Genomic DNA, 55,752 nt, shown 5'->3' with positions numbered 1-55,752 from the left:
ATTCCCCGGCGCGGTTACTGAGAATTTAGTTTATGGTTCACGCTTCAACCACTTTCAACGAAGGTGAGACACCCGCCCCCAATTAACAGACTATTAACAAACATTACAAAGAGTTAGCAAAATAAAACGGGCATTATTCTTGCTTAATCTGAGGATATATCGCGTGTAATGTGATCTGCATCACAATATATCGTTATGATAAAAACAACGAATTTCATAAAAATTAAAAACAAGTTGTAACTCACGCAGCTTTACTTCAATTTATGCCTCGAATATTTTCCTGCGCTTAAATAAAAATTTTGTATGCATCGACGCAGGAAACTCTTTTAGCGCATAGAGGATTTTTTGTGGCAAGTGCAAACAAACTCACGCTCTTCATCGTGATTTTCATGCTGGCGGGTATTCTTTCAGGTGCGGCGATCCATGAGTATGCTTCGTCCGACGCGATACAGGCCTGGTCGGAGAACATTACGCTACTGACCGATATTTTCCTGCGGCTGATTAAGATGGTGATTGCCCCGCTGGTGTTCAGCACCCTGACGGTGGGCATTATGAAGCTGGGTGAAACGTCGACGATTGGGCGCGTCGGGGGTAAAGCGATGGTGTGGTTTATCAGCTCATCCGTGCTTTCCATTCTGGTGGGGCTGTTTATTGTTACCCTTGAACAACCCGGCAGCGGTCTGAACCTGAGCATACCCACAGAGACGGTTGATACCGGCCTGGCCGTTAGTGGGATGTCGCTGAAAGCCTTCCTGTCACACACCATTCCAACCAGCATTGCCGGCGCGATGGCGAACAATGAGATCCTGCAAATTGTGGTCTTCTCGATGTTCTTCGGCATTGGCGGCGCGTCACTGGGCCAAAAATTCAACGCCCCGCTGGTCGCGGCGCTGGATGTGGTCTCCCACATTATGCTGAAGGTGACGGGCTACGTGATGTACGTTGCGCCGCTGGCCATTTTTGCCGCAATTTCGTCCGTCATTGCCACCCAGGGGCTGGGCATTTTGCTGAACTATGCCTCGTTTATTGGCGGTTACTATGTGGCGATCCTTCTGACCTGTCTGGTATTGCTGGCGGTAGGTTACATGGTGCTGAAAAAAGAGATTTTTCGCCTGGTGGCGATGCTGAAAGATCCGGTGCTGGTCGCGTTTACCACCAGCAGCTCTGAAGCGGCATACCCGAAAACGCTGGAGCAGTTAGCGCGCTTCGGCTGTTCACGGAATATCGCCTCTTTCGTCCTGCCGATCGGCTACTCGTTTAACCTGGTCGGCTCCATGGTGTACTGCTCGTTCGCCTCAATGTTTATCGCCCAGGCGTACAACATTCACCTGAGTTTCACCGAGGTGACGGTGCTGATGTTAACGCTGATGCTGGCCTCGAAAGGCATTGCGGGTGTACCGCGCTCGTCGCTGGTGGTGCTGGCGGCAACCATTCCGAGCTTTAACATTCCGGTGGCCGGGATCCTGCTGCTGATGGGGATTGATCATTTCCTGGATATGGGACGGTCCGCCATTAACGTGCTGGGGAACGGGATTGCGACGGCGATGCTGTCGCAGAATGAAGGGGCGCGGGAAGCGGAGGCAGAGCTGGTGGAGCAGGAGGCGTAAGGATACAAAAGAGCCGGGTGGCGCTGACGCTTACCCGGCTTCATTTTATGCTACATGATTCGCCGCAATATCCAGCAGCGCCATCTCTTCACTGTTCAGCAGCTTCTCAATATTCACCAGAATTAGCATACGCTCGCCGAGCGCACCCAACCCCGTCAGGTATTCCGTCGACAGCGTGACCGCAAACTCCGGCGCAGGACGGATTTGATCTGCGGTCAGCGACAGTACATCAGACACGCCATCCACCACGATCCCCACCACGCGCTGCCCCAGATTCAGGACGATCACCACCGTGTTATCGTTGTACTCCACATCGCCCTGGCTGAATTTCACGCGCAGGTCCACGATAGGCACAATCACACCGCGCAGGTTGGTCACACCCTTGATAAACGCTGGCGTGTTCGCAATGCGCGTTACCTGGTCGTAACCACGAATTTCCTGCACTTTCAGGATGTCGATACCGTACTCTTCATCACCTAAAGTGAAAACCAGGAATTCCTGCCCCGATGGCTCTCCCGCCAGTTTCGTTACGTTACTCATACCGGTCATGTTATTACCTTTTACTTAATCAGGCGGCTGTGTTCGCCACACGTTGTTCACGATTTAATCCCTGAAGTGCCGATACATCGACGATCAGCGCGACGCTACCATCACCCAGGATGGTGGCAGCAGAGATCCCCGGCACTTTGCGGTAGTTGCTTTCCAGGTTCTTAACCACCACCTGATGCTGACCAATCAGCTGATCAACCAGCAGCGCGTAGCGGCGTCCGGCGCTTTGCAGGATCACAACGATACCCTGCGTGGCCTCGGTTTTTGCCCCGTCCACTTCGAACACTTTCCACAGTTCCACCAGCGGCAGATACTCGCCGCGTACTTCGAGCACGCGCTCCCCGCCCGCCAGCGGATGCAGATCTTCTTCACGCGGCTGGAGGGACTCCATCACCGCGTTCAGCGGCAGAATAAAGACTTCGTCCGCCACTTTAACGGACATGCCGTCAAGAATGGCCAGCGTCAGCGGCAGCAGGATACGAATCGTGGTGCCTGCACCCTGCTTAGACTGGATCTCAACGTGACCGCCCATCTCCTGAATGTTACGTTTCACCACGTCCATGCCCACGCCACGGCCGGAAACGTCGGTGACCTGCTCTGCGGTTGAGAAGCCCGGGGCAAAAATCAGCATGCCCACTTCTTCGTCCGTCATGTTTTCGTTGACCGCCATTCCCTGCGAGATCGCCTTCGCCAGAATGCGCTCGCGGTTCAGGCCCGCGCCGTCATCGGTCACTTCGATGCAGATGTTGCCGCCCTGATGTTCCGCTGACAGGATCAGGTTGCCCACGGGCGATTTTCCGGCTGCCACGCGATTTTCCGGCAGCTCGATGCCGTGGTCGAGGCTGTTACGCACCAGGTGCGTTAACGGGTCGATAATGCGTTCGATCAGGCTCTTGTCCAGCTCGGTGGAGCTGCCCATCAGCGTGAGTTCGATCTGTTTGTTGAGCTTGCCGGCCAGGTCGCGCACCAGGCGCGGGAAGCGGCTGAAGACATATTCCATCGGCATCATGCGGATGGACATCACCGATTCCTGCAAATCGCGGGCGTTACGTTGTAACTGGCCCATGCTGGTGATGAGATCGCCGTGAGTCACCGGGTCCAGCTCGTTGGAACGCTGGGCCAGCATCGACTGGGTGATCACCAGTTCACCCACCAGGTTGATTAGCTGATCCACTTTCTCCACCGCCACGCGAATGCTCGTGGACTCGCTGGAACGCGCCGCCGGTTTTTCACCGCGGGCCGGGGCAGCCGTCTCTTTTGGCACGGCTTTCAGTGCCGGGGCAGCGGCAACTACCGCAGGGGTATTATCTGCCGGAGCTGGCGCTTCAACGGCCGCCGCCTCGGTTTCAAACGCAATCTGATCCGCTTCAATGACGAAGCAGAGCACCGCCACGATGTCATCCTGGCCGATCCCGCCGTCGAGCGTCGCGGCCAGGCTGTCTTTGCCCTTCACCACGTTGCTGAGCGTCGCCAGGTTCCCCAGCTCCTCTTCCAGCAGGTTGACCTCGTTCTCCTTCAGACGTGACAGCACCACGCGCAGTTTTCCTGCGGGCGCGTCAGGCGCCGTAGCGGGTTCGGCCACGGCGTCAACAACGCTCAGTTTTGCCGCAGGGACAGCGGGCGCAGACGCCTCACCTTTGGCTTCCAGCGCTAACTGACGCAGCGCGTTGCAGATGTATTCAAAGCTGGCGGCATCAGGCTCTGCCGAACTTTTATAGGCGTCGAGCTGTTCCTGCATAATATCTTTCGTTTCCAAAAACAGGTTGATAATGTCGGTATTGAGCTGCATCTCACCGCGTCGTGCTTCATCCAGCAGGTTTTCCATTAAATGGGTGGTTTCCTGCAAAATGGTAAATCCAAACGTTCCGGCTCCGCCTTTAATGGAATGCGCCGCACGGAAGATGGCATTGAGCTGTTCTGAGTCCGGCGCCTCGGGCACCAGATCCAGCAAATGTTGCTCCATATCGGCCAACAATTCGTCGGCTTCATCAAAAAATGTCTGGTAAAAATCGGTAATATCCATGCTCACGCTATCACCTCGGATTGGCTGGTGGCGATGTTGGAACGGCAGCCGAAGGGACGGCCCCAGGCTGTTTTAAATCGTCCAGTGACTCATTCTGACTTTCGGCGTTTTCATGCAGGATGGCCTGCTCCGCCTGCTGGTTCAGCACTAAAAGACTGATACGACGGTTGATGGCGTCATCCGGTCCGCGGTCGGTAAGGCGCATGGTTGCAGCCATGCCGACCACGCGCAGGACCTTGCCATCATCAAGCCCACCCGCCACCAGCTCGCGACGCGAGGCGTTGGCGCGATCGGCAGAAAGCTCCCAGTTGCTGTATCCTTTCTCTCCCGTGGCGTACGGGAAATCATCCGTGTGTCCGGACAGGCTAATGCGGTTAGGAATACCGTTCAGTACCGGTGCAATCGCACGCAGAATATCGCGCATGTAGGGCTCGACTTCGGCGCTGCCGGTTTTAAACATCGGCCGGTTCTGGCTGTCGATGATCTGAATACGCAGCCCTTCCTGTACCAGGTCAATTTTCAGATGCGGACGCAGCGCGCGCAGCTTGGGGTCCGCTTCAATCAGCTGATCCAGGTCACCGCGCAGTTTTTTCAGGCGCGCCTGCTCCATCCGTTTTTTCAGCTCGTCGATGTTAGGCTGTTTTTTCACTTCGCCCTGCTGCTGGGTGTAATCATCACCGCCGCCGGGGATCGGGCTGTCGCTGTTCGAAATGCGCGGCCCGCCGGTGACCGCCGTCGCCAGCGGCGTCCTGAAATATTCCGCAATCTGGATAAGCTCTTTCGGGCTGGAGATGGAGATCAGCCACATCACCAGGAAGAACGCCATCATGGCGGTCATAAAGTCGGCGTACGCGATCTTCCAGGAGCCGTGAGAACCGTGCCCGTGCGCCTTATGCTTGCGCTTTTTTACGATGACGATCGGATGGGACTGGTTTTTCATGCGTCCTCAGTTGTCGTCTGTTGGTTGGGGTTTTTCACCGCGCGCACGTGCTCTTCCAGTTCGATAAACGACGGACGTTCGCTGGAGTAGAGCGTCTTACGACCAAATTCGACGGCGATCGGCGGGGCATAACCGTTGAGGTTTGAGAGCAGCGTAATTTTCACGCACTGCATCATTTTGGTGGTTTCGGCGCTCTTCTGGCGCAGCACGCTCGCCAGCGGGGAGATAAAGCCGTAGGCCAGTAAAATACCGAGGAACGTCCCCACCATCGCGTGGGCAATCAGCGCGCCCAGTTCAGCCGCCGGGCGATCCGCCGAGGCCAGGGCATGTACCACGCCCATTACCGCCGCCACGATGCCAAACGCCGGAAGCGAGTCGCCCACCAGCGCCAGGCTGTTGGCCGGCACTTCGGATTCGCTCTCATGGGTTTCAATCTCTTCGTCCATCAGGGCTTCAATTTCGAAGGTGTTCATGTTGCCGCTGATGATCAGGCGCAGGTAATCGACGATAAAATCGAGCATCATCGCGTCGGCCAGAATACGCGGGTAGCTGGCGAAAATTTCGCTCTCTTTCGGGTTTTCGATGTCCCGCTCCAGCGAGAACATCCCCTGCTGACGTGACTTCGCCATCAGGCGATAGAGCAGCGCCAGCAGATCCATATACATGCTTTTGGTGTATTTCGAGCGACGAAACAGCAGCGGAATCGCCTTCAGCGTGCCCTTGATCGATTTACCGTTGTTACCAACGATAAAAGCCCCTACCCCTGCACCGCCGATGATGACAAGTTCAGCCGGTTGATAGAGTGCTCCAAGGTGCCCGCCGGTCATCATGTAACCGCCGAAAACTGTACCGAGAACTACCAGGTAACCTAATAAGATAAGCACGACATCATCCTTCCGCTAGTGACTATGGCAGGACGTTCATTTCGAGCGCGAGACCTGAACGCAGGGTAAAAAAAAGCAGCGGTAATCGCTTACCGCTGCTGGAATCTTGCCCACAGGTTCGGGTTAAACAGCGTGTTCGATCTGTTCATCCAGCAGTTGTGGAATAATATCGGCAGCATCCCGGGAAAGTTTACGTCTTTTTACGGCTCGGGATGGAGGCTGGCACAAACTACAGGCGAAGCTGCCCGCAGGCTGATGCGCGTGGGTAATAAAATTGCCGTCACAGCAGTTGCAGCGCGACAATTCAAGCATGCCGCTTTCAACAAAACGCACCAGCGTCCAGGCGCGGGTCAGCGCCAGCAGAGGTCCCTCTTCCTGCTGCGGGCATTGCTCAAGGTAAAGTTTGTAGGCTTTGATCACGGCATCAACGCCGCTGCATAACCCCGTTTTAAGCAGGTACTGCCAGGCGTTACAGAACATGGAAGCATGAATGTTCTGCTCCCAGGTCATGAACCAGTCAGTGGAAAACGGCAGCATGCCTTTTGGCGGCGGGCTACCACGCAGTTCTTTGTACAGCTTGATCAGACGACCACGGCTCAACTGCGTCTCGCTTTCCAGCATTTGTAAACGCGCGCCCAGCGTGATGAGTTCCATTGCCAGCTGGATATCACGGGCTTCCTGAACAATGCTTTTTTCGCTCATTGTTAAGCCCTTTTCTTCCGGGCTACGTCATCAGGCTGGCTGATTTCGTTGAGCAGACGGGTGGAGAGAAGAATACCGGTGTGGATTTGTTGCAGATCGTCCACGCGAGATTCCTGAGTCAGACGCGTAATGGTCTGCGGGTTATCAAAACGGAACTGGCAGACAAGTTGATTGGTTTCAGCCAGCTTGACCATTTGCGGGAGGGTTAATCCACCCAGCATGGTTGCCATCTCTTCGTTAACACCCAGACGAAACATCGCTGACGGTTTGTCCTGACTAATCAAACGCTGCGCGAGCAATAAATACGACAAATTGATGTCATAAATATGTTTTAGCAACTCGGATGTATGCATTTTTCCCATCCCGAATAACCAACTATTATTTTTATGCGGAAAGACCGCACCCCGTGATGTCGCCGGGAAATCACCCGGTATAAAAAGAAAAGGCCAAATGCATAGTTGAATTTAGGTTTGTACGTCGTAAAGCGCGTGACCGGTTAACATGGCCAAAATGTCGGTTACACATTTTATATTTTCTTACAAATAACTAAGATTTTTCCTAATTCGACGCAAACTCTACTCGTCAGTTTTGACACATACAACGCAGCCCCCCCTGGAATTTAAAAAAAATGTGATCTTCGTCACATAATTTACGCGAATGTAACCCATAAATCCATCAGCGTGACTTGTAATTTGACTGTTTATTGAGCAACCGAAGCTTGGTTATATTCTTATGGAACGAATACTCATGCAGAGGGATGAGTGGATCGGGTATGAAAATTGCTATGTCGGAGAAGCGCTGCCCTTCCGCGTCTGAACGGGCGCGAACGTCAGGGAACAGCCAGATTTAATTAAGTAAAAACAGCAGGTTAAGCTTTCAATTCGAGACAGGAGCTTCCATGGGTCAGCATCACGCTTGCGTTGACGATCGGTTAACGCGATTTAACAGCACGGAAGGCTAAATGTGTGATTTACGTTAAGTTGTTAATTACTTTCATTTTGCGCTCCCATTTCGTTATTCTTCTTATAAGAATAATTAATGAATAATTATGATAAGGTTCACACTATTGTCGCATGTAGCTCTTGCAGAAGCGGCAGATTCGCGGTAAAGCTTAAGAAACGTGTCATTTTGACATAAAAGGAGTGTGTGATGAGTTACTCCCATCTTCTTGTTTCTGTTGCGGTTTCCCCAGAAAGTCATCAACTCGTCGCCCGTGCCGTTTCCATTGCCCGCCCGAACAATGCCCGCATAAGTCTGATCACCCTGGCAGCTGAACCCGAGATGTATAACCAACTGGCAGCGCCTATGCTGGAAGATATTCGTGAGGTTCTTCAGGAAGAAACGCAGCAATTTCTGCGCGAGCTGGTTGAGCGGGCAAACTATCCTGTCCATCAGACGGTGATTGCCACCGGGGAATTAAGTGAACATATTCTCGACATTTGTCGGAAACAGAATATTGACCTGGTCATTTGCGGAAATCATAACCAGAGCTTTTTTTCCCGGGCGGCATGCTCGGCAAAATCCATCGTTTCGTCAAGCCAGGTGGATGTCCTGCTGGTGCCTCTCGGGGGCAATTAATGCCCCCGAAGGAAATCAGGCGAGTTTAGGGAAGGTCGCGATCTTTTTTTGCAGATCACCTTCCTGACTTTGCGGCTGGATCGCGCGCAAATCGTCAATAAAACGCGCCTGCCAGCGGTTGATATCATTCTTGACGATGGTCTCCATCATTTCCGAATGACGTGAAATGCGTTCCGCAAGCGGCATGGTTAACGCGCGATTCAGGGCATTTGCCACGTCATCGCGATCGTAAGGGTTCACAATCAGCGCTGAGGTCAACTCGTTTGCCGCACCGGCAAATTGGGACAGCACCAGCACGCCCGGGTCAGCAGGATCTTGTGCTGCTACATACTCTTTTGCCACCAGATTCATCCCGTCGCGCAGCGGCGTGACCAACCCGACGTCCGCATAGCGGAACACTTTCATCAGGATTTTGCGCTCAAAATGCTGATTCAGATAGAAAAGTGGAGTCCAGCCGAGCTGGCCATAGCGCCCGTTGATGCGCCCTGCTTCGGTCTCAAGCTGGTGACGAATATCCTGGTAGGCCTGAACCTCACCGCGCGAGGTCGGCGCTATCTGGGTGTAGCGGATCTTGCCATGATGCTGCGGGAATTTATCCAGCAGGGTTTCATAGGCGAGGAATCGCTCCGGCAACCCTTTGGAATAATCCAGTCGTTCAACCGAAAAGATATTCTTAACGTGCTTGAGTTCGTCCTTGAGCTGGGCAAGCTTCGGCGGCAGCGGACCGGAGGCCTGCTCGGCAATTTCGTCTGGCTCAATACCGATCGGGTAGACTTCGGTATGGAAATTTCGTCCCCACGCGGTATGAGATTTACCGCCGTGAGTGACCAGCCGGGTTTTGCCCGACACGCTGTCGAGGAAGGCCAGCCTGTCATTTTCCGTCTGGAAACCGAGCAGGTCGTAATCTGACAGCGCCTCCAGGATCTCCTCGTGCTGCGGCAGCGCCGTAAAGATCTCCGGGGTCGGGAACGGAATATGCAGGAAGAAACCGATTCGGTTATTCACACCCCGTTTCCGCAACTCCCTGGCGAAAGGCAGCAGATGATAATCGTGGATCCATAAAATATCGTCTTCTTCGATCAGCGGCAGTAGTTTATCTGCCAGCAGCGCGTTGACGCGCATGTAGCCTTCATAGGATTCACGCTGGAATTTCACCAGATCCAGACGATAGTGAAACGCTGGCCACAGCACGGCGTTTGAGAACTCGGAATAATATTCATCATAGTCCTTCTCGCTAAGGGCGAAGGATGCCCACGTGATATTGCCCCGTGACACCTTTTTTAGCGGTTTCTCTTCGTTACTGATTTCCCCGCTCCAGCCAAACCAGAGACCACCCGCGGCTTTGAGGGCACCTAATACCCCGACCGCCAGGCCACCGGCACTGGCTTTTTTATCATCCGGCGGTGCGATGCGATTAGAGACGACGACTAAGCGACCCATAATGATTTCTCCCGTTGTTTTGCGCTATTTGTTGTTGTTGCTGGTTAGCGACGTCAGATATCCACTGCCAGACGCTGGCGACATTATCCAGCCGCCATCCGGCAATGGTTTCACCAGATCCAACCTTGACAGACATGCCCTGGGCCTGGTTTACCACCCTGAACCCGGCCTCGTCGGTCAGGTCATCCCCAAAAAAGACTGGCGTACGCCCTTTGAACGGCGCTTCCGCCATAAACGCTGCAATGGCAGCGCCTTTGTTAATTCCTGCCGGTTTAATCTCGACCACACATTTACCCGGCTGTAACGCCAGCTCCGGATGGGCTTCGGCCACGCTTCTTGCTATCGAAAATATCGCCGCCTCATGATGGGGCGCCTGACGGTAGTGCAGCGCAAAAGCCATGCCTTTGGCTTCCAGTTCCGTACCGGGAAGCATTTCCAGAGCCGAAGAGAGTTGCGCATGCAGCGCCTGAATCAGCGTGTCGGGGAGTGAAACTATATGCAGTTGATCATGGATATCGCGGCGCTCCGCTCCGTGCACACCGGCCAGCGGAAAGTGATAAGGACTGGCGAGCACGTCCAGCTCGGCCATTGAGCGCCCTGAAATCAATGCCAGTGCCCCCTCGTTCTGTCGGGAGAGCTGCTGCAAATTCTCTAACACCGTGTCCGGTACAACAACGTCATCCGGATGCGGTTCAATCCCGGCGAGCGTCCCGTCGAGGTCAAAAAAGAAAGCAAATTTTCCGGGCAGTACAGGCGGTGCGGTTAACAAGTCAGCCACCCTAATCCTCCTTACAGTGAACAAAACAGCCATGTAAGTATAGACAGTGTGACGGTGCTCGCCATTTAGCAACCGGCCCGTCAACAAAACTGGCGGGCCGGTCAGGGGGTCAACTATGGTTAATAGTTGAGCAGGTTAGTGGCTAAAAATAAATCAGACGGTACGCTTCGCTTTTTGCTTGTAACGGTCGAAGATCACCGCTGCCAGCAGGATCAGGCCGCGTACGACGTACTGAGAGAACGGAGAAATATTGAGCAGGTTCATGGCGTTCTCTACGGTCCCCAGAATCAGGATCCCCGCCACCACATATGAGATTTTTCCGATGCCGCCCTTGAGGGAAACGCCCCCCAAAACGCAGGCTGAGATGACGATTAGCTCATAACCAATGGAGGTCATAGGCTGGCCGCTGGTCATGCGCGACGCCAGAATAATCCCCGCCGCCGCCGATACCAGCCCGGAAAGCACGAAGATAATGATCTTGGTCCGTACGACCGGGACACCCGCCAGACGCGCCGCCTCTTCATTGCCGCCAATCGCCAGGGTATTTCGGCCAAAGGTGGTGCGGTTGAGCAGGAAACCGAACAGGATCAAACAGCCTACCGTCAGCCAGATTGGCGCAGGCAGCCCCAGCCAGTTGGCATAGCCCAGCGTGAAGAAACGCTCGTCTTCGATCCCGACCGCTTTGCCGTCGGAGATGATATAGGCCAGACCGCGCACGATTTGCATGGTCGCCAGCGTCGTAATCAGGGCGTTAATCTTCAGGCGCGCAATGACAAACCCGTTCACCAGGCCGCTCAACACGCCGAGCAGCAGCCCGGCCAGCACGCCGATCCACAGGCTTTCGGTCATGTTGATCACCACGGCAGTGGTGACGCCTGCACAGGCAATCACCGAGGCGACCGACAGGTCAAAATCACCGGAAGCCAGGCAGAACAGCATTCCGCAGGCCACCATGCCGGACATGGAGATAGCCAGCCCCAGCCCCTTCATATTGATGAACGTGGCGAAGTTCGGCACAAAAATCGCGCAGGCGACGAAGAGGGCAGCAAAGACCACCAGCATGCCGTACTGGTCCCAGATGCGGCCAAAACTGAAAGCCGACTTCGGCGCTCCGGATGTAGTAACAGAGGACATCATTGACTCCTTACTCAGGCGACAGCCTGGCTAACTTTAGGCATGGCGAGACTCAACGCCTGTTGTTCATTCGCCTGTTCATGCAGCAATTCACCGGCAATTTCGCCTTCACGCATCACTACAATGCGGTCGGCGACGCCCAGCACCTCGGGCAGATCGCTGGAGGCGAACAGGACCGCCACACCACGTTTTGCCAGTTCATAGATGACGTTATAGATTTCGTGTTTCGCCCCCACGTCAATACCGCGCGTTGGTTCATCCAGCAAAATGACCTTCATATCTTCCGATAGCCAGCGCCCCAGAATGGCTTTTTGCTGGTTACCGCCGGACAGGTTCATGATCAGCTGTTCAGCGCCGGGGGTTTTAATGTTCAGCGAACGGATATGGTGATCCGCGTTGCTCGCCTCCCAGCCGTCGTTAATCAGACATCCCGCGCGGATGAACTTGCGCCGGGCAGAGATGTTGATGTTGTCGCGCACCGAGTGCACCGGAATAATGCCCTCTGCCTTTCGATCCTCCGGGCAGAGCATAATCCCCGCGTTAATCGCCTGCGCAGGCTTCTGAATATCGACCTTTTTCCCGTCGACGAAAACCTGGCCCAGGGTTATGCGCGTCCCGCCAAACAGCCCTTTCATCAGCTCGCTGCGCCCTGCCCCCACAAGGCCAAACAGCCCGACGATTTCGCCGCTGCGCACCGAGAGTGAAATGGGCGTGCGCACGCCTGGGGCTTTGACGTTATCCAGACGCAGACGCTCCGGGCCATACTCGCGCGGTTTCCAGTGGTAAATGTCCCCCAGATCGCGTCCGACCATCGCCTGCACCAGCTGATCGTGATTAACCTGCTGCATATCGGTGAAGGTGCGCACGTAGCGTCCATCTTTAAACACGGTGATGGCATCGCTTAAGGCAAAAATCTCTTCCATACGGTGAGAAACGTACAGAATGATGCGGCCCTCTTTGCGCAGCTCGCGGATCACGCGAAAGAGATTTTCTATTTCACGCGCCGAGAGCGAGCTGGTTGGCTCATCGAAGGCGATAATTTTGGCGTTACGCGCCAGCGCTTTGGCAATTTCCACCATCTGCCACTGGCCGATGGAGAGATACTTAAGGGGCGTTTGCGGATCGACATCCAGCCCAAGGTGCTTGAGCTGCAAGCCCGCTTCATAATTGAGCAGCGAGCGGTTGACCACGCCGCTTTTATGCGGAAGCTGGCCCAGATAGATGTTCTCCGCCACGGTCATTTCAGGAATGAGATGCAGCTCCTGATAGATGATGGCGACGCCCGCATTTAATGCTGCCGTGGTGTCGGCAAAGGCCACCTCTTCGCCGCGAATAGCCAGCGTGCCGGTGGTGGGCGTGTAGTTGCCGCTGAGAATTTTTAGCAGCGTGGATTTTCCCGCGCCATTCTCCCCCATCAGGGCGTGAACCTGGCCGGCATAGCAGTCGAAGCTGATATCGGTCAGCGCGTTTACACCGGGGAACGTTTTACCGATGCCGCGGAAAGAGAGATACGGATCAGACTGTTGCATAACGACTCCGTGATTCCTGTAGTGTGTACGTCTGGCCCCTCACGGTGAGTGAGGGGCGCAATCACAGCGTATTACTTACCGCCCAGTCCTTTTTTCGCCAGCTCCTCTTTGAAGTTATCGCGGGTGATCAGCACCACATCGGTCACTTCAGTGAATTTCGGCGGTTCAACCCCTTTGGTCACCCAGTTGTAGAGCATTTCGCTGGATTTATAGCCGTGGACATCCGGGCTTGGCAGCAGTGAGCCATAGAAGCCGGTCGCCTGCGCTTTAGACAGTTCGCTCACGGCGTCAACGCCGTTAATGCCGATCCCGATCACGTCCGGTGCTTTAAAGCCCTGGCCTTCCGTTGCACGCACGCCGCCCAGTACGGTGTTGTCGTTCATCCCCACCACCAGCCAGTGCTTCACTTCCGGATGCTGGACGAGCATGGAGTTCGCCGCATCAAAGGCGCCCGGAATATCGTTGGATTTGGTCGGGACTTTGTAGATCTGTTTTTCCGGGAAGCCAGCCGCTTTCAGGGCGTCCATGGACCCGGTGGTACGACGACGGGCGGTGTCCAGCTCGTCAGCGGTAATGGCCATCACGGCAGTCTCTTTGACATCCCAGCCGCGTTTTTGCATCTCTTTATAGAGCTCCTGGCCCTGACGCTCACCGATTTTAGTGGCCGCCATCATTACCAGCGGAACGGTATCCATCGGTTTACCTTTGGCGTTCACGAACTGATCGTCCACCGCAATCACTTTCATGTCGTAACCGCGCGCTTTCGCGGCAATCGCTGACCCCAGTTTTGGATCCGGCGTACAGATAACGAAACCTTTCGCACCGCTGGCCGCCAGGCTATCAATGGCGTTCAGCGTTTTCTCACCGTCAGGTACGGCGATTTTAATTACCTCAAATCCCAAATCTTTTCCGGCTTTATCAGCAAATTTCCATTCGGTCTGGAACCACGGTTCTTCAGGCTGTTTAACCAGAAAACCGAGCTTTAAATTTTCAGCGATAGCGGATTGTGACATAACGGCAGCCAGGCCGATGGCCGCCAGCGCTTTAGTAAATTTGTGCATGGTAAACTCCAGCTTAAGCATTCTTATCTGTAGGGAATAATGGCGAACAACTTATTTAATCGGACTTAAAACAAGGCATTAGCGCTTACCTTGTTATAAGCGTTATTGCTGGAGATAGTTTTAGCGGGAAATTAATCATCCATAAGAGAGCGACATCACACCGCAGAATTACAGTAATTGCGTACATAAATTCAGCGGAAAATGACATAAAAAAGGACGTAATTGTCCTACAAATGGAAAGGAGTTAAGCAGGATTATCCATAAGGTCAGCTAAGAAATCCCTGTAACCCGGACGCCTTAGCGTCCGGCAGAAAATTTACCAGCGGTAATAGATGTGTTCAGCATGATCGCGCACGGGGGCGTCGTCACCCAACAAACGAGCAGAGAGCGTCAGCGCAAAGTCAAAAGCGTGCCCCAGCCCCTTGCCGCTGATGAGGTTATTATCCTCCACGACCGGCGCATCTACATATACTCCATCATCAACGCTCTGCCACAGATCGCCGGAACAGACGTAGCGGCGCCCCTTCAGTAGCCCGTTACCGCCCAGCACCCGCGCGGCCGCAGAGCAGATCGGGCAGATAAGTTTGCCGTGCTCGTCATGCGCGGAAACAAAGCGGATCACCTCCTGGTTAGCAGCAAGATTGACGCTCCCCTGCGGCCCACCGGGCAATACGACCGCGTCATACAGCTTATTAATGCGCTCCGTTAACGTACTGTCAGCCACCATGGGGATATTATGGTAACTCACTACCGCACGGGACTCCGCGCAGGCCAGCGTCTCCACCTCAATCTGTAAACGCCGCAGAATATCAATAGTGATAATCGCTTCTGCTTCTTCAAAACTAGGTGCCAGCAGCACCGCAACGTTAGCCATCATAAACCTCAAATAATGAAACAATGTAAAACATCGTTTCATTTTCCCGCGTTATCAGATCACAATCTTGCGCCGCGATCACAGAACCGTATATTGAGTGAAAATTGATTTAGCTCAAATTTGATACGACAGGATATATTTGCAAATATTATTTCTGATTTATCACTTTTACAGAATTTCCCGCCAAAGAACGTTTCCTGAAACGATAAAAATGAGCAAAATTGATTTTACACCCTTTTAAATCAACATGTTATATAATTACCAATCTCGTAACCTTCTTTCTATTCTGGGCTATATTTAAATTTGTAATCTATGGTAAACACAGCCCAATTAAGAGTTTTCTTAAGTCGAAGAGAAGCGTATGCTTATTTAAATCGAACACAGGAAGTGAATTTTCGAGTTTTTACCTTGCAGAAATCTATTTCCGCCATTCAATCGTGAATACCTGCCGGGTCAGGTTAAGTAGCGGACATCAAGTCCCACAGTCAATAAGGATATGAGAATGACTACCCAAACGATGATGCAAAAACTGAATGCCCAGATGAACCTGGAGTTTTATGCTTCAAATCTGCATCTGCATTTGAGCGCGTGGTGTTCCAGAAAAAGCCTCAACGGCACTGCCACCTTCTTTCGTACTCAGGCGCAAAGTAACGTCACGCACATGATGCGTGTCTTTAACTTTTTGAAAGCTGTCGGGGCAAACCCTACCGTCAAAGAGCTTGAAACGATTGAAGATAATTACACTTCTCTGGAAGAACTGTTTCAGAAAACGCTCGAAGAGTACGAGCAACGCTGTGCGAAGCTGAGCAAACTGGCTGATGAAGCCAAAGCGCAACAGGACATCATTACCCTCACGTTTTTACGCGATATGGACAGAGAGCAGCAGCAGGATGGCATGCTGCTGAAGACGCTCGCAGATGAAATCCGCAACGCGAAACGTGCGGGGATTTGTCTGGAGCAGACGGACCGCCATCTTCTCGACATAGCTACCGTGCAACACCACTAAGTCCCTTCACCCGCTCCCGTCAGGGGGTGGGTACCAACTCCCTGCTTTTGCTGACATTTAACAAATCAGATCTTGCTCCCAATGAATAACCACACATCGTGTAATGATTTGTTTAATTACATTCATTGACGAGGGAGCATCATGATCACCATTGAGTTTATTGTCATTATCCTCTGCCTGCTGATAGGCACCCGCTTCGGCGGGATGGGCCTGGGGCTGATAAGCGGTATCGGCCTGTTTATTTTAAGTTTTGTCTTTGGTCTGCAACCCGGTAAACCACCGGTTGACGTGATGCTAACAATCCTCGCCGTCATCGGCTGTGCGGCCACGCTACAGACCGCCGGTGGCCTGAATGTAATGATGCAATTCGCAGAGCGCCTGCTGCGTAAACACCCCCAGCACATCACCCTTCTCGCACCGTTTACCACCTGGATGTTGACCTTCCTCTGCGGGACCGGTCACGTCGTCTATACCATGTTTCCCATTATCGCGGATATCGCCCTGAAAAAAGGCATTCGCCCGGAACGGCCGATGGCGGTGGCCTCGGTGGCCTCTCAGATGGCGATCACCGCCTCCCCCGTTTCCGTGGCTGTCGTTTCGCTGGTCTCGATTCTGGGTGCGCAGCACGGCATCGGTCACGCGTGGGGGATCCTCGAAATCCTCGCCGTTTCCGTACCGGCCTCACTGTCTGGCGTCGCCATTGCGGCACTGTGGAGCCTGCGCCGGGGGAAAAACCTCGCAGACGATACTGAATTTCAGGAAAAGCTGAAAGATCCGAAACAGCGGGAGTTTATCTATGGAGGAACGGAGACGTTGATGGATCAGCGTTTCCCGAAACAGGCCTACTGGTCCACGTGGATCTTCTTCGCCGGAATTGCCGTAGTGGTCCTGCTGGGTGCGCTGCCCGAGCTGCGTCCGGCGTTTGAGATCAAAGGGAAAATGACAGCCCTGTCGATGAACCTTGTCATTCAAATGATGATGCTGATCGCCGGGGCCATCATGCTGATGACCTGCAAGGTGAATGCGTCGGCCATTTCAAACGGGGCGGTATTTAAGGCGGGGATGGTCGCGATTTTCTCGGTGTTTGGTGTGGCGTGGATGAGCGATACCTTTTTTCAGGCGCATCTCGACGAGCTGAAAATGGCGCTGGAGGGGGTGGTGAAGAGTCATCCCTGGACGTATGCCATCGTGCTGTTCCTGGTATCAAAACTGGTCAACAGCCAGGCTGCGGCCTTGACCGCGGTCGCCCCGATGGGGTTGATGCTGGGTATCGATCCGAAAATGCTGGTGGCCTTCTTCCCGGCATCCTACGGCTACTTTGTGCTGCCGACCTATCCGAGCGATCTGGCCTGTATCGGGTTCGATCGCTCCGGCACCACCCGCATCGGTAAATTCATCATCAACCACAGCTTTATTCTGCCGGGGCTGATTGGCGTCAGCTGTGCCTGCGTGGTGAGCTATCTGCTGGTACAGACGTTCTTCTGATCCTTCTGCGGGCGACAGGCTCTGTCGCCCTTCGACGTAAAAGCAGAAAAGGGTTTCTAATTTTAAAACATCGGTTTATTTTAGTGTGACTCACCCTGCGGTGTGAAGCGGAGTTCAATCAGCGCGATCGCTTTCTGGATCGCGCGGAGCGTAACCGGGTCCGCCGCAGCAGGATGGTTGGTGAAATCGATGTTTTTCAGTTGGGTCGACATCTTTTCGCGTACCTCAACCGGCGCGATAACGTCAATCACATCAAGGATTTGTTTGATAACCAGCTGGCAGGCGACGACGTCAGATACCAGTTCCTGATCGGCGCTCAGGTTTTGTGACATGGGGTTCTCCTTATTCAAAGGCCGCCATAGTAGCAAAACAGACGCCCTTCCATCTCCCTCTCGTCGTCCGCAGACATAAAAAAACCTGCCGAAGCAGGTTTTTTTATCAGAACATCGCACCCGGTGGGACGTCTTTAAACGTTGTGCAGTAGTTTGCCCACATGCTTTTCAGGATTTTGCGCAGTTTCATTATGTTGCTCCAGTAACGTGTTATGCAGGTGTTATTGTCAATACGCTTATAATATGACCACCATCCCAAAAATCAACCATTTTGTGACCTACATCACGGTTATTAAACCCTCAGTGCTGCTGGTTTGTTAAAAAAAGCCATGATAAATCCGCACGTTACAGGCTTATAAATTCCAGTAAATGTTTATAAAATTTTTTGAGCGGGCAGGAAGAGAATGAGTGAAAACGTATCCGGCAAAGAGAGCCGTGGATTATCGCCTGCGGCGCTGCTGGTGGCCGGTGCTTTCTTTATGGAATTTCTGGACGGGACGGTGATTGCCACCGCGCTGCCGGACATGGCAAAAAGCTTCGGTGTACAGGCCGTGGATCTGAATATCGGCATCAGCGCCTACCTGATCACCCTGGCCGTGCTGATCCCCGCCAGCGGCTGGATCGCCGACCGCTTCGGCGCGCGAAAAGTGTTTGCCCTCGCGCTGGCAATCTTCACGCTGGCCTCGGTATTTTGCGGCCTGTCCACCACGCTCGATCAGTTCGTCGCGATGCGCGTCCTTCAGGGCATGGGTGGCGCGCTGATGGTGCCCGTGGGTCGCCTGGCCGTGCTACGCACCACGCCAAAACATCAGCTCATCACGGCAATCGCCACCCTGACGTGGCCTGCGCTGGTCGCGCCGATCATCGGCCCGCCGCTGGGTGGGTTCATTACCAGCTATGCCGACTGGCGCTGGATCTTCTTTATTAACGTGCCGCTGGGGATAATCGCCATTTTGCTGGCACTGCGCATCATTCCAGACCTGCATGAAGATACGCGCCGACCGTTTGATTTACCGGGTTTTGTTGTCACCACCCTTGCCATGGTGAGCCTGGTTTATGCGATGGAGTTGATGGGCGCAGAGCCACTGCGGACAGGATTAACCGCCACGCTGTTTATCGTCGGTATCGTCGCGTTAAGTCTGGCACTGCGTCACTTTAAGCGGGCAACCTGGCCGATGATCAGACTCGATGCGATGCAGGTGCCGACGTTTCGCGTCACCCTGTACGGCGGATCGCTGTTTCGCGCCTCCATCAGCGCGGTTCCGTTCCTGTTACCGCTGATGTTCCAGGTCGGCTTTGGCATGGACGCGTTCCATTCGGGCCTGCTGGTGCTGGCGGTTTTCGTTGGCAATCTCACCATTAAACCGGCGACGACGCCGCTTATCCGCAGCCTGGGGTTTAAGCGGCTGTTGCTGATTAACGGTGCGTTGAATGTCCTGGCGTTGCTGGCCTGCGCGTTTCTGACGCCGCAGACGCCCGCGTGGCTCGTCATGCTGATCCTCTATCTGGGCGGCGTTTTCCGTTCGATTCAGTTTACAGCCATCAGTACGCTGGCTTTTGCGGATGTGCCATCGGTGCAGATGAGCTATGCCAATACTCTGTTTTCAACCGCAACGCAGCTTGCCGTGGGGCTTGGGATCACGCTCGGGGCGATTGGTATTCGTATCGGGGAAAAAGTCAGTGAGGCGATGGGGATTGCCGGCATGCCGGGAATGAGCTTCCGGCTGGCATTTGTGGCGATCGCACTAATCTGCCTGGTGGGAATGGTTGACACGCTGCGTCTGACCAAAGATGCAGGCAGCGCGGTCTCATCGAAAAAGTAACGCTATCTGCCGGGCAGGCAACGCACCGCCCGGCAAAACGGAATCAGCCAACAATACCGCGCACGAAGGCTTCGATCTCTTTGTCCTGGCAGTTCTCGAAGAAGCACTGCTGGAAGCGCTGGCCTGAGACGGCGGTTTTAACCAGCTCAGGATCGATTGCTCGCAGGGTATCCAGATAGTTTTCTTTCACCACCGCCGCTTTCACCTGGTTCAGGATCCCGGCGTTACGCACCTGCGGCTCTTTACGCTCTGGTGGATAACCTTCGCCATTGCGTCCGGTAAACGCTTTCTCAAAGATAAAGCGTACGTTCAGTTCTGCCCCCCAGCCGAAGCCCTTCGCAAAAGGCAGAGAAAGCGCGTTACCGTTGTTGATTTGCGCAAACAGGAAGGCATCCGCAGGATCGATGCAGTAACCGCAAATCACACCCGGATGGATGTTCAGGGACATCAGCGCGCCCTGCCCGGTACCGCAGCCGGTGACAACAAAATCGACAGCTTTAGCGTTAAGCAGAATGCTCGCCATGATGCCCAGGTGAATATAGGTGAGATGATGATCGTTCTCATCACTCATACCGACGTTATAGACCGGGAAACCTTTCTCATCAGCAACGGCTTTCAGCTCATTAAGGATGATGGGATTTTTAGCGGCCTGGCTGTTTTCCATCATCAGTGCAATTTTCATCTTGTCTCTCCTGAATGCATGGCGGGCGATCCCGCTGTGGATACTTTTTCCACTTAACCTTACTATCAAACAAACACACTTTCAAATTAAGTGAAAACTTGTTTTAAAAAACAAAGATGCGCTCACAATTTCGCGCGGTGGCCCGGCTCGTTGCACAGTGAGAGGGCAGATCCTCCGGCTATTCCGGCCATTGCGTCACATCGCGTTGGTTACAATGGCGTATTTCCCGTCACGCAGAGTGAACCATGAAACGTATAATCATAGCCGGAACGATCCTGTTGCTCGCTGGGTGCAGTATCAACCGTCAGGCAGAAATCAGCAGTACGGATGCCCCAAACGGAATTGTGCGCCTCGACTATGGCCAGGCCATGCTGCAAAACGCCTGGTCTGATGAGTATGTTAATAACGGTACGGCAACCAAAGCCTGTAAACATATGGGGTACGCCACTGCGTCAGCCTACGGGCAGCCAATTAAAACCTGCACCCTGATCAGCGGTTCACTCTGTCTGAACGAAAGTGTGACCATTCAGTATAAATGTCAGGGATATGCTGTTACCTCTTCCAGCCAGAATCCGTGGTATTAACCGCTACTGCCAGTCACGCTGGCAGTTTATTTAATAAGAACTAAAACAATTCTCATTAATAAATATAAATAGCGGCAATGCGTTTTATTCCCATTCGTATTTTTAATAAAGAAATATTTATTTTACTTTTTGCAAATAATTAAATAACAAATTATAGTGTCGCTCATCGTGAACCAGAATTAATAAACCGGAGCTGCACCATGTTAAAAACTGAAATGATCGACAAGCTCAATGCGCAAATGAATCTTGAGCTTTTTTCTTCCCTGCTTTATCAGCAGATGAGCGCCTGGTGCAGCTATCACAGCTTTGAAGGAGCGGCCGCCTTCCTGCGTCGTCATGCCCAGGAAGAGATGACGCACATGCAGCGTCTGTTTGATTACCTGACGGACACCGGCAGCCTGCCGCGTATTGATAACGTGGCATCCCCTTTTGCCGAATACGGCTCTCTTGATGAACTGTTCCGCGCCACCTATGAGCACGAACAGCTGATCACCCAGAAAATTAATGAACTGGCTCATGCCGCCATGACCAGCCAGGATTATCCAACCTTTAATTTCCTTCAGTGGTATGTGGCTGAACAGCACGAAGAAGAGAAGCTGTTTAAATCCGTGCTGGATAAATTATCTCTGGCAGGTAAATCCGGGGAAGGTCTGTACTTCATTGATAAAGAGCTGTCGACGCTCGACACGCAGAATTAACAGAAAAGCGGTGCTGAGTTTTCAGCACCGTTTTATTTAATGACGGCAAATTTTACTTTCGTGAGTGGAAAATCCGTCTGCTGCCGGAATGAATTTTCCGCGCGCCGCCAGAAACGCCACCAGCTCCGCGGCCGTCATCTCTGAAGCTGAACAGGTATGGAAACGCGCCGCTTCGCCAAAGCGGGCATGTATCGCCTCAACCAGACTCTCCTCAGTATACCTCTCACCTGACTCAATCATCATATTCAGCACGTCGTGTCCGTGAATTGACATGGTTACCTCTCGTAAATAAAAAGCAGACTAAACGCTCCCTCCACGGCACGCTTTGCGCTGGCTCAGGTTACCCTTTTCTTTTTGTAAATTAATTTTTACACCCTATGTAACGGTGATTTGACGAGACCGGGCTTTTCCCTTACTCTGCGCCGCAGAATGAGTCGCGGTATGGAAGCGTTGTAGAGGAAAGCGTGAAGAACAGAACTCTGGGAAGTATTTTTATCGTCGCCGGAACGACAATTGGCGCAGGAATGTTGGCCATGCCGTTGGCTGCCGCTGGCGTCGGGTTTGGGGTTACCGTAGTGCTGCTGGGCGGTCTGTGGGCCCTGATGTGTTACACCGCGCTATTATTGCTGGAGGTTTATCAGCATGTCCCTGCCGATACTGGCTTAGGCTCCCTGGCTGCACGCTATCTTGGACGCTACGGGCAGTGGATCACCGGTTTCAGCATGATGTTCCTGATGTACGCCCTGACTGCCGCTTACATCAGCGGCGCCGGAGAGTTGATTGCGTCAAGTATCAATGACGGCTTCGGTGCGTCACTTTCACCGGAAACAGGCGCCATTGTCTTTACGCTGATTGGTGGCGGCGTGGTTTGTGCGGGCACATCGCTGGTCGATCTGTTTAACCGTTTTTTGTTCAGCGCCAAAATTCTTTTCCTTGTTGTGATGCTGGTGCTGCTGGCACCGCATGTTCACAAGATTAACCTGCTCTCCCTCCCGCTGGAGAAAGGTCTGGCGCTTTCGGCCATCCCGGTTATTTTCACCTCCTTCGGTTTTCACGGCAGCGTACCGAGCATCGTGAGCTATATGAACGGTGATATTCGCAAGCTACGCCGCGTCTTTGTTATCGGCAGCGCCATTCCGTTGATTGCTTACCTGTTCTGGCAGCTGGTAACCCTGGGCAGTATTGATTCCAATACTTTTATCGGCCTGATGGCAGAGCATTCTGGTCTGAATGGATTCCTGGTTGCCCTGCGTAACGTGGTGGCCTCTTCACACGTGGAGCTGGCGGTACATCTGTTTGCTGACCTGGCCCTGGCAACTTCCTTCCTCGGCGTGGCGCTTGGTCTGTTTGACTATATGGCGGATCTGTTCCAGCGGCGCAATACCGTTGCGGGACGCTTACAGACGGGGGCGATGACCTTCCTGCCGCCGCTGGCCTTCGCGCTCTTTTACCCGCGCGGGTTTGTGATGGCGCTGGGGTATGCTGGCGTGGCGTTATCGGTACTGGCCCTGCTGCTGCCTTCCCTGCTGGCGTGGAAGAGCCGCCAGCAACATCCGCAGCAGGGGTATCGCGTGGCGGGTGGTACGCCAATGCTGTGCGTGGTGTTTGGGTGCGGCGTGGCGATTATTCTGGTGCAGATTTTGATTGCAGCGGGGATGCTGCCGGAAGTGGGATAACTTATTTATACAGGTCCTGAGGTACTGTTCCGTTCACCTTAAGATCAACAGAATATAATTTTTTCACAGCATGTGAACGGGATAAGGGGGCCGCGGCGGCCCCCTTATCAATCCCCGCGGCCCCGCGGAAAATCGGTGCTTCGCACTACGCTCACCTCCCGACCATCTGCCTGCGGTCGGCTCAACTCGACATCCTGTCTCGATTCGCCTCTGGCCGCCATCCATGGCGTCCAGCCCTTGTCATCTGGTCTCCGGTTCGCCGATTTTAGCGGGGACTCAACACCCGTGCCCCATTCAGGCCACAGTAATTAATGATTTAATGCAGGCAGCAGCTTTTAAACTTCTTCCCACTCCCGCACGGGCACGGGTCGTTACGCCCCACCTTCGACCCGTTCACGATCGGCTTTTTCGCTTCCGGCTGCTGCGGGTTAGCCACCCAGTAGTTATACAAGCGCAGCGCCGCAGGCTGAATGCTCTCGATGCTGGCCATATACTCCTCTTCGGTCAGCGCATCCAGCTTCTCGCTGTTCTCTTCCGTCCCGTGCAGGGCAATCACCGCCAGGTCCGCTTCCAGCGCTTCCGGCAGGGATGACCAGTCCGTCAGCGCCACGCCGCGCATGTAGCCATAGCACCACTCTTCCACCACGGTATAGCTCTGACCGTCAACGTCGTTATAGCCAAACAGCGGTTCAAACTGATCCGGGTATTCGCTCAAACGCTCGGCAATATCGTTCATGTGCTTAAAGCAGAGATCGATAAAACGGTTCATCTCACGATCGTTTTTCCAGCGAGGAATATATTTCTCACCACCCCAGACCGCCACCAGCCAGGTGTCGGGCTCCACCACAACGGGACCGGAAAGTACTGCGGTAAGCATGCCGTCCAGTTCGGACACGTCAATAACGGATGCATCGTCGTGACCGTAAGAGATTAATGTCTCTTCCAGCCACGCCATCTCGCTTTCATTTAATGGGCCTTCAGCCATTGCTGATACTCCTGATAAAAAAAACGATCCTGACATATATCGCCGCGCGTGCCTATCTGAAGTTTAGGTCTTTATTGCTGCAAAAACGTGCAAATCGTGACCGTTGCACAACTTATGGGCTTTGTTGTTAAGGAGATGTGATCTCCGCTGTAAATTCATATCATCCCGCAAAGGCGCATAAAACGGCGCTCTATACTCAACGTGTTGTGACCCGGTCAAGGGATTAACCATTCTGGCAACCTTTTTGCTTAATGTTCTGCGCGCTTCGCGGTGCGTGGGATCCTCGCCGTATTAAGCATGAGATTGCTTCTAAAGTGCATTTTGTTCTCGCTCTTGTTTTTGGATTTACGATGCCATCAGGCGTTCGGGTTTATACCTGGTGCAAAAACCTCTTTGCTAAGGAACATAATAATGTCGCTGAAATTTACCAAAACTCCCCTCTCCCTGGTGCTGGCCGGTTGTCTGGTGACGGCCTTTTCCGCGCAGGCCGATATCGTCATCGGCGTGGCCGGGCCGTTCACAGGCCCGAACGCAACCTACGGCGATCAATACTGGCATGGCGCTACGCAGGCGGCGGAAGACATTAACGCCGCCGGCGGGATCAACGGTGAGAAAATCAAACTGGTTCAGGGCGACGACGCCTGCGAGCCCAAACAGGCCGTCGCCGTTGCCAACCGCTTAGTCGATCAGGATAAGGTGAAAGCGGTCGTCGGCCACTTCTGCTCTTCGTCGACCATGCCCGCCTCCGAGGTCTATAGCGATGCCGGGATCCTCTCCATCACTCCCGGCTCAACGAACCCACTGATTACCGAACGTGGCATGAGCGACATATTTCGCATGTGCGGACGTGACGACCAGCAGGGCCAGGTCGCCAGCGATTTTATTCTTGATAAGCTGAAAGCCAAACGGGTGGTCATCATCCACGATAAAGACACCTACGGTCAGGGGCTGGCGGATGCCACTAAAGCGGCGCTGGCGAAACGCGGCGTTAAGGAGGTGATGTACGAAGGGTTGTCCCGCGGGGAGAAAGACTTTAACGCGCTGGTGACCAAAATCGGCGCACAAAAACCGGACGTGGTGTTCTTCGGGGGCTGTCACCCGGAAGCGGGCCCGCTGGTTCGCCAGATGCGTGAACAGGGCGTGCAGGCGAAGTTCTTCTCGGGAGACTGTATCGTCAATGAAGAGATGGTCACCGCCGCCGGTGGGGCACAGTACACCAACGGTATTTACATGACCTTCGGTAAAGATCCGCGCCTGATCCCGGACGGAAAAGCCGTCATCGAGAAATTCCGCACCGGTAAATTTGAACCTGAAGGGTACACCCTCTACGCCTACGCGTCTGTGCAGGCTATCGCGGCGGCATTCAAGGCCACGAAAGGGACGGATTCCGCAAAAGCCAGCGAGTGGCTGAAGGCCAACCCTGTCGACACGGTGATGGGTAAAAAAGCCTGGGACAGCAAAGGTGACCTCAAAGTCTCTGACTACGTGGTCTACCAGTGGGATGACAAAGGCAAATATAAAGAAGTGCCATAACGGGACGGAATCTGCTCAGCGCCGGCAGGTCTGACTGTCGGCGTAACCCTTTATTCAGGTGCGCGACCATGAGTACATTCTTTCTGCAACAATTAATTAATGGCTTAACGCTGGGGTCGGTCTACGGTCTTATCGCCATCGGCTACACCATGGTGTACGGCATCATCGGTATGATCAATTTCGCTCACGGCGAAGTGTATATGATCTCCGCCTATCTCTCGGCCATTGGCCTGGCCCTGCTGGCGTTTTTTGGACTCCACTCCTTTCCGCTGCTGATCCTGGGGACGCTGGTTTTCACCATCGTGGTCACTGGCGTTTATGGCTGGACGATTGAGCGCATCGCCTATAAGCCGCTACGCAACTCGACGCGTCTGGCGCCGCTGATTTCGGCCATCGGGATGTCGTTGATACTGCAAAACTACGTCCAGCTCAGCCAGGGCCCGCGCCAGCAGGGCGTGCCCACCATGCTTGATGGCGTGCTGCGTTTTCACCTTGGCGAAGGGTTTGTCCAGATAACCTATACCAAAGTCTTTATCCTCATCGCCTCGTTCGCGGGCATGCTGGTGCTGACCTGGATTATCAACCGTACCCGCTTAGGACGCATGTGCCGTGCGGTACAGCAGGATCGTAAGATGGCCTCCATCCTGGGTATCAACACTGACAGAATAATTTCGCTGGTGTTTGTTATCGGCGCAGCCATGGCCGGGCTGGCGGGCGTGCTGATCACCATGAATTACGGCACCTTTGATTTTTACGTCGGGTTTGTTATCGGCATCAAGGCCTTTACGGCGGCGGTGCTGGGCGGCATCGGCTCTTTGCCCGGTGCGATGCTTGGCGGGCTGATTCTGGGCGTCGCAGAAGCGCAATTCTCCGGGATGGTGAACTCGGATTATAAAGACGTGTTCTCGTTTGGATTGCTGGTCTTAATTCTGATCTTCCGTCCTCAGGGGCTGCTGGGCCGCCCTGTCGTGGCTAAAGTGTAAGGAACAACGCGATGACCTCTGACGGTTTTTCCCTGAAGCGCTGCATTCTGGACGCAATTTTTTCTGGAATGATCGCCCTGATTATTTTCGGCCCGATTGCGGGTGTGATACTGGATGGTTACAGCTTTACCTTTGACGGCCAGCGGCTGGCGTGGATTGTTGGCACGGTGATGGTGGGACGTTTTTTGCTGAGCGCCTTTTCAGCTACGGCGGCCGGAAGACGTTTACAGACGCGGTTTGAATCCGACAATGCGGGCGTGTATGTCCGGCCGCCGGCGTATAAAAGCCGCATGCGCTGGATCATTCCGCTGATTGTCACGCTGGCGATCTGCTTCCCGTTTGTAGCAACGAAATACCTTCTGACGGTTGCCATTCTCGGACTGATCTACGTCCTGCTCGGTCTTGGGCTGAACATTGTTGTTGGCCTGGCAGGGCTGCTGGATCTGGGTTATGTCGCCTTCTATGCCATCGGCGCTTACGGGCTGGCGCTCGGGTATCAGTATCTGGGGCTTGGGTTCTGGAGCATGCTGCCGCTGGCGGCGCTAATGGCCGCGGGCGCAGGCGCCCTGCTTGGCTTTCCGGTGTTGCGCATGCACGGGGATTATCTCGCCATCGTCACGCTCGGGTTTGGCGAGATCATCCGCCTGGTGCTGAACAACTGGCTCACCTTCACCGGCGGGCCAAACGGCGTTTCAGCCCCTGCCCCAACCTTTTTTGGCCTTGAGTTTGGCCGACGCGCCAAAGAAGGCGGCGTCCCCTTCCACGAGTTCTTCGGCCTGACCTATAACCCCAACATGAAGTTTATTTTCATCTATGCGGTACTTTTCCTGGTAGTCATGCTGGTGCTCTACATTAAACACCGGCTGACCCGAATGCCCATTGGACGGGCGTGGGAAGCGCTCCGTGAGGATGAGATTGCCTGCCGTTCCATGGGGCTGAATCACGTTCTGGTCAAACTCTCGGCCTTCACCCTGGGCGCATCGACGGCAGGTATCGCCGGGGTGTTTTTTGCCACCTACCAGGGGTTTGTTAACCCGACCTCTTTCACCTTTTTTGAATCGGCCCTGATCCTCGCCATTGTGGTCCTGGGCGGGATGGGCTCCACCGTCGGCGTCGTACTGGCCGCCTTTGTGCTGACCGTCACGCCGGAACTGCTGCGCAGCTTTGCGGAATACCGGGTGCTGCTGTTTGGCATGCTGATGGTGGTGATGATGATCTGGCGTCCTCGCGGTCTGATCCGCATCAACCGCAGCGGATTTACCGTGCGTAAAGGAGTGGCGCCATGAACGCAACGATTTTACGTGTAGAACATCTGATGATGCACTTCGGCGGGATCAAGGCCTTAAACGACGTCAATCTTGAGGTGCAGCGCGGCTCCATTACCGCACTGATTGGGCCTAACGGCGCAGGAAAAACGACCGTCTTTAACTGCCTGACCGGTTTCTACCGGGCCTCCGGCGGCAACATTCTGTTCAATGCACGAAATAAAACCACCAATGTCATTCAGGTGCTCGGCCAGAAATTCCAGCCGGGCGACTGGCTCAACCCGGCGCAGCTTGGTCAACGCCTGTTCTATAAAATGTTTGGCGGCACGCATCTGGTGAACCGCGCGGGTCTTGCGCGCACGTTTCAGAACATCCGCCTGTTCCGCGAGATGTCTGTTGTGGAAAACCTGCTGGTGGCACAGCACATGCGCGTCAACCGCAATCTGCTGGCGGGTGTGCTGAATACCCCTGCGTATCGTCGGGCAGAAAACGATGCGCTGGACCGGGCGTTTTACTGGCTGGAGGTGGTGGATCTGGTGGATTGCGCGAACCGTCTGGCCGGGGAAATGTCCTATGGTCAGCAACGACGCCTCGAAATCGCCCGCGCCATGTGTACCGGCCCGGAGATGATTTGTCTCGATGAACCTGCTGCCGGCCTGAACCCGGTGGAGACGCACAAGCTGAGTGAGATCATCCGGTTCCTGCGCGACCACCATGACATCACGGTTTTGCTGATCGAGCATGATATGGGGATGGTGATGGGCATTTCAGATGACATCATTGTGCTCGATCACGGCGATGTAATTGCCAGAGGTAAACCGGCTGAGATTCAGCACAATGAAAAAGTGATTGCCGCGTATCTGGGCACCGACGAAAGCGAGGTAAATCTGTGAGCGAACCGATGCTTCAGTTTCAGGATGTGGATGTTTTCTACGGGGTGATCCAGGCGTTGAAGCAGGTTTCGCTTGAGGTTAACGAAGGGGAAACCGTTGCCCTGATTGGCGCTAACGGCGCGGGGAAGTCAACATTACTGATGTCTGTCTTTGGTCAGCCCCGGATCCGCAACGGGCAGATCCTCTTCTGCGGCGAGGATATCAGCCACAAATCTACCCACTATGTTGCCACCGGCGGCATCGCGCAGGCACCTGAGGGACGACGCATTTTCCCGGATATGTCTGTAGAAGAGAACCTGCTGATGGGGACAATCCCCGTCGGCAATCAGCATGCAGCGGAAGATATGCAAAGCATGTTCGACCTCTTCCCTCGCCTCAAAGAGCGACGTAACCAGCGGGCGATGACGCTTTCAGGCGGTGAACAGCAAATGCTGGCTATCGCCCGCGCGCTGATGAGCCGTCCTAAACTTCTGCTGCTGGATGAACCCAGCCTCGGCCTCGCGCCAATTGTGGTTAAACAGATCTTCCAGACGCTGCGCGAACTGGCCCGTAACGGAATGACGATTTTTCTGGTCGAGCAGAATGCGCACCACGCGCTGAAGTTGTCCGACCGCGGCTATGTGATGGTTAACGGCCAGATTCGGTTAAGCGGCAGCGGCGAGGCGTTGCTGAAGGATCCGGAGGTGAGGAAGGCGTACCTGGGTGGAGTGTGAAACGAAAAGGCTATAGTGAGAAAAACTCACAGTGATTGCCATTATTAATCGTTTTTCTGATGCGACCGCATTCAAATATCATCTTCACGACCCGCCTTTGCGCGGGTCGATAAAACGTTCAGCCGCAAACTGAATAATAATGATAAGAGGATCCGGGGCAAATATGACACTTGATGCGTTATATCAGTTATTGAAAACTGTATTACCACCTGACACCGATTCAGCCGATGATTTACAGGATTTTATGGCCATGCTTATGGCGACGAAACATCACTCTGAGGCTCTGTCACCGTTTGCGCAGCGCGTATACATGCTATCCGTTGCCCATCGCGACCCTAAGCAAGCGGCTGCGCTGATTTCAGCCTGTCATCCTGAAGCAGGAAAGCCCCTTCCGCTGCTCGACTTCTCCGGCTGGCCGGACGTGCGTTACGCCACGTCGGGTGAATTACAGACGCCCGAGACTGAAGAATATTTTCACAGAATTTCGTCTGCCGCCACGCTATTACGTGCGGCAATCATTGACGCTGAGCAACAGAAAAACACGCCAGCATTTTATATTCTGGATAAGATACTCAGCCTGAACAGCGCTTTGCCAGAACGTTATAAAAAGATGGCAAACATATCTTATTCATAACGGTATTAATAAACCCGACTGTCATCGTATTCCAGATAATCGATATCCAGCGCCGGAACGACCGGGGTATGGTTTTGCAGCCAGGCCAGAAGATGCTGAATGCTCTCTCTTTTGAGTGAATTTTTTGGCCAGACGAGGTAGTAGCCATCCCCCGTCGCAATAGCTTCCCTGAACGGCAGGCCCAGCAGGCCACTTTTCAGGGCATCAAGCGTGAGATGCAGGTCGGCGATAGCGATGCCGTGCCCGTTCATCGCGGCAATACTTCCCTGTTCAAGGGTATCGAACACCATACCGCTGCTCATATCGAGCCCCGGGAACAATCCTGTTCTTCGCAGCCAGCGCCGCCAGTCACGTCTGTCCGGTGAAGGATGGATCAAATCGCATTGCGGAAGCCGTTGCCGGGCCGGTTCGATAAGTGATGGGGTACAAACCGGGATAAGCCATTCATGAAAAAGCAGCTGACTCTCCGTTGTGTCACCAAAACGGCCATTACCAAGAAGGATGGCGCAGTCGTAGGGCTCAAGATTGAAATCAACGGTATCAATGTCCATCCAGACGCTGGCAATCTCAACCTGTGGTTTTGCATGGTTGTTGCGAAAAGATCGCAGCACGTCGAGAAGCCATCTCATGGTCAGGGTGCTGGGTGCTTTTAACCGCAGCAGGTGGTTTTCACTGCGAAATGCCCGGCAGGCCCATTCAATGCTCGTGAAGCTCTCGTTCAGCTGTCCGGCAAGCACTCGCCCGGCTTCAGTGACCTCCACGCGAGGACCTTGCCTTTTGAAAAGCTCGCAGTCGAACCACAGTTCAAGGGTACGAAAATGTCTGCTGACCGCACCCGGCGTAATATTGAGCGTTTCAGCGGCTTTACTGAAGGAGTTCAACCGCGCAGCAACTTCAAACGCACGCAGTGCATACAATGGCGGTAAAGACATAACGTCCCTTAAATGAAAATTTCATTATGCTAAAACTTGTTCCGGGGCAACGCCAGCAAGTAAATTATGGAGAAAAACAATGATCCCCAATATACCGAGTCATATCGATAGGGGTCAAAATCGATATGCAAAAAGCTGCGGACAAACTCGTAGCCATTAGCAAAGATGTTTATCTGAACGGCTGCAACAGCGATTACAAACACCATATATGCGATAAATAGCGGGTATTTATGCAGCCTGTTAACTTTTAGTTTCCCGAGATAAAGCAAGAAAAAAATTGCAACAGATACAACAAAATAGACGATGGCAGGCCAAACGGGTGGATGAAGCGAAAATTCTAATTCTTGTGACATAATCAATTCTCTTTAGCTATCTGGTACATCTGCCATCCCGTAATGCTCCCAGTGGTCAAATCCAGCGCCATTGCGGTTTTAGATGCCTCTTGTCAACCGTAGTTCATATCCTGTACGTTCGAGAGCTTGTCGCCGGAGAACAATGTTTTGATCATTTGTTGATACCCTTGCCCAGCCCATTTGCAAGCTCTTCCACTTTTTCTAAGGAAAATCCAAATGAAGTTATCTGCGAAGCTGCCGCAGGGCAATCGATGAAACGGAGATATAAGAATTTACGCGATAAGGAAACGCCCTCGACGCATAATGATCGAAAAATTATGGTTGTGCATGGGTCAGGCACGAAAAATAAGATTTGTTGTCAGGAAGGGGGAATTGCAGGCACAAAAAAACCACCTTTCGGTGGTTTCACGACACTGCTTATTGCTTTGATTATTCTGCGTTTTCCCATGGTAGCCGGAGTGGGACTTGAACCCACACAGCGCGAACGCCGAGGGATTTTAAATCACGCGTGTTCTAGATAATAATCAGGTACTTACGCTTAATTTTCGCCAATAAATCATAAATTTAAGATCAGATGAATCAATAGTTTACTGATATCAAAAAGGCACAATGGCGAAAGTTTTTCGCTCCACGCGCCGTCATGGGGTGTCGGGGGTCGGAGGTTCAAATCCTCTCGTGCCGACCAAAAATACATTGAAAACCAGCCTCTTATGGCTGGTTTTTTGTTTCCGTAAAATTATGATGGCGAAACTATGGTGAAATGATGGTGGAACCCTGCTTTAAATTGCCGGGCAATCATCATTCCAAACCCGATTGAGACTGTGCGTTAGCACTCCAAAAACCTCAACGGCATCCAGCGCATCCCCTTCTATCGCTTCACCATCTTGAGTAATCAGCGTGTGACCCATTAGCTTCACGAACTGGTTTCTCCCGTCCATGCTAACCAGCAACGTATCCCCTCCTTCAGGTTTCAGACTGACGTTAATAACGGCCCAGCCGCATGAAGTTTCAATAACCCGGCAGTTGTTATCCACACCGCAGATAACATCTATCGTCATGCGCTGCTCCTGATAATCCATGGCTGGCGATGGAAATCCCATTAGAAAACCCTCCCCATGTTACGCAGGATCCAGTATCGGTTCTCACTTCCGTTTGTTGTCTTATCGGCGAAGTCCGGCTGGTATCGCTCGATCCATGAATTTGCATCCTCCTGGCTGAAATGCCAGTGCCTCTCCTGCAGTTCGGCGATGAATTTGTCTGTATGCAGGCAGAGATAGCCCTTCGGGTTTTGCTGTATGGCCGCAATAAAAGCAGCACGAATATCCGGTTGACGAGGCATGAACTAACCCTCACTCGCACATTGACTGTATGCATATACAGTAGTATTTTTATTAAAACAGATCAAGCACAGGCAATTTTCACTTAAGAGGGGATCGGTATGTTTGTTGAACTGGTTTATGACAAACGTAATGTTGATGGGCTCGAAGGGGCCAGAGAGATCATTCTGGCCGAGCTGACGAAGCGGGTGCATCAGATTTTCCCTGATGCAGAAGTGAAGGTGAAGCCGATGCAGGCAAACGGCCTGAATAGCGATGCCAGCAAAAGCGATCGGGAAAAACTGAACCGCATGCTGGAGGAAATGTTTGAAGAATCCGATATGTGGTTGGTTTCAGAGTTCCCGACTGTTCGCCAGGTTGGCCTTTAAATTTTACTCGGGTAATATTCCCGACGATTGTTCAGGCATGAACACTGAGCAACCAGCCGCCGCCTGTTCTTGCATATGACAGGCGGCGGTTTATTTTACGAAGCAGGTTCTTGTAAGGCCGCTTCACTCGATTCTTTCTGGCGTTTATTCCAGATGCTATCCTCTGGCATATCGAGTCGCACATCGATCCAACTGTTCGCCGGGACGTCAATCGGTTCACCTTTGGTTTTGATGACCTCACCTTCATCGCTCAGGATATATTTTCGCTTGAAAAGACGGATTGTCAGCTCGCCGCTATCGGTTTGTTCTGCCTCAACCACTCCCAACTCTCCCATGCCGCTAGGGTCCATTGGCGGCAGTAATTGCCAGCCTGATGAGGCAAGACCAGCTGAACCGGTAAGCGTATAAACACCTACATCCAGCCGAGAGATTTTGATCCCTTCAGCCTCGGCGTTCGCCGTACCGCAGCCGCACCAGGAGAAACCATCCTCAGTTATATCTGAGCGCTGGCAGGCTTCTTGGCTCGCTACAATACGGGCAACCGGAGACGCAGCCTTTAGAGTTCCATCGCTGGATTTAGTCGTATTCTGAGTTGTATAGTGCATATTCCACGTAGTGGATGCATCAAGAATTCCTGATGTTTGTGAAAACCGACTATAAAAATATCCATTAGTTTTTATAAAATATTGAGCCCTTCTTGTAGAAGCGTATGCCACCTGCACGCCACACCCGAGTGCAGAATCCGGAGTCTCTCCGTTGCCGGGTATTGATCCATAAATCAAAAACTGTGTTCCCTGACCCATTGGATATGTTGATCTGGACACTGGTCCTAGCCCGAAGGAATAATCGGTAGTAAGTAATCGACCCGGTGTGCCGTCATCGATAGAAGTCTGTTTAACCAAACCGAGGTTTGTGCGAACGTCTGCAGCGTTCGTTGCACCGGTCCCGCCCTGATCAATCGGGAGAGCACCGTTGGTCCCTTTCTGTGCCAGCTTACCGATTCCGGGGATGGTCACGGGGGTGCCGTTTATGGTGACAGTGATGCTCTGGTTTGCTGATGTGGTGGCGAACGTCTCCCACGCGCCAATGTTCTCGTCGTACTCTTTGATGAGCTGCGACATGGCCTGCGCCAGGCCGTCGACTGAGATAATGTCCGACACAAGAATTCCATACTTCTGGTCACTGAGCGCAGGGGAAGCAGCAGGCGTAACCGTCATTGACGTGGCGCTGTTCACGGCTGAAATCTGGAATATTTGAACCGGGTTAGACATGACGATAATCGTCTGGCCAGTACGAACCTGGCTGGCTGGTGCTGTCCAGTTTGTGCCGGTGCCGGTTGCTGTATTTCCGTTAATGGCGATGGTGCCGGTGTTATAAAGCATATTTTCTCCTGTTCGCAATGCATCACCTGAGCAGGTTTTGCATAATTAGGAAGGGTTTTTGAGAGCGATGGTGAATTTCTCTGCTCAGATAAATGCAGTTAACCAATTGGCATGAATTAATAGTTAGTGAAAAATAGGGCTGAATATTCCAGCCCTCAATAACCACAATATTTTACTACGCATTTATTTCTAGCCAACAAATGAGCCTGTACCTCTAGTAATTGTTAAGCTTGGAGAATAAATGATTTTACTTACTGAGTTAACATTAACGATAGTTAATGTTGCTGTAACTGTATTTGTATTTATACCCTTAACTCCAAATCTCAATGTGTAAAAATTATTAGCATACGAACCGGATTGCACTGGAAGGTTTGAAAATGTTTTGGATGTCCCATTAATATCAATAATGACATTCATACGGGTATCGGCATTTGCTGATGAATAAAAGGTTGCTTCTACAAGAGCATTCTTAGCAAGACTACTTGATCCTGAGTCAGTATAAGTAATCGTTTTAACTAAATTAGCAGTTCCGCTTAATGAAGCATCCGAACCGACACCAACGTTGGCAACATCACCAACAAATGACGTTGCCTCTACTGTGCCTTTAAAGCTGCCACCGCTGGCGTATACCATTCCCCGGATCGTGACGTTATTCAGCTCGGCATTACCGCTTTTCGGCAGATTCCAGCCAGCGCCAGCCGAACCGCTAACGAAGTTATCCGACCTCAGTGAATCGGTGATTTTCCCGAACTGAATGCTGGCATCACGGAAAAACGCATCGTTTATGAAGACCTGGCCGTTCTGGATAACAAACGGCAGAGTCACGGCGCCGCCGGCCTGAGTCATCACCGCGAAGCGGTCAGCCAGGAACAGCACCTGCGACTGCATGCCAGATGGAGTATTCTCAACACCTATCCCCATACCAGCAGCATACTGTTTTCCGTTCGCATCCACGGCAACCTTGATGCTGTACATCGCCTTCAGGTCGCCGTTGACGTTCGCAATGGCCTGCGCGTTGGTGGTGATCGCTGAAGTGTGCCCGTTGATGGTCGCAGTAATGCCGTTTATCTGCGTGGCCGTAGCCTGCTGATAGTCGGAGAACGTCTGATTCAGGCTGTTGATGGATGCCTTGTTGCCGTTAACGTCCGTCTGCAGGCTCAGCAATGAGCGCGCTGTGGCTTCCTTCTCGCTGACGATTACCTCATCAATACGATCCAACTGCGCGCTGTTCCCTGCGACCGAAGCTGACAACGATTTACGTGTGGCCACCTGAGCCAGCCCGTTCTGGATAATGGCAATGGCTGAGTTCTTAACCCCGCCCGTCATGCCGTCCATAGACACGCTGATGCTATCGATTCGCTGGCCCAGCGCGGTATCAGCCGTTGCGACGGTCTGCTCAAGATCTGATAGAGAGGACGACACATCACCGACCGTGCTCGAAAGCTCATTAACACTGGTCTGAACCTGCCCGATGTCCTGCGCGTTTTTTGCGATTTCCTGCGCCTGCAGCTCAAGTTCATCGTTGGCCTGTTTGATGTCGTCAGCCATACCAGCAATTTTTGCATTGCCGTCCACTGCGCTCTCGATCAGGTCTTTGAACGTCTGAGATTCCTTCATGTCCTCCAAAATCACACTGGAGACATCAGAAACATCTATACTTGCCTGCCCGCGCACCCATTCTGTGTACCCTGATTCGTTGCCGCTGCGGTCCACCAGCTGCGCGCGGTACCAGAAAATCTGCCCAGCCTTAAGTCCCATCTGCTGATATTTGCGCTGCGGGTAAGGTACATCGGCCAGCAGCATCGCATCGTCTTCCGTCCCGGTCAGGCTGTACTGAATTTCCGTCTTCAGCGTGTCGTCGGTGTTCGCCGGGAATCCCCAGCTCAGCTCGATACCGAAAACCACATTATCAGAAGCGATGAAGCCGACCGGTTTCGGCGGATTGCCCACTTTACCCGTAAGATTTACTTCTGATGATGTCGCCCATACTGATGAAACGTCGCTGGCGTTTACCGCCCTGACACGGACCAGATAGCGACCCGAGTAGATACCCTGAACTTCAAAGCCGAGAGAAGACGTTCGGGGCACACTAATCCAGTTGCCGCTGTCACGCCGCCATTCCGCCTCGTAAGCAACTGCACCCTGAACAGCATCCCAGGCAACGCGCATAGTGGTAATCGCAATGTTCTGGTTAACCGTAGAGTAACTGTCTACGACAATATTTCCTGGTGGAGCCTGAACCCCAGGTGGAATGACACTGACTGGCCGCTCGTCCAGTCTTGCGCCGGTATCAACGGCGGAATAGATGTCAGGGTTGTAAGTCGTCCCGGTGACTTCGAAAGTGCCGTCGTTGTTGTCCCGCGTTCCCGTAACACGGAAAAGCGCTATAAACAGATCGTCAGAGTCCACACCCCAGTTACATTCAGCCTCCGGCGTTTCGCTGTAGGGTGTGGTGACAGTGACTGTGTTTCCGTTAACGGCCTGGACGGTTCTGGCCTGAGCGGTGCCTGACGGAAGATTCAAAAACAGCCGGTTCCCGGCCTTCACATCAGCGGCGCGATCGAGGGTTATGTTGCGGCCGTTAACCGCACTCACCCTGCCACCGATAGTTCTTCCGGCCAGCTCGTTAGCTGCCACGCCGATCACCTCACCAACGGGGGGAACGTCCATGCCCGTGCTGAAGGTCACTACCTCGCCGATACCGTTAGTGAGCAGCGCCCAGCGCCCCCGCCGGTTTGCCTCTGACTGCCTAGTGCAGCCGATCGCAGTCATTTCGAGCTGACGATAATCGAAGCGCATGGCCAGATCGTTATCGTAAACAGGCTCAGGCGTGTCTTTATAGTGGTTGGCAGGGTCTGACCAGTTCACCAGCGCGGCAGTGTTTCGGGTGGTTTCACTCGGATCCGCAAAGGTAAATTTTCCTTCAACAACGCTGGCGTGGTTATAGATGTGCCACACATCCCGTGGCATATCAGCCAGGACATACATCTTATTGTCGCCCCAGTACGTCATGCCGCGAAATATACCCGCCAGATCACGAAGTACAGTCCAGGCGTCATTACGGTCCTGGATATAAACGTTGCAACGAAAACGAGGCTCCGTACCGCTGCCGCCCTTGCCGTCTGGTACCAGTTGATCGCAATACTGGGCGATGCGATAAAGTTCCCATTTGTCTATCTGAGTCGCATCGATTCTTTGACCCAGCCCGAAGCGCTCGTTAAGAATGATGTCGTAATAAATCCAGGCAGGGTTATCCGTCCACGCCCATTTAAATACGCCCTCCCATGTACCAGAATAAGTGCGGGTTTCGGGATCATAAGTATCAGGTACACGGATGATTCGCCCTTTCGGATTGCACACAACCTGAGGAATGCCATTAGGGAACTGCTTTGCGTCAAACTCCACATACAGCAGCGCTGTGTTAACGTAGCGAAGTTTGGCGTCAATAATTTCAGTAACGGCCACAACGCGCATGGTGTCGACGATATTCACGCTCGTGGAATCCGGCGTGATTCTGCGAACCCGCAACTGCCATCCAGTCGAGGCTTTCGGAAGATTGACGCGGTGACTGCGCTCATAAAGCGACGTGGTTTTGTCATCAACAGCACCGTTAACCACCGTTTCATACGGCCCGCCATCGACCGACAGATCGATAGCATACTCGACGCGGGTGCCGACTTTATCACCGTTGTTTTTCTGGAGTAAAAGAGTTGGCCATCCCAGGCGAATTCGCAGCGCAGAGAGCTGCGTGTTGGATACCGCGCGCACGTACGGCACAGCCTGTTTCAGCTCGTATGAAACCTGAAGTTCGTTTTCAATGCCGGGGAAGCCCTGAATGTAGTCCTGGTCCTGAGTACCGGAACGGAACTCATATTTCACATTATTGAAGTTATAACTTCCGTCGGCGTTCTGAAGAGGCGTGTATGAAGATGAGTCACCAAGAAAAATGCTTTTACCATCAAGCCCGCCAGCGAACTCACCCTCTCCAAGCGCAATCAGCACCTTTGCCCTGGCGATGGACTGAATGCTGTCCGGTGCCTCAACAGGCGTTCGGGTCTGGTTGCTGCCACCTTTGCCGCGGCCTTTGATGATTGTCGTCGTCATATCGCGTCCATAAAAAAAGCCACCGTCAGGTGGCTTACAGTGGGTGGTTTGGTTTATTGCTGGTCTTCTGCATATATCCCGGCGGAGATAATAGCGCCGCCTATTTCTCGCTGACCATAAAGCAGGGGAACGGGATTGCCAGATGCCGTCGTGTTAACGGGACCACCAAACGCATAGGAGGGTTTGTTATCAGGCTCCTGACGCATTCGCAGACCTGAAACCTGAGGAGAGAGCATCTGCACTACACCACCAACGGCCATAGAACCAGCTGCGGCATATAGTGCCATTTGTGTGCTTGCTGCCCACCCTATTGGGTTCCACCAGGTAAAGGCCGCAATTGCGGCGGCAGTAACAATTTGAAAGAGCCCCGCCCTTTTACTACCGCGTATGACAGGGATAATACGGAGCTCATCACCAGGCCCAAGAAGATCAAACTCTTCCTTGCCTATGTTTATTTGGTTTCGGAAAATAACAAAATCCAGTCCCTTTGCCCGAGCTTCACGCAGATAAGCATCAAAGCCGTCAATGGTGTTAGAAAGTGCCCTGAACACTTCGCTGGCCGACGTTAGTGCGCGGCGATGTGTCCTGCCAAATCGCTGAGCCATTGAGCCGCTGAGTTTGATAACGGTTTTTCTTTCCATTACATCAAATCCTTATAACGCAGAATTTTGATGGTACGGTCACGGTAATAGCCACCGTAGGGAATACGCTGGCTTAGCTGGCCATACATGTGATGCAGTAGCATGTTGCCATCAAGCAAAATCCCGGCATGGTTCGGGACGGTGGACTGAACCTGCATGATAACCATGTCACCTGGCTGAGCGGGACCGTCGTACTCACGGAAACCGCATTCCTGCCAGTTATCCATATAGAGGTTTTCACCCTGCTCCCACCAGTGGCGATCTACGCTGTAGTTGGGCAGTTCAATGCCGTGCTCGATGCGGAAATAGTCCATGATGAGAGACCAGCAGTCTGCATACCCGAGTACAAACTGGCGCCCTGTGAGGGGACGGTCTCCGCGAGGCATGACGGTGCGAATGTCGCCCTCCGGCCACGATGCAATAATCCAGGGCAGTTCCGTGGCATCACACATCAGCATGTCGAGCTCGCTCGGCTGAGTTGTTGCCCCGTCGCCGGGATGGCTGTGGACGATCGCCACCACAGTGCCCTGCTCTTCGGCGGCCGCATAATCCTCAGGATTAAGTTCAAATTGCTCAGTCGGCGACTCAGCATTATTTTTGCAGGGGATGTATTTCTCCACCCGCCCCTTCTGAATAACCACGCCACAGCACTCCTCGGGGAAGGATGCGGCGGCATGCGCCAGAATGTCGCTAACTGTTTTGTCGCGCATGATTATCCTCTCAGAAGTGAAGAGCCGGGGAACCCGCCATAATCCAGCTGTTCATTCTCTCCGAAGCGAGGTTTACAGCCCGTTGACAGCAATCCGGAGCAAACATCCTGTGAAGGATCGTCCACCCGATTGCCGTCTTTATCGAACCAGCCGTTTTGCCCGGCGTAGGTGCAGCCGTTCCCGGTTTTGTACCAGCCCCGCATGCACCACGTGCACATTGGCTGAATTTGCCGGGTCGGAATGAGTTGCCCTCGCAAATCGGCTGGACTTGAAAGCTCAAACTCTACGGTTTCATCGTCTGACCCTGATTTACGGTCGATGTAATAAACCTGTTTGCGCTCCTCGTTGGGATTCGCAGTCGGGTTCCCGCCAGGAAAATTTCTTGCGTCCAGGTAGTGAGCGAAGGTGTCATGGATGATCACCTTTGCTTTAGCCATCCCCTGAAACCTGCGGCACAGCGCGCCAATCGTACCGCTGATGTTTGCAACAGTGAGTGACGGCCGTGAACTCTGGCCGTCACTGCTTACAGATATGCCGGTCAGTTCATACGGCCACGCGCCATACTCCTGCCCCTGCCACCACACCGACTTCGGCTCAAGTTTTGACTCGTCGCCGCCTGCGGCGATGATTTCCGCCTCGGTATGCGGGATTGTCTCGTTGTGAAAGCGAAGAATACCCGCACCGAACGCTGAGCCGTCTACCTCAATCAGGCGGACGCGCTTACCCGGCTCCAGTTTCTGGACATCAGATGAAATACTCATGGATGGTATGCCTGTATGAATGTGCTGCTGAGGGTGTATTTTTTGTTGCCGTGGGTAGATATCTGGAAGGATTCCGCGCGCCATAAACCTGAAGGCTCAAGCGGTGGCTTCCAGATAAATGACTTCCACCCTGCATGTCTGTTCAGAAAGTTTTTAATGGCCTGAATGTAAGCCTCATCGCCGGTAAAGCTCACGCTCCACTGAGGTGTTACCGGGTTGATGCCGTCCCCGGCCACCTGTGTATAGCCATCGCCAAACTGCGCCTTTCGGGTACGAAAACTTGTATCAACCTGAGAGGTAACCTTTGGGCACCAGCTGAAGGTTTCGACTGCCATGGTTAAACTCCCTTGATTAATCGCCACAGAGGCGAGCCCGGCATGCTGGCCTGTTCGTTAATTACACCAGTGATGGCATCCTTAAGCTGCCTGCCTGCTGCTCCGGCGGTTCCCTGACTGGCTGCCTGTGGTGATCCACCCTGAATATTGATATCGCCGAAGTTAACTGAAGGCACACCGCCGGAGACCTGCGGAGTACCAACTGCCCGAACTCCCAGCGAACCATCAGCGGCGCGCGTAAGCGGCATAATGGCTTCCGGACCAGCCTCGGCAAAAACCCCTGCGCCTTTGGCAAAAGCAAACAGCTGAGGCGTCTGGAAAACGCCATTGCTGTAAGCGCTCAGGGACGGAGAGTCGTAAACATTACCCTTCGCATTAAAGGTAAAGTTCGCGCCAGCATTCTGAATAGCGGTACCGCTGCTGGCGGTTGCGGCTGACGAGGCACCAAAACTGAACAGTGATCCAATTGAGCTGACGCCATTAGCAACAGCCATGTTCACCAGAACGTTCTGGATAATCTTCAGTACGCTCACGCCCCAGTCCTTCCAGCTGTCAACGTTGCCATTGAGCATGTCGGTGATCGTGGTGACCGCGCCACCCATGGCCTGCTTCATGCCGTCAGCGGCCATGGAAGAATAATCAGTAGCTTCGTCCACCCAGTTCGCATAACCCTCAGACAGTCCCGTCATCCAGTCGTCACGCTGCGCATCAGAAGCTGCGTAATATCCCTCCTGGTCGCGCAGGCGCTCTTCGAGGTAGCGCTTATTAAGTGCCAGCCCCTGCTGATAGAACGTCTCGTCGATTTCACCAGCCTGACGCTGGCGGAGAAGATCGGTATTCTTCTGCTCAAACTCCTTACGCAGATTGAACTGCTCCTGAAGTCTTTCACGAAACCTGGTTCCCTGCCCGTATCCCAGCAGTTGCGCTTCATTGGCTGCGCGGGCGCTGGCGTTACTGTCGGCGAGGTTGGCTTCGTAATTTCGCAGTTGCTCACGCAATTTAACCTGGTCAATCAGCGTAGCATTCTGCAATACCGTCTTTTTCTGGGCTTCTGTCAGAGAAGCAAGTTCGCCCTGGCTGACCTGGTATTTAACCTTCGCCAGTTCAGTATTCTGGCCTTGCAGGGCAATCTGCTCTTTTTGCTGCTTGATAAGGCGCTTATACACATCCTCGGTTTTCTCGCCTTCGGTTTTACCACCCTTCGCCTTAGGTTTGTTGGCCTCATTATTCCGCCATTCAGCAAGACCGTTATTAATAAACTCCTGACGGCCTGTCTGGAATTGCGGATCACTGGTTAACCCCAGGTCATCGGCTGCATAACTCAGACGCAGGCGCTCTTTGGCCTCACCCTTCAGGCGTGACAACTTCAGATCCCGGCGACTCTTTTCGAGAGCATCAGTTTGCTTTTTGTCGAGGTCGGCCTGAGGAAGTCTGAGCGGGACGTTAGCCAGCCCTTGCCGGGCCATTAATAGCTGATTTCCCAGACCCAGCAGACGGTTAAATTCAGTATGCTGACCATTCATCATGATCATCGATTGATATACCGCATTCTGTCGCCAGGCTTGTTCGCGTATTAAATCATTACGACGCCGCTCAATTTCTTCGAGAGCCTGCTGAATGCCGCGAGATTTATCTCGCATGTCATTCAATTTTCCTTCTTCAACAGCGAGTTGATCGGTAACAATTGCTATCGCTCTCAGGATATTTGGATCGTTCTCGCTGGTAATGCCCGGCTTTCCACGCGATGCATTCAAATCGTCGATCTGGTTCTTCAGCTTACCAACCTTTTTGGCTTGCTCATCAACAAGTCGATTTTGCTCAACGAGAGCCTCAACAGTTTGTCCACGATTTTCATCCGTCTCGGTCAGAGACATTTTTGAGGTTTTTTGCCTGATTTCATCAATCTGACCAGCATACTCCTGGGCGGAACGACGTGCCTGCTCCTGATTCTGATACATCGTGTACCAGGCACCGGCCCCCAGCATCAACAGCCCAGGCAACCCGCCGACAAGACCCAGCAGGCCTGTAGCGCCTGTTTTTACAAGCCCCAGCACTGATGTTGCAGAGTTTAGTGCCTGCTGAGAGGCTGCAACGGCTCTGTTTGACTGTACCAGTGCCGCATTTGCTGTAATCATTGCCCGGCGCTTGGATATGGCATTTTGAGTGGCAGTAGCCTCAGCATTAGTATTCTTTGCCAGCACAAGTTCTGACTGGGCAAGCTGGTAAGCCCGCTCAGCAGCAATAGCATCGGCAGCGGCCTTGCGCTGTGATTGTGTGGCTGTACTTGCCCTTGCGGCGGCGAGCGCTATTTCATTTTTCCTCGCTTCAACCAACTGCGCCGTCTGGCTTCCAAGATCGCCAATCATGCCGCCAATAAATCTTGAACCTCCGATGGCCGCCAGCACGCCAGCAGCAGAGGCAACGGTATTGATATTATCTGAGATCGCATTCAATGCCCCGGTTAGCGCTCTTGTCGCCCCAGTGGCTTCATTTGCACCACCTACCCACGCCAGAAATGCGTTTTCAATTTTTGTCGTTGCTGATGCAACGGTCTGTGGCATCGCGCTATATTCATCCTGTAACGCCCCAAGCTGGCTGATTAAAGCCGGAACAACTTTATCGGCGGTAAGTTGTCCCTGATCGGCCATAGCCTTTAAGTCTTTCCTGGCGACACCCATGCCGGATGCCAGTGCACGAATAACGCGATCACCGTTTTCATTGACGGAGTTAAATTCCTCGCCTCGAAGAACACCCTGTGCTAACGCCTGACTGAACTGTGTGATTACTGAGCTGGCTTCAGACGTGCTTGCGCCTGACAGCTTAAGTCCTGTCGATATAGCTTCGGTTACTTTCAGAACCTCTTCTGAACTGTAGCCATACTCACGCATGGAGGCGGCTGAACGGGTAAACAGGCTGGCGTTATCTGAAAATGCGGTTCCGGTTCGCTGGCTAATATCCATCAGTGCGCGCTGTGACTCTTTGAAGTCATCGGAGGATTTTGATGCCTGCTTTAACCGGGCGTTAACTGAACTCCATTCATCAGCCAAAGAAATAAGGTGCCCGGTGGCATATGCTCCTGCAAATGCCCCAGCAAGACCAACAGCTGACGCCTTTGCAGAATTAAGTTGGCCCGTTAAGTCAGCCAAAGCCCTCTGAGTCTCCCTGGACGCGGCCGCCGCCTGTCGGCCACCATTTTGCATGGTGCGGTAATAATCTTGCCCCATTCGTGAGGCGCGTGAAATTTCCGTCTGGAATGACTGCGAGTTAGCGGAAATTTTGATTATTAACTCACGTAAGGTTGCCATCAATTTTCTCCAGGCGAAAAAAAAAGCCCATTAACGGGCTTTTTGTTGTGATATAAATTTCATGGCTTATCTAAAAATTCTCTCAGAGCTTCCGATTTATTGCAGGAATCTTTATTAACAGTCATCCCTGCCTCTTTTTGCTTTTGACAGAAATAGTAGTAATCATCGTTTGTTTTTATATAGCCCATGAATTTAATAAAAGCTTTTTTACACAATTCAGGATTTGCATGATCAGAGCAAACCGTAGACGTATAGCTTTGCAACTCATTTGGTTCTAATGGAGCCAGTGTTTGAGTTGCACTTGATAAACAACTGAAACCATAAAATAATACAAATAGAACTAGTTTTTTCATTTTCTTCACCAAATTATAAAAAAATAATCCTATTCTTTTACAGTTCATTTGTCACTGAGTTGCAGCTGTAAGTGCCGCCTCAAGCCCTGCAAACGGGTCCTTCGGTTCTGATTGCTCATCACCACCCCATCGCAGGATCGCATCGTCCAGCGGTACTTTTGCCCCCTGCGAACCGTAGATGGCAGAGACGAGCTGGGCTGCCTGAATGTCGCCACGGATATCGCCAACCGGACTTTGCCTGTCGAACTCAATCCACATCAGAAGCTCGCTTGCCGTCATATTCTGCCGAAGCTCTGAGAGCGTGCGCCCCATCCGGAGCGCAAGCGACATCAGAAACTTTACGCCGGGGGTTGAGACTTTTCCCGCGCTTCGTCCGCATTGTTGATCAGGTCAAGCGCCTGTTTGAGCAGGCGTGAATGGACGGGGCCGTAGATTTCACGCACCTGCTCTTCTTCGTCTACGCTGAATACCGGTTGCTTATCGGTGTCACACAGAACGTCAATGAAGAGCACCACGTCAGCGCAAAGATTACGGTGTGCCTTTTCCGATACTGACACATTTTCATCATCAGCACCCGCTTTCACTACTTCCTGCCAGCGCAGCCAGGCTTCACCTGACGGCTCACGGAGAACCACTTTGACGCCCTCCCACTCAGGAACGGCGACCGTCTTATGACGAAAACCCGACATCTTAGCCAGGGCGAGATTTTTAATATTCTTCATGCGACCTCTCAGGAGCCAGACTCGATGCTTTCAGGCTTACCTTTCAGGCGCAGGGAGAACGTTGCCGCCACTACACCGTTGGTACCGGAAGACCAGGTATGCTGGCGGATTTCAGCCAGGAATTTAAAGCCTTTCCCGGACGGGAAGATGACCTGGAAAGCGTAGGTCGTATCGTTGTCATACGCTTCACGCAAGGCGTCCTGCGCCGGATTCTTGTAGAAGTTTCCGGACAGAGAGATTTCTGACGGAGAAGGCAGACCGTTGATGTTCTCCTGCTCGGTCGAGCAAAGCGTTGTTACGTCGATATCCTGCTTCTGACCACCGGTGAACTGAATTTCTTTGATGGTGCAACTCAGATCGAGAAAGGTTGCGGAATCCATCGTTTCTTTGGTGGCTGGCAGGGAGGAAATAAGGATCTTCGTCAGCTGCGATTTTTCATAAAGTGCAGACATAACTGTCTCCTGGAAAAAGAAAACCCGCCATAGGCGGGTTCGTTGGGTGAATTAATCGTCAGGGGGTAACTTTAAAATCCAGGGTGGCACGGTAGAGCCGATAATCTGGCTCGTAACCGGGGATTTTTACCACCTCTGTAGGGTTTAAGGGCTTAAGCGAAGCGAGCGCCAAATCTCTCAGGGTGCGTGATTCAGTGATCGTAGTGGAATACACATCTACCTGAATGGAAACCCTGCTCTCTGCCTGGCCACACAGCACGTCAGCGGAAACATCATCGACGATGGAAAAGATAATCCAGGGTGGAGAGACAGACGGTTTCCCGTCACTACCTAATGGCGCAACGTAGGGATATACCCGCCCTTCTGCCAGGGGAGAAAGCAAAGCGTAGATATCATCTTCATTCACTTGCTCAACACCTCATCAATAGCCTGATTCATCCTAGCAATGGCGACGCTGGCGGCCTCTTCCTCGCGCGTATCGTAAGCGGGTCGCACAAAAGGATGCGCAGGCATGTTCGCAGTGCCAATCTCCACAAAGCGCCAGTAAAAGGCGTTTCTCGGGTTATTCGCCTTCATCGTGTTATCGCTGTTGCCGGTGCGCGGGTTAACGCCACGAATATGGACGCCGGAAGAAATCTCCCCGCGGCGGCGTGAGCGCTGAGTCAAAACGACCACGTTTTTCTTCAGTTTCCCGGTTCTCTCAGGAGCGCGTGCGATCACTTCTTCCTTAAGCACCTCAGCCCCGGCGCGTGTAGCATCACGCAGAACCTTGTTGTTTTCGGCACGGCTAAGCGCCTCCAGATCCTTTGCGATGTCATTCAATCCGGAAAAATCGAGGCTCGTTTCAATCATTTTTCGGCTCCCGTTTTACAAAGGATTTCCAGGCGGGTTCCTGTCGCGTTTGCGACTGGGGGACCGATGATATTAAGCACCTGCCCTTTGTAGGGGCCGCTAAGGACTTCGAGACGTGAAGAGGCGTTAACATCTGACCTGAAGCGCATCCAGACGCGAATGGTTGCCTGTGCCGTTTCAGCGCCACCTGACATTTGCTCTCTACCATTAATCCCCTTTACCTCCGCCGAAACCGGGTTACCGCCAGTCCAGGACTCCACCGGCTGACCAGAAGGATCACGCGAAGTTGTAAAGGTGAGAATCTTTACCCTGTGCCGGAATCGTCCAGGTTCCATCAGGAGCCCTCCTCTGGTTCAGATTTACCGCGCCAGTTGCGATGAATAAACATCATGCGTTCAGCTGCAGCGTTTTCGTAAAGCTGCACTTCGCTTTGCGCGGTCCGGTGTTCAAACATGTCAGCAAAGACAAGGAGAACAGCGCCCTTAACGGCTGCAGGAATATCAGCAGCAACCTTCCATGCAGGTTCATCGCACCAGCGTATGCAGTAATCAAAAGCGGCCTGGGCGTACAGCGTGATCAGCTCGTCCCTGTCGTCTTCCTCAAACTCAATCTGCTGTTTAAACAGACGGAGGCCAATTACATCGAGAACATCTATCGCCATACGTTAAAAGGGCGGGTTTCCCCGCCCCCTCCATCATGAGCCAGAAGAGAAGGTGCCCTTGATGATTGCCGTCGGGCGATAGTGCGCCAGAGCCAGGCGCTCTTCGCACAGGATGGTCAGCATGTTTTTCACGAAGTTATCGCGGTCTTCACGGCTGACTTCCACGGTGGCATCCATGCGATCCCATACCTGAGAGGCCATATCGAAACCACCCACCGTAAAGGTACCGGCGGCCTGTGCCTTAGTCGGAACTACTGGCAGCCCCCACATGATATTGCTGGTAAACGCCTGAGGACCGCCGAAGAGATAGCGGCCTTCGTTGTCTTTCAGCAGCGCGATGTTGTGCCAGTCGCGTGGGTTCAGGACGATACCGGAAGCGCTAAACTCAGACTCGGTCACCTGGTAAATTGCATGAGCGATAATATCTGCGCGGGTGTCACCTGAAACATTCAGCGAGGTGTCATAAGCAGTTGCCACTTTGTTCAGGCCTTCCAGGTTATCCCCGGTGCCGTCGCCGTTCAGCAGCTGATTTTCTTCCTTCAGCGCCAGACCATACATCAGACGACCGTTGACGTATGACTGCAGCATTGGTGCATCATCCATCACCTGACGTGACGCCTGTACCCAGTGGGCGATGGTCTTCACGTTTGCGGTCTGCTTGCTGAAGGTGATATCCGATTCAGGCTTCAGCGCTTTCTCGGCCACCACGTCGGCGTTATTGGTAAACACCTCTTCACGCACGTACTCCAGAGCGTTGCTTGAGATGCGACCCTGAGCCAGAAGATCGCGGATGGTCAGGCGGCGCAAACCAGGCATGATGATGCCAGGGATCTGCATCGGCTGGATCAGTGCGCCAGCAGAATCAGCGTCACTGCCAAGCGATTTGTTGAACGTCTTCGCGTCAAAGGTGCCCTGTTTACCATCCCATGACTTAATGAGTTCATCAGCAGCTCGTTCAGAGAAGGATTTCTTCTCACCCGGATTCTCAGCACCGGATGCCAGTTTCTGTTCCAGATCGAAGAGACGGGTACCTGATTTGGACAGCTCTTCCTGTACTTTCGCCAGGTCTTCCTGCAGTTGTTTGGAAACCTTACCCGTGCTTTCGATTTCTGCTTTCTGTGCTTCGAAAAGCTGGGACATTTTATGCTGGGATTCTTCAATAGCTTTTTGAATGAGAGCGAGTTCAGACATAATTATTTTCCTAAGTTAGAAGGGAAAGATTGGATGCTCTGAAGCAGAGCTTTGATTTGTTCTTCGTTTCCGCCGCCCTCGGACTCGCTCCGAATCGCTGACTTAAACCGGGCTATTAACCCAACTGCCTGTGATTTGGTGAGGCCGACTGAATCCCTCAGCCAGTTCTCCACATCACGGATCGTTTCAATACCATCGACGCTTTTCATGGCTGCAATGCCAGCCTGTTCGTTGGCCGGGAAGGTGCAGACGCTTATTTCACGCAGTGCCTGGACATTCTTGAAAATGCGGCCGGTGGGAATGATGGTGTAATCATCTTTTGCAACCGAAAAGCCAACTGACATCCCCTCAACCGTACCGTGCTGCATTGCAGCTTTCAGGTCGGTGGCCCCGCTGTGCCCTGGCGTCAGTTGACCGCGTACATACAGGCCTTTTTGGTCTTCTGCCAGGTTGTCCCATTTACCTACCGGCAGTTCCCACGTCCTGTGGTTGAAAAACATCGCCACTTTTCGGGTCTGGTTTGCCAGTGCGTTTTTAAACGCCCCGGGCAGAATGATGTCGCCATCTGAATCGGTGTTATTGAAAACCGAGGCGTAACCTTCAAAAATCCCCTGCTTCCCGTCACCGGTGAATTTGATTTCTGTCTCGTCGAAAGACAGCGTTTTTACGATCTCAGGCATCACGGCCCCCATAAAAATTAAGCCCCGTCATTACGGGGCTTTTTGTTGGTTCCTAAGTCGGTTATTGGCACGTACTGCTTCTGTCGCATCGCCACATCGCCACCTGGTAATGGCGGCATGTTGTCTGTCCGGCGCATCTCGTTGATGGTTCGGAGCCCGGACTCTCCCATTGCCTTCATAAAGGCAGCGCGGGAAGCAGAATCGCCCCTCAGAAGACCATCAAGATTGTGCTCAGCATGAATGCGGCCAACATCCTTAGACGGGATTAGCCATCGCTGAATGCTGTTTTCCCACCGGGAGATATAGGGCTGCAGCGTGTACTGCAGGAAGCCGAGGTTTTGTTGCTCGATGCCGGAGCCCCAGCTCGTTGACTTCTCAACGTCGCCTACAAGATGAGGCGGCACGCCAAAGAAGCGCGCCAGTTCGCTAACCTGGAATTTTCGGGACGCCATCATTTCGGCATCCTGCGGTGTTACGCCAATTGCCGATGTGGAAAATCCCGCTTCCAGAATCCAGAGGCGTTTTTTTACCGGGCCGCCAGCGATCTCTTTGAAATTCTCTTCGACCTGCGAACGCTGCTGTTCAGTTAGCACTTTTTCGCCGGTTGAGAGGATTTGCGGAGACTTGGCACCATTGGCAAAGAAATCTCGCTGCTGATCTTCCATCGCCACCGCCACGCCAGCCGATTTACAGGCAAAAGCGATGGGTGACAGACCGACGAGCCCGGTAAAACCGAAGCCCTTCAGGTGAAAAATTTCTTTCTGCGAAAAGTTGGCGTATTCGCTGTCGCGCTGATAGCGATAAAACACTTTTTTACCTACAAGCTTTACATCCATGTTGGCTGACTGAAGCGGGAGAAGGCTTATCACATCTCCTGCACTGTTACGGTCCACCAGTGCATATGCGTTACCGTAGAAACAGAGCTGCATCGTCATAGCCTCCCTGAATTCCTGGGCGGTCATGTACTGGTTAGGTGAGTAGCGCAGCAGTCTCGCCAGTGGGTTGCTCAAATCAACTTTTTTACGGTTGTCTTTCTCATCGGTTTCGAATACATCCATCGGCAGGCATGCCGTGAGCGTTGAAATCAGACTCACACAGCGCCATACCGTAGAAATTTGCAGTATGCGTTCATCGTTAATTGATGAATCGCCCAGGTGACCATGGGCTGAAACAGGCCCCGTCTGTGAGCCCTGATTTGGGGTGACTAAACGCCCGCCGACAAACCAGGACTGCAGCTTCGCCCACCAGCCGTTATTGGTTCGCAGGTCAATCGTGTATTTAGGTTCTTCCATCACATGCTCAGCGGTCGAAAAATGAAGTCTTCGAAGTCACCACCCTGTTCGGTAACTTCCCCATTAGCAGCACCAACGGACATTGTCATTGCGACCATGCCATCAATACGGCCTGTTGCTTTGGATTTATCAAGCTTGCGGTTACCTGCAGCATCTTTAACCACCACCGCATTCACGGCACACATCGTTAATACAGGGTGCATGCCATGCCTCACGCGGCCGTTAAGCATCAACGATTCAAGGGTGTCTACTGCAGGTCCCATATCCTTAAAGCCCTGGCCGAACTCGATCAGCGGAAGGCTCAGACCTATGGAATCGGCCTCTTTCCTGAACTGGTCAATGCGCCAGCGGTCGAATGCCATCGCAGTAAGGTCAAAATCACCGATAATTTCAGCGATATCCGCAACGACGAATGAGTAATCCACGGAAGCACCTGGTGTGGTGCGCAGAAGCCCCTCCCTTACCCAAACGCCATAGGGGGCACGGTCCGTTTTAGTGCGTTCTACAAGAGTCTTTTCAGGTGTCCAGAAGAAGGGGAAAACATCCCAGACACCATCATCTGCCTCACCAGCAATAACAAGAGCTGTTAAATCATTACGGGCTGACAGATCAAGACCTGCAAACCACTTCCTCGGTGTGTTTAGTGGATTACCACCGCACAGTTCCCACACGCTGCGGGAGATAAACGGCGATACGGTAGACACGCGCTGATTAAGGTTTAGGTTTCGGAAGGTGTTTTCGAAGCTTGGCATTCGGCCAGCTTTCTCGGCCTGGCGTGCCATGTCTTTTTCTGATCTGAATGTTCCCAGCGCCGGGTTCGCAGCCAGCCAGGTTTCACGTTTACTGATATCGGCATCTTTTGGCGCTTCATAAACGTGGCATACGATGTGCGGGTCTTTAGATTTGATCGCGTCATCAATCCAGATACTCAGCAGATCAGCATCGTTTGCCGCCTGCGTACTGATTACAATCAGCAACGGGTTTTCGTGCGCCCCCTGAGCGGTAGTTATTGCATCGATAAAATCATCCTGCGGACCTCTTACCTGCCCTGTTTCGTCCAGAATCGCCAGAATCGGTGAAAGGCCGTGTGTGGTTTTACCCTCAGCAGATAAAGCCTTGTATTCGACATTACACGGCAGGCCGATCAGCTTTTTGCCGCTAGGCGTAATGTGAACAATCTCCTTCAGCTTGGGGTTCAGGTTAACCATTTTCACCGCGAGGTTGAAAACAATTGCGGCCTGTTCCCGGCTAAGTGCTCCGCTGACAATCTGCGTGTTCTGTACCGCTTCTGGCCCCACCAGATGAGCCAGCAGAATTCCGGCAATTAAACCCGTCTTACCGTTTTTTCGGGCGATGCTGAGGATCGCCATATCCGTTCCGGCTGGATTGTCGTAAAGATCCAGGATGAATTCTTTCTGGAAGGGGTCCAACAGCATTGGCTGCCCGATAAGCTTACCTTCCGGCACGATGCAAAAGCGCTCAATGAACGCTATTACACGCTCACCTCGCGTCATAGTTTTTTATCCGTGCTTGGGAAAGGCGATCAGATTGTCGTCCTGGTCCTGATGCTCAGCTTTGGTATTTCGTGCATCACGATCATTCTGATTGCGTTTCTTCTGGTCGCGGCTTTCGCCATTGGTTGCGTGGGAATGGATTTGGAGGTCACGGCGCTGAGCCAGGATAGTTCGCTGTAGCTCAACAATTTGTTTGCGGAGGTCTTTTATCAGTCCTTCGTCGCGTCCCTCCCCGCGTTTACGCTCTTCTTTGCGTAAATCCTTGCGTAAAACGGTTATATAAAGCTGATTATTTGCCAGTTCTACGGCAGCCAGAAGGTCGGCTGGCGTCCAGCTGTCCAGAGCTTTCGATCTGATATTGTCATGCCAGAATGGTTCGGCTTTTTTTTCCAAACCTGCATGGGACGGAGGATCGATGGTGTCCACTGCTGCATTTTTCATGGCCTGAACCGCTGCTGCCGAACTGTCGGAACGGGTTCGTTTATCTGCCATATGTCAACACCTTAAAACTAAAAAAATCGGGTTAGCGTTAAAATCAAACTTTGGCGGCGGTCATTTGGGGCAAAGGTTTTGAAGATTTGATCCCCCCCCTGCCCTTGATGGGATTCATTCTCACTTGGAATGATTGCATTTGAAATGATTTCACATGATATGTAATCGACTTACCGCCGCCGCGCTATGCCGAATGTTTGTCTACCTGTTCGAGCTTTTGAGCGCATTTCCCGTACTCGGGCAATACATGCCCTGAGACGGTCAGTGTCGGTACGTTCTCGCCTACAGTATGGGAGAACTGGATAGACGTTACGCGCTTCATCTCTACACCATCAATCGCCAGCTGAACAAACTTACCATCGCGGTATTCAATGATGAGGTCTTTCATTACGTCCTCCAGTGAGACGCAGGATCAAGCGGGTAGCCGTTGGCATCACAACCTATTACAGCGCCGCGCTTCTCCATTCTCTGTTTCGTTGAGTCATGATGTGCTTTGCACAGTGGTTGCCAGTTCTCTTTATCCCAGAACAGGAGCTGTGCCTTCGATATGGCCAGAGGGTTACCAGACTTAAGCGCATCTTTAAGTTTGTGAGGTTCGATATGGTCAACCACTGTCGCCGGGGTTATGCGTCCTTGCTGCTCGCACATCACACATAGCGGATGCTGCTGCAGAAAACGCAAACGGGCCTTATCCCATCGGCTGCCATATATGCGGGGCTCTTTGTTCATGCCAGTCTCCATGCGCGACGGCGTTCCGTCCTCGGCTCGTTGTCAGGGTGACGCTCGACCGTCTGCATGTCGGCGTGATCCACCAGCGAGTAACACGGATAAATCACCCGACCACCGAACGCCTCACCGACGGCGTAATCAGCTGCCAGCGTTTTATTCCATGCGTTAAGCATGCGCTCCAGTCTGCCCTGAGGAGGGCTGTAACATACGCCGTGAATCAGTTTTCTCAGAACAAGGTAATCAGCGTTTACTCTGTCTGCTTCCACCAGCATTCCGGCTATCTCTTTCTGATACTGCGGCGGTCGGCCGGTACCGAGATAAAAGCTCAGCATGTCGTCAGGGAAGCGAGTCAGCCAGTCAGTAACCTTTTCGCTAAATCCGAGTACCGGCAACGCGTCGTCTTCCAGCACCACTACCCGGCAGGGTTGACTGGCTGCCCATTCAAGCGCACGGCGATGATTCCAGTTAGCTCCGTGGTTACCGTCATCAATAAGCAGATGAGCATCCAGCAGCGCAGCAAGATGTTGTGCATGTTCTGATCGGGAGTGGTGACCAACAACAACGAATTTCACTTGTGCTTCCACCATGTGGCCTCCCCACCGATACCATCAGTTTTGAAAACGGTATGTACCAGAGGGCCGGTGACCAGCCTGTCAGCGAATGACTGCGCAACGATACCGAATGCCAGCATGTCACCTACCGCCGCGCCAGCCTGTTCTTTCTTCCAGAAACGATAACTCTCGATCCGGTAGTAAAGACGGATGATGCCGTGAGCGAACGCCATTACATCAGCGCGGGTACCACCCAGCAGACCAGCGTTTAGCATCACATCGTTGCGGTGCGCTTCGATGAACTCCTGATAGATACGCTCTGGATGGTTCTGCTTTGCCCAGGTGTCAGCATATGTTTTCGGTTCTGAACCGACATAAACCTTGCCGGGCTGCATTTCTTCCCACGGTGCGCGAAGCATTTCGACATCGGTCCCATCGGTACACCAGACGAAACGGTATTCAGGATGATCTCGCAGGTGCTGCCAGACGTGCAGCCAGCGCCGGAAGTAGACATTCATCTTCACGTCAGGAACGTGGTAAAGCTCAACGTCAGGAGGGGCTGCCTGAAGTTCATCCACCAGCGCGATACGGCCACAATTCCGAAGCGATGAGGCCCATTTAGCCAGCATGTCAGGAGAGGCGCTCATTTTCATACCGCGCTGCGGGTCAGGCTGACTGGTCAGTAACGTAGTGATTACCACATCCCGTTGCCGCCGGTACTCCACATAACCGGTAAACCCGGTATCGCGCCGTTCGTTGTGGATTTTAACGTTACGTTCCACCAGCGCCATCCGGTCTGGTTTTGGTACCGAACGCTCTACGGCCTCATGTTCATCAAGAGAATGAATCATCTTTTCTGAACCGACGACATCAGCGTAAGCCCACGTAGTCATTCCGGCGTTATGAATCCGCAGGGCAAGGTCGCTGTGTTCGTACATGCCGCGACCATAAACCGGATCGAATCCGCCCACCTTCTCGATGGCGCTGCGGTGGTAATACAGCATCACGCCGCGCTGCCCGGTGTAAGCAACATGCTTATCATCACGGTACAGCTCCGCCATGTCGTGCAGCTTATTGCGCCCGGCCAGATCCAGAAACTGGTAAGCCAGGTGCGGCTCGGGTGATTCGATGTAGGGAAGATGCCAGTTATCGGCGATAGGCCAGGCATCATCATCCCACAGAAAAAGATGCTCGCACCCGGCATCCATAAGGGCTGACAGGCTGGCGTTCTTCGAAGCAACAATGCCGAGTGATGTTTCATGGCGAAACAGCTGCACGCCGCCGGGAACTACCGCTGCAGGCTTTGAACCGTCATCGATAACCACCACCAGCGCGCCGGCTGGCAGATGCCTCAGATGCTGTTCGAGTGAACGTTTTAAAACGTCTGCGCGCTGGTGTGTCGTTATTGCAATCCCGATCCGCGATGAAATTGCGCAGGCGGGTGCATACGGGACACCATCAATAATGACCTGCATAAATTCTCCAGCATCAGTCCGTCCATCGGGTTACTGCAACTTCATGAGCCCATGGCCCATCAGACCACAGCCATACTTTTAATGGCGGGTTTACCACCATCTTATCCCTGATGATGTCGCCTACTGATTTGTCAGGCTCAACATCTGAATCAGCAAAACTGATAGGGTA

At 52.9% G+C, this 55,752-nt stretch carries 60 protein-coding genes and 1 pseudogene; 16 read left to right on the top strand and 45 right to left on the bottom strand.

Going from position 1 to position 55,752, the window contains the following annotated elements; translation table 11 throughout:
* Positions 1–347 precede the first annotated feature (347 nt).
* The gene (locus ACOTXL_RS19790; RefSeq protein ID WP_003859700.1) at positions 348–1,607 is read left to right on the top strand and encodes a dicarboxylate/amino acid:cation symporter; all 1,260 of its coding nucleotides are present in this window, start codon (positions 348–350) and stop codon (positions 1,605–1,607) included.
* 45 nt (positions 1,608–1,652) lie between these two features.
* Here the strand turns inward: ACOTXL_RS19790 and cheW are convergent, their stop codons facing one another.
* From cheW to flhD, 6 genes are all read right to left on the bottom strand, one after another.
* Entirely contained in the window at positions 1,653–2,156 is a 504-nt protein-coding gene (gene cheW, locus ACOTXL_RS19785; protein WP_003859699.1) for a chemotaxis protein CheW, read from the bottom strand.
* Positions 2,157–2,175: 19 nt separating this feature from the next.
* On the bottom strand, positions 2,176–4,185 hold the full coding sequence (cheA, locus tag ACOTXL_RS19780) for a chemotaxis protein CheA (protein ID WP_045329901.1): 2,010 nt from the start codon (positions 4,183–4,185) through the stop codon (positions 2,176–2,178).
* A 4-nt stretch (positions 4,186–4,189) separates the two neighbouring features.
* Complete coding sequence (gene motB, locus ACOTXL_RS19775; RefSeq protein WP_023324889.1) at positions 4,190–5,119, bottom strand: flagellar motor protein MotB; 930 nt, start codon at positions 5,117–5,119, stop codon at positions 4,190–4,192.
* Entirely contained in the window at positions 5,116–6,003 is an 888-nt protein-coding gene (gene motA / locus ACOTXL_RS19770; protein WP_003859696.1) for a flagellar motor stator protein MotA, read from the bottom strand. Before motA ends, motB begins: the two co-directional genes overlap by 4 nt.
* Before the next feature lie 123 nt (positions 6,004–6,126).
* Positions 6,127–6,705 carry a flagellar transcriptional regulator FlhC gene (gene flhC / locus ACOTXL_RS19765; protein WP_003859695.1) on the bottom strand — a complete coding sequence of 193 codons (579 nt, stop codon included), beginning with the start codon at positions 6,703–6,705 and terminating at the stop codon, positions 6,127–6,129.
* A gap of 2 nt (positions 6,706–6,707) precedes the next feature.
* Positions 6,708–7,058: a flagellar transcriptional regulator FlhD gene (gene flhD, locus ACOTXL_RS19760; protein WP_003859693.1), complete on the bottom strand. Its 351-nt coding sequence runs from the start codon at positions 7,056–7,058 to the stop codon at positions 6,708–6,710.
* 796 nt (positions 7,059–7,854) lie between these two features.
* Here flhD and uspC point away from each other — a divergent pair.
* On the top strand, positions 7,855–8,283 hold the full coding sequence (uspC, locus tag ACOTXL_RS19755) for a universal stress protein UspC (RefSeq protein ID WP_003859692.1): 429 nt from the start codon (positions 7,855–7,857) through the stop codon (positions 8,281–8,283).
* A gap of 15 nt (positions 8,284–8,298) precedes the next feature.
* Here uspC and otsA read toward each other — a convergent pair whose 3' ends face one another.
* The 6 genes from otsA to ACOTXL_RS19725 all read right to left on the bottom strand — a co-directional run bounded on the left by otsA (position 8,299) and on the right by ACOTXL_RS19725 (position 15,099).
* A complete protein-coding gene (gene otsA / locus ACOTXL_RS19750) occupies positions 8,299–9,723 on the bottom strand; it encodes an alpha,alpha-trehalose-phosphate synthase (RefSeq protein ID WP_003859691.1) in 1,425 nt (474 codons plus the stop codon).
* Positions 9,698–10,501 carry a trehalose-phosphatase gene (otsB, locus tag ACOTXL_RS19745; RefSeq protein ID WP_003859690.1) on the bottom strand — a complete coding sequence of 268 codons (804 nt, stop codon included), beginning with the start codon at positions 10,499–10,501 and terminating at the stop codon, positions 9,698–9,700. The genes otsA and otsB overlap by 26 nt, the downstream gene beginning before the upstream one ends.
* A gap of 153 nt (positions 10,502–10,654) precedes the next feature.
* Entirely contained in the window at positions 10,655–11,635 is a 981-nt protein-coding gene (gene araH / locus ACOTXL_RS19740) for an arabinose ABC transporter permease AraH (RefSeq protein WP_003859689.1), read from the bottom strand.
* Between the two features lie 14 nt (positions 11,636–11,649).
* Positions 11,650–13,164, bottom strand: a complete 1,515-nt coding sequence (araG, locus tag ACOTXL_RS19735; protein ID WP_023324891.1) for an L-arabinose ABC transporter ATP-binding protein AraG — start codon at positions 13,162–13,164, stop codon at positions 11,650–11,652.
* 71 nt (positions 13,165–13,235) lie between these two features.
* Complete coding sequence (araF, locus tag ACOTXL_RS19730) at positions 13,236–14,225, bottom strand: arabinose ABC transporter substrate-binding protein AraF (RefSeq protein ID WP_017384422.1); 990 nt, start codon at positions 14,223–14,225, stop codon at positions 13,236–13,238.
* A 316-nt stretch (positions 14,226–14,541) separates the two neighbouring features.
* Entirely contained in the window at positions 14,542–15,099 is a 558-nt protein-coding gene (locus ACOTXL_RS19725; protein ID WP_045350823.1) for a DJ-1/PfpI family protein, read from the bottom strand.
* A gap of 502 nt (positions 15,100–15,601) precedes the next feature.
* Between ACOTXL_RS19725 and ACOTXL_RS19720 the strand changes: the two genes are divergently transcribed.
* Positions 15,602–16,105: a non-heme ferritin-like protein gene (locus ACOTXL_RS19720; protein WP_003859685.1), complete on the top strand. Its 504-nt coding sequence runs from the start codon at positions 15,602–15,604 to the stop codon at positions 16,103–16,105.
* Positions 16,106–16,246: 141 nt separating this feature from the next.
* The gene (locus ACOTXL_RS19715; protein WP_003859684.1) at positions 16,247–17,590 is read left to right on the top strand and encodes an anaerobic C4-dicarboxylate transporter; all 1,344 of its coding nucleotides are present in this window, start codon (positions 16,247–16,249) and stop codon (positions 17,588–17,590) included.
* An 80-nt stretch (positions 17,591–17,670) separates the two neighbouring features.
* Here ACOTXL_RS19715 and ACOTXL_RS19710 read toward each other — a convergent pair whose 3' ends face one another.
* Together ACOTXL_RS19710 and azuC are read right to left on the bottom strand one after the other, a co-directional pair.
* Positions 17,671–17,922, bottom strand: coding sequence for a DUF2766 family protein (locus ACOTXL_RS19710; protein ID WP_003859683.1), 252 nt, complete (start codon positions 17,920–17,922; stop codon positions 17,671–17,673).
* 106 nt (positions 17,923–18,028) lie between these two features.
* Positions 18,029–18,112, bottom strand: coding sequence for a stress response protein AzuC (azuC, locus tag ACOTXL_RS19705; protein ID WP_003859682.1), 84 nt, complete (start codon positions 18,110–18,112; stop codon positions 18,029–18,031).
* A 214-nt stretch (positions 18,113–18,326) separates the two neighbouring features.
* Here azuC and ACOTXL_RS19700 point away from each other — a divergent pair, with 214 nt between their 5' ends.
* A complete protein-coding gene (locus ACOTXL_RS19700) occupies positions 18,327–19,745 on the top strand; it encodes an MFS transporter (RefSeq protein WP_032609552.1) in 1,419 nt (472 codons plus the stop codon).
* 43 nt (positions 19,746–19,788) lie between these two features.
* Here ACOTXL_RS19700 and ACOTXL_RS19695 read toward each other — a convergent pair whose 3' ends face one another.
* The gene (locus ACOTXL_RS19695; RefSeq protein ID WP_003859680.1) at positions 19,789–20,427 is read right to left on the bottom strand and encodes an RpiB/LacA/LacB family sugar-phosphate isomerase; all 639 of its coding nucleotides are present in this window, start codon (positions 20,425–20,427) and stop codon (positions 19,789–19,791) included.
* Positions 20,428–20,672: 245 nt separating this feature from the next.
* Here ACOTXL_RS19695 and yecR point away from each other — a divergent pair, with 245 nt between their 5' ends.
* Positions 20,673–21,011: a YecR family lipoprotein gene (gene yecR / locus ACOTXL_RS19690; protein WP_045350822.1), complete on the top strand. Its 339-nt coding sequence runs from the start codon at positions 20,673–20,675 to the stop codon at positions 21,009–21,011.
* Between the two features lie 200 nt (positions 21,012–21,211).
* Positions 21,212–21,709 carry a non-heme ferritin gene (gene ftnA / locus ACOTXL_RS19685; RefSeq protein WP_003859676.1) on the top strand — a complete coding sequence of 166 codons (498 nt, stop codon included), beginning with the start codon at positions 21,212–21,214 and terminating at the stop codon, positions 21,707–21,709.
* Between the two features lie 36 nt (positions 21,710–21,745).
* On the opposite strand, the gene ACOTXL_RS19680 is transcribed toward ftnA, so the two are convergent.
* The gene (locus tag ACOTXL_RS19680; protein ID WP_003859673.1) at positions 21,746–21,982 is read right to left on the bottom strand and encodes a YecH family metal-binding protein; all 237 of its coding nucleotides are present in this window, start codon (positions 21,980–21,982) and stop codon (positions 21,746–21,748) included.
* A 191-nt stretch (positions 21,983–22,173) separates the two neighbouring features.
* Between ACOTXL_RS19680 and tyrP the strand changes: the two genes are divergently transcribed.
* The gene (gene tyrP, locus ACOTXL_RS19675) at positions 22,174–23,385 is read left to right on the top strand and encodes a tyrosine transporter TyrP (protein ID WP_032628311.1); all 1,212 of its coding nucleotides are present in this window, start codon (positions 22,174–22,176) and stop codon (positions 23,383–23,385) included.
* A 316-nt stretch (positions 23,386–23,701) separates the two neighbouring features.
* Here tyrP and ACOTXL_RS19670 read toward each other — a convergent pair whose 3' ends face one another.
* Positions 23,702–24,370: a YecA family protein gene (locus ACOTXL_RS19670; RefSeq protein ID WP_003859671.1), complete on the bottom strand. Its 669-nt coding sequence runs from the start codon at positions 24,368–24,370 to the stop codon at positions 23,702–23,704.
* A 411-nt stretch (positions 24,371–24,781) separates the two neighbouring features.
* Between ACOTXL_RS19670 and ACOTXL_RS19665 the strand changes: the two genes are divergently transcribed.
* From ACOTXL_RS19665 to ACOTXL_RS19640, 6 genes are all read left to right on the top strand, one after another.
* Positions 24,782–25,903 carry a branched-chain amino acid ABC transporter substrate-binding protein gene (locus tag ACOTXL_RS19665; protein ID WP_003859669.1) on the top strand — a complete coding sequence of 374 codons (1,122 nt, stop codon included), beginning with the start codon at positions 24,782–24,784 and terminating at the stop codon, positions 25,901–25,903.
* Between the two features lie 68 nt (positions 25,904–25,971).
* Complete coding sequence (locus ACOTXL_RS19660; RefSeq protein WP_003859667.1) at positions 25,972–26,886, top strand: ABC transporter permease subunit; 915 nt, start codon at positions 25,972–25,974, stop codon at positions 26,884–26,886.
* 11 nt (positions 26,887–26,897) lie between these two features.
* Positions 26,898–28,172 (top strand): high-affinity branched-chain amino acid ABC transporter permease LivM, encoded by a 1,275-nt coding sequence (livM, locus tag ACOTXL_RS19655; RefSeq protein WP_003859664.1) that lies wholly within the window; start codon positions 26,898–26,900, stop codon positions 28,170–28,172.
* Positions 28,169–29,044: an ATP-binding cassette domain-containing protein gene (locus ACOTXL_RS19650; RefSeq protein ID WP_003859662.1), complete on the top strand. Its 876-nt coding sequence runs from the start codon at positions 28,169–28,171 to the stop codon at positions 29,042–29,044. The genes livM and ACOTXL_RS19650 overlap by 4 nt, the downstream gene beginning before the upstream one ends.
* Entirely contained in the window at positions 29,041–29,757 is a 717-nt protein-coding gene (locus tag ACOTXL_RS19645) for an ABC transporter ATP-binding protein (protein ID WP_003859661.1), read from the top strand. The genes ACOTXL_RS19650 and ACOTXL_RS19645 overlap by 4 nt, the downstream gene beginning before the upstream one ends.
* 163 nt (positions 29,758–29,920) lie before the next feature.
* Complete coding sequence (locus ACOTXL_RS19640) at positions 29,921–30,391, top strand: hypothetical protein (RefSeq protein WP_032609555.1); 471 nt, start codon at positions 29,921–29,923, stop codon at positions 30,389–30,391.
* A 5-nt stretch (positions 30,392–30,396) separates the two neighbouring features.
* On the opposite strand, the gene ACOTXL_RS19635 is transcribed toward ACOTXL_RS19640, so the two are convergent.
* Both ACOTXL_RS19635 and ACOTXL_RS19630 read right to left on the bottom strand, forming a co-directional pair.
* Complete coding sequence (locus tag ACOTXL_RS19635) at positions 30,397–31,323, bottom strand: LysR substrate-binding domain-containing protein (protein WP_086531998.1); 927 nt, start codon at positions 31,321–31,323, stop codon at positions 30,397–30,399.
* A 29-nt stretch (positions 31,324–31,352) separates the two neighbouring features.
* Positions 31,353–31,676, bottom strand: a complete 324-nt coding sequence (locus ACOTXL_RS19630; protein WP_003859653.1) for a hypothetical protein — start codon at positions 31,674–31,676, stop codon at positions 31,353–31,355.
* Positions 31,677–31,765: 89 nt separating this feature from the next.
* Here ACOTXL_RS19630 and ACOTXL_RS19625 point away from each other — a divergent pair, with 89 nt between their 5' ends.
* Positions 31,766–32,197, top strand: a complete 432-nt coding sequence (locus ACOTXL_RS19625; protein WP_157845144.1) for a hypothetical protein — start codon at positions 31,766–31,768, stop codon at positions 32,195–32,197.
* A gap of 258 nt (positions 32,198–32,455) precedes the next feature.
* Here ACOTXL_RS19625 and ACOTXL_RS19620 read toward each other — a convergent pair whose 3' ends face one another.
* A complete protein-coding gene (locus ACOTXL_RS19620; protein ID WP_395033615.1) occupies positions 32,456–32,734 on the bottom strand; it encodes a hypothetical protein in 279 nt (92 codons plus the stop codon).
* 41 nt (positions 32,735–32,775) lie between these two features.
* Entirely contained in the window at positions 32,776–33,015 is a 240-nt protein-coding gene (locus ACOTXL_RS19615) for a hypothetical protein (protein WP_023330754.1), read from the bottom strand.
* 99 nt (positions 33,016–33,114) lie between these two features.
* Between ACOTXL_RS19615 and ACOTXL_RS19610 the strand changes: the two genes are divergently transcribed.
* Positions 33,115–33,381 carry a DinI family protein gene (locus tag ACOTXL_RS19610; protein WP_045350819.1) on the top strand — a complete coding sequence of 89 codons (267 nt, stop codon included), beginning with the start codon at positions 33,115–33,117 and terminating at the stop codon, positions 33,379–33,381.
* Positions 33,382–33,476: 95 nt separating this feature from the next.
* On the opposite strand, the gene ACOTXL_RS19605 is transcribed toward ACOTXL_RS19610, so the two are convergent.
* The 24 genes and pseudogenes from ACOTXL_RS19605 to ACOTXL_RS19490 all read right to left on the bottom strand — a co-directional run bounded on the left by ACOTXL_RS19605 (position 33,477) and on the right by ACOTXL_RS19490 (position 55,583).
* On the bottom strand, positions 33,477–34,763 hold the full coding sequence (locus tag ACOTXL_RS19605; RefSeq protein WP_045350818.1) for a hypothetical protein: 1,287 nt from the start codon (positions 34,761–34,763) through the stop codon (positions 33,477–33,479).
* 189 nt (positions 34,764–34,952) lie between these two features.
* Positions 34,953–38,867, bottom strand: coding sequence for a TipJ family phage tail tip protein (gpJ, locus tag ACOTXL_RS19600; protein WP_045350817.1), 3,915 nt, complete (start codon positions 38,865–38,867; stop codon positions 34,953–34,955).
* Positions 38,868–38,920: 53 nt separating this feature from the next.
* Positions 38,921–39,508: a tail assembly protein gene (locus tag ACOTXL_RS19595; protein WP_045350816.1), complete on the bottom strand. Its 588-nt coding sequence runs from the start codon at positions 39,506–39,508 to the stop codon at positions 38,921–38,923.
* Positions 39,508–40,218 (bottom strand): C40 family peptidase, encoded by a 711-nt coding sequence (locus tag ACOTXL_RS19590; RefSeq protein WP_045350815.1) that lies wholly within the window; start codon positions 40,216–40,218, stop codon positions 39,508–39,510. The genes ACOTXL_RS19595 and ACOTXL_RS19590 overlap by 1 nt, the downstream gene beginning before the upstream one ends.
* Before the next feature lie 2 nt (positions 40,219–40,220).
* Positions 40,221–40,979 carry a phage minor tail protein L gene (locus ACOTXL_RS19585; RefSeq protein WP_045350814.1) on the bottom strand — a complete coding sequence of 253 codons (759 nt, stop codon included), beginning with the start codon at positions 40,977–40,979 and terminating at the stop codon, positions 40,221–40,223.
* Entirely contained in the window at positions 40,976–41,314 is a 339-nt protein-coding gene (locus tag ACOTXL_RS19580) for a phage tail protein (protein WP_045350813.1), read from the bottom strand. Before ACOTXL_RS19580 ends, ACOTXL_RS19585 begins: the two co-directional genes overlap by 4 nt.
* Before the next feature lie 2 nt (positions 41,315–41,316).
* A complete protein-coding gene (locus ACOTXL_RS19575) occupies positions 41,317–44,619 on the bottom strand; it encodes a phage tail tape measure protein (RefSeq protein ID WP_045350811.1) in 3,303 nt (1,100 codons plus the stop codon).
* 59 nt (positions 44,620–44,678) lie between these two features.
* The gene (locus ACOTXL_RS19570; protein WP_071785226.1) at positions 44,679–44,972 is read right to left on the bottom strand and encodes a hypothetical protein; all 294 of its coding nucleotides are present in this window, start codon (positions 44,970–44,972) and stop codon (positions 44,679–44,681) included.
* 51 nt (positions 44,973–45,023) lie between these two features.
* Complete coding sequence (locus ACOTXL_RS19565; RefSeq protein WP_045332808.1) at positions 45,024–45,302, bottom strand: phage tail assembly protein T; 279 nt, start codon at positions 45,300–45,302, stop codon at positions 45,024–45,026.
* 8 nt (positions 45,303–45,310) lie between these two features.
* On the bottom strand, positions 45,311–45,694 hold the full coding sequence (locus tag ACOTXL_RS19560; protein ID WP_001549114.1) for a phage tail assembly chaperone: 384 nt from the start codon (positions 45,692–45,694) through the stop codon (positions 45,311–45,313).
* Positions 45,695–45,720: 26 nt separating this feature from the next.
* A pseudogene (locus ACOTXL_RS19555) lies at positions 45,721–46,146 on the bottom strand (phage tail tube protein); the annotation flags it as partial.
* Between the two features lie 58 nt (positions 46,147–46,204).
* Positions 46,205–46,552 (bottom strand): tail completion protein gp17, encoded by a 348-nt coding sequence (gene gp17 / locus ACOTXL_RS19550; RefSeq protein ID WP_045351186.1) that lies wholly within the window; start codon positions 46,550–46,552, stop codon positions 46,205–46,207.
* Complete coding sequence (locus ACOTXL_RS19545) at positions 46,549–46,998, bottom strand: HK97-gp10 family putative phage morphogenesis protein (RefSeq protein WP_045351187.1); 450 nt, start codon at positions 46,996–46,998, stop codon at positions 46,549–46,551. Before ACOTXL_RS19545 ends, gp17 begins: the two co-directional genes overlap by 4 nt.
* Positions 46,995–47,333 carry a phage head closure protein gene (locus ACOTXL_RS19540; protein WP_045351188.1) on the bottom strand — a complete coding sequence of 113 codons (339 nt, stop codon included), beginning with the start codon at positions 47,331–47,333 and terminating at the stop codon, positions 46,995–46,997. Before ACOTXL_RS19540 ends, ACOTXL_RS19545 begins: the two co-directional genes overlap by 4 nt.
* Positions 47,333–47,659, bottom strand: a complete 327-nt coding sequence (locus ACOTXL_RS19535) for a head-tail connector protein (RefSeq protein ID WP_016063563.1) — start codon at positions 47,657–47,659, stop codon at positions 47,333–47,335. The genes ACOTXL_RS19540 and ACOTXL_RS19535 overlap by 1 nt, the downstream gene beginning before the upstream one ends.
* 33 nt (positions 47,660–47,692) lie before the next feature.
* Entirely contained in the window at positions 47,693–48,850 is a 1,158-nt protein-coding gene (locus ACOTXL_RS19530) for a phage major capsid protein (RefSeq protein WP_045351189.1), read from the bottom strand.
* Between the two features lie 2 nt (positions 48,851–48,852).
* Positions 48,853–49,530: an HK97 family phage prohead protease gene (locus ACOTXL_RS19525; RefSeq protein WP_045351190.1), complete on the bottom strand. Its 678-nt coding sequence runs from the start codon at positions 49,528–49,530 to the stop codon at positions 48,853–48,855.
* Positions 49,531–49,547: 17 nt separating this feature from the next.
* Entirely contained in the window at positions 49,548–50,822 is a 1,275-nt protein-coding gene (locus tag ACOTXL_RS19520) for a phage portal protein (protein WP_045351191.1), read from the bottom strand.
* Positions 50,822–52,336 carry a terminase large subunit gene (locus ACOTXL_RS19515; protein WP_045351192.1) on the bottom strand — a complete coding sequence of 505 codons (1,515 nt, stop codon included), beginning with the start codon at positions 52,334–52,336 and terminating at the stop codon, positions 50,822–50,824. Before ACOTXL_RS19515 ends, ACOTXL_RS19520 begins: the two co-directional genes overlap by 1 nt.
* Before the next feature lie 6 nt (positions 52,337–52,342).
* The gene (locus ACOTXL_RS19510; protein ID WP_045351193.1) at positions 52,343–52,828 is read right to left on the bottom strand and encodes a hypothetical protein; all 486 of its coding nucleotides are present in this window, start codon (positions 52,826–52,828) and stop codon (positions 52,343–52,345) included.
* Between the two features lie 184 nt (positions 52,829–53,012).
* On the bottom strand, positions 53,013–53,216 hold the full coding sequence (locus ACOTXL_RS19505) for a hypothetical protein (RefSeq protein WP_045351194.1): 204 nt from the start codon (positions 53,214–53,216) through the stop codon (positions 53,013–53,015).
* Positions 53,216–53,557 carry an HNH endonuclease signature motif containing protein gene (locus tag ACOTXL_RS19500; protein ID WP_045351195.1) on the bottom strand — a complete coding sequence of 114 codons (342 nt, stop codon included), beginning with the start codon at positions 53,555–53,557 and terminating at the stop codon, positions 53,216–53,218. The genes ACOTXL_RS19505 and ACOTXL_RS19500 overlap by 1 nt, the downstream gene beginning before the upstream one ends.
* The gene (locus ACOTXL_RS19495; protein ID WP_045351196.1) at positions 53,554–54,144 is read right to left on the bottom strand and encodes a hypothetical protein; all 591 of its coding nucleotides are present in this window, start codon (positions 54,142–54,144) and stop codon (positions 53,554–53,556) included. Before ACOTXL_RS19495 ends, ACOTXL_RS19500 begins: the two co-directional genes overlap by 4 nt.
* Positions 54,126–55,583: a glycosyltransferase family 2 protein gene (locus tag ACOTXL_RS19490; RefSeq protein ID WP_045351197.1), complete on the bottom strand. Its 1,458-nt coding sequence runs from the start codon at positions 55,581–55,583 to the stop codon at positions 54,126–54,128. Before ACOTXL_RS19490 ends, ACOTXL_RS19495 begins: the two co-directional genes overlap by 19 nt.
* Positions 55,584–55,752 lie beyond the last annotated feature (169 nt).

It is taken from the genome of Enterobacter cloacae complex sp. IR5402 (assembly GCF_049238125.1).
Lineage (GTDB): Bacteria > Pseudomonadota > Gammaproteobacteria > Enterobacterales > Enterobacteriaceae > Enterobacter > Enterobacter hormaechei_C.
The sequence above is the reverse complement of the archived record's forward strand: the minus strand, read 5'-3'. Positions and strand labels throughout refer to the sequence as shown.

Bases quoted from the DNA above. Each gene is read 5' to 3' on its own strand.
- araF (WP_017384422.1), bottom strand. From the start codon at position 14,225: ATGCACAAATTTACTAAAGCGCTGGCGGCCATCGGCCTGGCTGCCGTT.
- ACOTXL_RS19620 (WP_395033615.1), bottom strand. From the start codon at position 32,734: ATGACGATAGATGTTATCTGCGGTGTGGATAACAACTGCCGGGTTATT.
- azuC (WP_003859682.1), bottom strand. From the start codon at position 18,112: ATGAAACTGCGCAAAATCCTGAAAAGCATGTGGGCAAACTACTGCACA.
- araG (WP_023324891.1), bottom strand. From the start codon at position 13,164: ATGCAACAGTCTGATCCGTATCTCTCTTTCCGCGGCATCGGTAAAACG.
- ACOTXL_RS19495 (WP_045351196.1), bottom strand. From the start codon at position 54,144: ATGGTGGAAGCACAAGTGAAATTCGTTGTTGTTGGTCACCACTCCCGA.
- ACOTXL_RS19640 (WP_032609555.1), top strand. From the start codon at position 29,921: ATGACACTTGATGCGTTATATCAGTTATTGAAAACTGTATTACCACCT.
- ACOTXL_RS19490 (WP_045351197.1), bottom strand. From the start codon at position 55,583: ATGCAGGTCATTATTGATGGTGTCCCGTATGCACCCGCCTGCGCAATT.
- ACOTXL_RS19715 (WP_003859684.1), top strand. From the start codon at position 16,247: ATGATCACCATTGAGTTTATTGTCATTATCCTCTGCCTGCTGATAGGC.
- ACOTXL_RS19700 (WP_032609552.1), top strand. From the start codon at position 18,327: ATGAGTGAAAACGTATCCGGCAAAGAGAGCCGTGGATTATCGCCTGCG.
- ACOTXL_RS19530 (WP_045351189.1), bottom strand. From the start codon at position 48,850: ATGTCTGAACTCGCTCTCATTCAAAAAGCTATTGAAGAATCCCAGCAT.
- ACOTXL_RS19670 (WP_003859671.1), bottom strand. From the start codon at position 24,370: ATGGCTGAAGGCCCATTAAATGAAAGCGAGATGGCGTGGCTGGAAGAG.
- flhC (WP_003859695.1), bottom strand. From the start codon at position 6,705: ATGAGCGAAAAAAGCATTGTTCAGGAAGCCCGTGATATCCAGCTGGCA.
- ACOTXL_RS19605 (WP_045350818.1), bottom strand. From the start codon at position 34,763: ATGCTTTATAACACCGGCACCATCGCCATTAACGGAAATACAGCAACC.
- ACOTXL_RS19630 (WP_003859653.1), bottom strand. From the start codon at position 31,676: ATGTCACAAGAATTAGAATTTTCGCTTCATCCACCCGTTTGGCCTGCC.
- ACOTXL_RS19515 (WP_045351192.1), bottom strand. From the start codon at position 52,336: ATGACGCGAGGTGAGCGTGTAATAGCGTTCATTGAGCGCTTTTGCATC.
- yecR (WP_045350822.1), top strand. From the start codon at position 20,673: ATGAAACGTATAATCATAGCCGGAACGATCCTGTTGCTCGCTGGGTGC.
- ACOTXL_RS19665 (WP_003859669.1), top strand. From the start codon at position 24,782: ATGTCGCTGAAATTTACCAAAACTCCCCTCTCCCTGGTGCTGGCCGGT.
- ACOTXL_RS19510 (WP_045351193.1), bottom strand. From the start codon at position 52,828: ATGGCAGATAAACGAACCCGTTCCGACAGTTCGGCAGCAGCGGTTCAG.
- ACOTXL_RS19660 (WP_003859667.1), top strand. From the start codon at position 25,972: ATGAGTACATTCTTTCTGCAACAATTAATTAATGGCTTAACGCTGGGG.
- ACOTXL_RS19520 (WP_045351191.1), bottom strand. From the start codon at position 50,822: ATGGAAGAACCTAAATACACGATTGACCTGCGAACCAATAACGGCTGG.
- ACOTXL_RS19580 (WP_045350813.1), bottom strand. From the start codon at position 41,314: ATGGCAGTCGAAACCTTCAGCTGGTGCCCAAAGGTTACCTCTCAGGTT.
- ACOTXL_RS19570 (WP_071785226.1), bottom strand. From the start codon at position 44,972: ATGAAAAAACTAGTTCTATTTGTATTATTTTATGGTTTCAGTTGTTTA.
- ACOTXL_RS19720 (WP_003859685.1), top strand. From the start codon at position 15,602: ATGACTACCCAAACGATGATGCAAAAACTGAATGCCCAGATGAACCTG.
- ftnA (WP_003859676.1), top strand. From the start codon at position 21,212: ATGTTAAAAACTGAAATGATCGACAAGCTCAATGCGCAAATGAATCTT.
- ACOTXL_RS19585 (WP_045350814.1), bottom strand. From the start codon at position 40,979: ATGAGTATTTCATCTGATGTCCAGAAACTGGAGCCGGGTAAGCGCGTC.
- ACOTXL_RS19610 (WP_045350819.1), top strand. From the start codon at position 33,115: ATGTTTGTTGAACTGGTTTATGACAAACGTAATGTTGATGGGCTCGAA.
- livM (WP_003859664.1), top strand. From the start codon at position 26,898: ATGACCTCTGACGGTTTTTCCCTGAAGCGCTGCATTCTGGACGCAATT.
- ACOTXL_RS19595 (WP_045350816.1), bottom strand. From the start codon at position 39,508: ATGGAAAGAAAAACCGTTATCAAACTCAGCGGCTCAATGGCTCAGCGA.
- araH (WP_003859689.1), bottom strand. From the start codon at position 11,635: ATGTCCTCTGTTACTACATCCGGAGCGCCGAAGTCGGCTTTCAGTTTT.
- ACOTXL_RS19680 (WP_003859673.1), bottom strand. From the start codon at position 21,982: ATGTCAATTCACGGACACGACGTGCTGAATATGATGATTGAGTCAGGT.
- ACOTXL_RS19590 (WP_045350815.1), bottom strand. From the start codon at position 40,218: ATGCGCGACAAAACAGTTAGCGACATTCTGGCGCATGCCGCCGCATCC.
- ACOTXL_RS19525 (WP_045351190.1), bottom strand. From the start codon at position 49,530: ATGCCTGAGATCGTAAAAACGCTGTCTTTCGACGAGACAGAAATCAAA.
- flhD (WP_003859693.1), bottom strand. From the start codon at position 7,058: ATGCATACATCCGAGTTGCTAAAACATATTTATGACATCAATTTGTCG.
- uspC (WP_003859692.1), top strand. From the start codon at position 7,855: ATGAGTTACTCCCATCTTCTTGTTTCTGTTGCGGTTTCCCCAGAAAGT.
- ACOTXL_RS19545 (WP_045351187.1), bottom strand. From the start codon at position 46,998: ATGATTGAAACGAGCCTCGATTTTTCCGGATTGAATGACATCGCAAAG.
- ACOTXL_RS19575 (WP_045350811.1), bottom strand. From the start codon at position 44,619: ATGGCAACCTTACGTGAGTTAATAATCAAAATTTCCGCTAACTCGCAG.
- ACOTXL_RS19505 (WP_045351194.1), bottom strand. From the start codon at position 53,216: ATGAAAGACCTCATCATTGAATACCGCGATGGTAAGTTTGTTCAGCTG.
- ACOTXL_RS19500 (WP_045351195.1), bottom strand. From the start codon at position 53,557: ATGAACAAAGAGCCCCGCATATATGGCAGCCGATGGGATAAGGCCCGT.
- ACOTXL_RS19565 (WP_045332808.1), bottom strand. From the start codon at position 45,302: ATGTCGCTTGCGCTCCGGATGGGGCGCACGCTCTCAGAGCTTCGGCAG.
- ACOTXL_RS19635 (WP_086531998.1), bottom strand. From the start codon at position 31,323: ATGTCTTTACCGCCATTGTATGCACTGCGTGCGTTTGAAGTTGCTGCG.
- cheW (WP_003859699.1), bottom strand. From the start codon at position 2,156: ATGACCGGTATGAGTAACGTAACGAAACTGGCGGGAGAGCCATCGGGG.
- ACOTXL_RS19615 (WP_023330754.1), bottom strand. From the start codon at position 33,015: ATGCCTCGTCAACCGGATATTCGTGCTGCTTTTATTGCGGCCATACAG.
- ACOTXL_RS19560 (WP_001549114.1), bottom strand. From the start codon at position 45,694: ATGAAGAATATTAAAAATCTCGCCCTGGCTAAGATGTCGGGTTTTCGT.
- ACOTXL_RS19540 (WP_045351188.1), bottom strand. From the start codon at position 47,333: ATGGAACCTGGACGATTCCGGCACAGGGTAAAGATTCTCACCTTTACA.
- ACOTXL_RS19725 (WP_045350823.1), bottom strand. From the start codon at position 15,099: ATGGCTAACGTTGCGGTGCTGCTGGCACCTAGTTTTGAAGAAGCAGAA.
- otsA (WP_003859691.1), bottom strand. From the start codon at position 9,723: ATGGGTCGCTTAGTCGTCGTCTCTAATCGCATCGCACCGCCGGATGAT.
- ACOTXL_RS19650 (WP_003859662.1), top strand. From the start codon at position 28,169: ATGAACGCAACGATTTTACGTGTAGAACATCTGATGATGCACTTCGGC.
- ACOTXL_RS19695 (WP_003859680.1), bottom strand. From the start codon at position 20,427: ATGAAAATTGCACTGATGATGGAAAACAGCCAGGCCGCTAAAAATCCC.
- gpJ (WP_045350817.1), bottom strand. From the start codon at position 38,867: ATGACGACGACAATCATCAAAGGCCGCGGCAAAGGTGGCAGCAACCAG.
- ACOTXL_RS19535 (WP_016063563.1), bottom strand. From the start codon at position 47,659: ATGGCGATAGATGTTCTCGATGTAATTGGCCTCCGTCTGTTTAAACAG.
- ACOTXL_RS19710 (WP_003859683.1), bottom strand. From the start codon at position 17,922: ATGTCACAAAACCTGAGCGCCGATCAGGAACTGGTATCTGACGTCGTC.
- motB (WP_023324889.1), bottom strand. From the start codon at position 5,119: ATGAAAAACCAGTCCCATCCGATCGTCATCGTAAAAAAGCGCAAGCAT.